The 57,671-nt window shown below is 60.7% G+C and carries 50 protein-coding genes (2 of these 50 running past the window's edge); 28 read left to right on the forward strand and 22 right to left on the reverse strand.

Features of this window, described 5'->3' with window-relative positions; translation table 11 throughout:
- Both purE and HU759_RS00520 read right to left on the reverse strand, forming a co-directional pair.
- On the reverse strand, positions 1-432 hold the 5' portion of the coding sequence (gene purE / locus HU759_RS00515; RefSeq protein ID WP_003195648.1) for a 5-(carboxyamino)imidazole ribonucleotide mutase. Its footprint begins 60 nt before the window's first position; 432 of the gene's 492 nt are visible here — the first part of the coding sequence; it begins with the start codon at positions 430-432; its stop codon lies beyond the left edge, outside the window.
- 350 nt (positions 433-782) lie between these two features.
- Positions 783-1,691: a LysR substrate-binding domain-containing protein gene (locus HU759_RS00520; RefSeq protein ID WP_043048142.1), complete on the reverse strand. Its 909-nt coding sequence runs from the start codon at positions 1,689-1,691 to the stop codon at positions 783-785.
- A 182-nt stretch (positions 1,692-1,873) separates the two neighbouring features.
- Here HU759_RS00520 and aspA point away from each other — a divergent pair, with 182 nt between their 5' ends.
- The 7 genes from aspA (at position 1,874) to HU759_RS00555 (ending at position 14,473) form a co-directional block, all read left to right on the forward strand.
- Positions 1,874-3,298, forward strand: a complete 1,425-nt coding sequence (gene aspA / locus HU759_RS00525; RefSeq protein ID WP_138450573.1) for an aspartate ammonia-lyase — start codon at positions 1,874-1,876, stop codon at positions 3,296-3,298.
- A 392-nt stretch (positions 3,299-3,690) separates the two neighbouring features.
- A complete protein-coding gene (locus HU759_RS00530) occupies positions 3,691-5,133 on the forward strand; it encodes an alanine/glycine:cation symporter family protein (RefSeq protein WP_138450575.1) in 1,443 nt (480 codons plus the stop codon).
- A gap of 76 nt (positions 5,134-5,209) precedes the next feature.
- Positions 5,210-6,187 carry an asparaginase gene (locus HU759_RS00535; RefSeq protein ID WP_138450576.1) on the forward strand — a complete coding sequence of 326 codons (978 nt, stop codon included), beginning with the start codon at positions 5,210-5,212 and terminating at the stop codon, positions 6,185-6,187.
- Between the two features lie 50 nt (positions 6,188-6,237).
- Positions 6,238-7,224 carry an AraC family transcriptional regulator gene (locus HU759_RS00540; RefSeq protein WP_138450578.1) on the forward strand — a complete coding sequence of 329 codons (987 nt, stop codon included), beginning with the start codon at positions 6,238-6,240 and terminating at the stop codon, positions 7,222-7,224.
- 132 nt (positions 7,225-7,356) lie between these two features.
- Positions 7,357-8,391: a histone deacetylase family protein gene (locus HU759_RS00545; RefSeq protein ID WP_017135788.1), complete on the forward strand. Its 1,035-nt coding sequence runs from the start codon at positions 7,357-7,359 to the stop codon at positions 8,389-8,391.
- Positions 8,388-9,479 (forward strand): polyamine ABC transporter substrate-binding protein, encoded by a 1,092-nt coding sequence (locus tag HU759_RS00550; RefSeq protein WP_099550236.1) that lies wholly within the window; start codon positions 8,388-8,390, stop codon positions 9,477-9,479. The genes HU759_RS00545 and HU759_RS00550 overlap by 4 nt, the downstream gene beginning before the upstream one ends.
- 371 nt (positions 9,480-9,850) lie before the next feature.
- The gene (locus HU759_RS00555) at positions 9,851-14,473 is read left to right on the forward strand and encodes a DUF6543 domain-containing protein (protein ID WP_186617246.1); all 4,623 of its coding nucleotides are present in this window, start codon (positions 9,851-9,853) and stop codon (positions 14,471-14,473) included.
- A 6-nt stretch (positions 14,474-14,479) separates the two neighbouring features.
- On the opposite strand, the gene HU759_RS00560 is transcribed toward HU759_RS00555, so the two are convergent.
- On the reverse strand, positions 14,480-16,018 hold the full coding sequence (locus HU759_RS00560) for a PLP-dependent aminotransferase family protein (protein WP_170036664.1): 1,539 nt from the start codon (positions 16,016-16,018) through the stop codon (positions 14,480-14,482).
- Between the two features lie 87 nt (positions 16,019-16,105).
- Here HU759_RS00560 and HU759_RS00565 point away from each other — a divergent pair, with 87 nt between their 5' ends.
- Genes HU759_RS00565 through HU759_RS00575 form a run of 3 tightly spaced genes read left to right on the forward strand, consistent with a single transcriptional unit; the run spans position 16,106 to position 17,878 of the window.
- A complete protein-coding gene (locus HU759_RS00565; RefSeq protein ID WP_099550233.1) occupies positions 16,106-16,744 on the forward strand; it encodes an FMN-binding negative transcriptional regulator in 639 nt (212 codons plus the stop codon).
- On the forward strand, positions 16,741-17,187 hold the full coding sequence (locus HU759_RS00570; protein ID WP_058421099.1) for a GNAT family N-acetyltransferase: 447 nt from the start codon (positions 16,741-16,743) through the stop codon (positions 17,185-17,187). Before HU759_RS00565 ends, HU759_RS00570 begins: the two co-directional genes overlap by 4 nt.
- Positions 17,188-17,197: 10 nt before the next feature.
- Complete coding sequence (locus HU759_RS00575; RefSeq protein WP_186617245.1) at positions 17,198-17,878, forward strand: GNAT family protein; 681 nt, start codon at positions 17,198-17,200, stop codon at positions 17,876-17,878.
- A gap of 3 nt (positions 17,879-17,881) precedes the next feature.
- Here HU759_RS00575 and HU759_RS00580 read toward each other — a convergent pair whose 3' ends face one another.
- On the reverse strand, positions 17,882-18,781 hold the full coding sequence (locus tag HU759_RS00580; RefSeq protein ID WP_170036658.1) for a homocysteine S-methyltransferase family protein: 900 nt from the start codon (positions 18,779-18,781) through the stop codon (positions 17,882-17,884).
- Positions 18,782-18,893: 112 nt separating this feature from the next.
- Here HU759_RS00580 and HU759_RS00585 point away from each other — a divergent pair, with 112 nt between their 5' ends.
- From HU759_RS00585 to HU759_RS00595, 3 genes are all read left to right on the forward strand, one after another.
- Complete coding sequence (locus tag HU759_RS00585; RefSeq protein ID WP_186617244.1) at positions 18,894-19,715, forward strand: ABC transporter substrate-binding protein; 822 nt, start codon at positions 18,894-18,896, stop codon at positions 19,713-19,715.
- Positions 19,712-20,542 carry an amino acid ABC transporter permease gene (locus HU759_RS00590; protein WP_170036656.1) on the forward strand — a complete coding sequence of 277 codons (831 nt, stop codon included), beginning with the start codon at positions 19,712-19,714 and terminating at the stop codon, positions 20,540-20,542. The genes HU759_RS00585 and HU759_RS00590 overlap by 4 nt, the downstream gene beginning before the upstream one ends.
- A 167-nt stretch (positions 20,543-20,709) precedes the next feature.
- Positions 20,710-21,981, forward strand: a complete 1,272-nt coding sequence (locus HU759_RS00595; protein ID WP_017135778.1) for an autotransporter outer membrane beta-barrel domain-containing protein — start codon at positions 20,710-20,712, stop codon at positions 21,979-21,981.
- An 82-nt stretch (positions 21,982-22,063) separates the two neighbouring features.
- On the opposite strand, the gene oadA is transcribed toward HU759_RS00595, so the two are convergent.
- Together oadA and HU759_RS00605 are read right to left on the reverse strand one after the other, a co-directional pair.
- Positions 22,064-23,872: a sodium-extruding oxaloacetate decarboxylase subunit alpha gene (gene oadA / locus HU759_RS00600; protein WP_017135777.1), complete on the reverse strand. Its 1,809-nt coding sequence runs from the start codon at positions 23,870-23,872 to the stop codon at positions 22,064-22,066.
- Positions 23,873-23,883: 11 nt separating this feature from the next.
- The gene (locus HU759_RS00605) at positions 23,884-25,299 is read right to left on the reverse strand and encodes an acetyl-CoA carboxylase biotin carboxylase subunit (protein ID WP_003213442.1); all 1,416 of its coding nucleotides are present in this window, start codon (positions 25,297-25,299) and stop codon (positions 23,884-23,886) included.
- Positions 25,300-25,495: 196 nt separating this feature from the next.
- Between HU759_RS00605 and HU759_RS00610 the strand changes: the two genes are divergently transcribed.
- Entirely contained in the window at positions 25,496-26,470 is a 975-nt protein-coding gene (locus HU759_RS00610; protein WP_017135776.1) for a LysR family transcriptional regulator, read from the forward strand.
- Here the strand turns inward: HU759_RS00610 and HU759_RS29765 are convergent.
- The 3 genes from HU759_RS29765 to HU759_RS00620 all read right to left on the reverse strand — a co-directional run bounded on the left by HU759_RS29765 (position 26,400) and on the right by HU759_RS00620 (position 30,720).
- A complete protein-coding gene (locus HU759_RS29765; protein ID WP_017135775.1) occupies positions 26,400-26,594 on the reverse strand; it encodes a hypothetical protein in 195 nt (64 codons plus the stop codon). The two genes, HU759_RS00610 and HU759_RS29765, sit on opposite strands and share 71 nt — an antisense overlap.
- Positions 26,595-26,817: 223 nt before the next feature.
- On the reverse strand, positions 26,818-27,684 hold the full coding sequence (gene hexR, locus HU759_RS00615) for a transcriptional regulator HexR (protein WP_003177007.1): 867 nt from the start codon (positions 27,682-27,684) through the stop codon (positions 26,818-26,820).
- Positions 27,685-27,846: 162 nt separating this feature from the next.
- Positions 27,847-30,720: a GGDEF domain-containing phosphodiesterase gene (locus HU759_RS00620; protein ID WP_186617243.1), complete on the reverse strand. Its 2,874-nt coding sequence runs from the start codon at positions 30,718-30,720 to the stop codon at positions 27,847-27,849.
- 279 nt (positions 30,721-30,999) lie between these two features.
- On the opposite strand from HU759_RS00620, the gene uvrD reads away from it, so the two are divergent.
- The 3 genes from uvrD (at position 31,000) to HU759_RS00635 (ending at position 34,940) form a co-directional block, all read left to right on the forward strand.
- Entirely contained in the window at positions 31,000-33,183 is a 2,184-nt protein-coding gene (gene uvrD / locus HU759_RS00625) for a DNA helicase II (protein ID WP_017135773.1), read from the forward strand.
- A gap of 341 nt (positions 33,184-33,524) precedes the next feature.
- Positions 33,525-34,397 carry a Tim44 domain-containing protein gene (locus tag HU759_RS00630; RefSeq protein WP_186617242.1) on the forward strand — a complete coding sequence of 291 codons (873 nt, stop codon included), beginning with the start codon at positions 33,525-33,527 and terminating at the stop codon, positions 34,395-34,397.
- Positions 34,398-34,532: 135 nt separating this feature from the next.
- Positions 34,533-34,940 (forward strand): SMI1/KNR4 family protein, encoded by a 408-nt coding sequence (locus HU759_RS00635; RefSeq protein WP_017135771.1) that lies wholly within the window; start codon positions 34,533-34,535, stop codon positions 34,938-34,940.
- 144 nt (positions 34,941-35,084) lie between these two features.
- Here HU759_RS00635 and HU759_RS00640 read toward each other — a convergent pair whose 3' ends face one another.
- Positions 35,085-36,848 carry a cation:proton antiporter gene (locus tag HU759_RS00640; RefSeq protein WP_186617240.1) on the reverse strand — a complete coding sequence of 588 codons (1,764 nt, stop codon included), beginning with the start codon at positions 36,846-36,848 and terminating at the stop codon, positions 35,085-35,087.
- Positions 36,849-37,140: 292 nt separating this feature from the next.
- Here HU759_RS00640 and HU759_RS00645 point away from each other — a divergent pair, with 292 nt between their 5' ends.
- Positions 37,141-37,626: an acyl-CoA thioesterase gene (locus tag HU759_RS00645; RefSeq protein WP_017135769.1), complete on the forward strand. Its 486-nt coding sequence runs from the start codon at positions 37,141-37,143 to the stop codon at positions 37,624-37,626.
- 263 nt (positions 37,627-37,889) lie between these two features.
- On the opposite strand, the gene pdxY is transcribed toward HU759_RS00645, so the two are convergent.
- A complete protein-coding gene (gene pdxY / locus HU759_RS00650) occupies positions 37,890-38,762 on the reverse strand; it encodes a pyridoxal kinase PdxY (RefSeq protein ID WP_058421087.1) in 873 nt (290 codons plus the stop codon).
- Positions 38,763-38,879: 117 nt separating this feature from the next.
- Here pdxY and HU759_RS00655 point away from each other — a divergent pair, with 117 nt between their 5' ends.
- Positions 38,880-39,275: a DUF3301 domain-containing protein gene (locus HU759_RS00655; RefSeq protein WP_017135767.1), complete on the forward strand. Its 396-nt coding sequence runs from the start codon at positions 38,880-38,882 to the stop codon at positions 39,273-39,275.
- On the opposite strand, the gene HU759_RS00660 is transcribed toward HU759_RS00655, so the two are convergent.
- The 4 genes from HU759_RS00660 to dksA are packed head-to-tail and all read right to left on the reverse strand — an operon-like array spanning position 39,269 to position 42,555.
- Positions 39,269-40,231, reverse strand: a complete 963-nt coding sequence (locus HU759_RS00660; protein WP_186617238.1) for a CobW family GTP-binding protein — start codon at positions 40,229-40,231, stop codon at positions 39,269-39,271. The two genes, HU759_RS00655 and HU759_RS00660, sit on opposite strands and share 7 nt — an antisense overlap.
- Positions 40,232-40,273: 42 nt before the next feature.
- A complete protein-coding gene (locus HU759_RS00665; RefSeq protein WP_186617236.1) occupies positions 40,274-40,918 on the reverse strand; it encodes a DUF1826 domain-containing protein in 645 nt (214 codons plus the stop codon).
- Positions 40,918-42,123 (reverse strand): zinc metallochaperone GTPase ZigA, encoded by a 1,206-nt coding sequence (zigA, locus tag HU759_RS00670; protein ID WP_186617234.1) that lies wholly within the window; start codon positions 42,121-42,123, stop codon positions 40,918-40,920. The genes HU759_RS00665 and zigA overlap by 1 nt, the downstream gene beginning before the upstream one ends.
- 27 nt (positions 42,124-42,150) lie before the next feature.
- Positions 42,151-42,555 carry an RNA polymerase-binding protein DksA gene (gene dksA, locus HU759_RS00675; protein WP_169987863.1) on the reverse strand — a complete coding sequence of 135 codons (405 nt, stop codon included), beginning with the start codon at positions 42,553-42,555 and terminating at the stop codon, positions 42,151-42,153.
- Between the two features lie 126 nt (positions 42,556-42,681).
- Here dksA and HU759_RS00680 point away from each other — a divergent pair, with 126 nt between their 5' ends.
- Positions 42,682-43,050 (forward strand): glutamine synthetase, encoded by a 369-nt coding sequence (locus HU759_RS00680; RefSeq protein WP_138450732.1) that lies wholly within the window; start codon positions 42,682-42,684, stop codon positions 43,048-43,050.
- On the opposite strand, the gene HU759_RS00685 is transcribed toward HU759_RS00680, so the two are convergent.
- Positions 43,047-44,258: an N-acetylmuramoyl-L-alanine amidase gene (locus HU759_RS00685; protein WP_099550222.1), complete on the reverse strand. Its 1,212-nt coding sequence runs from the start codon at positions 44,256-44,258 to the stop codon at positions 43,047-43,049. The genes HU759_RS00680 and HU759_RS00685 overlap by 4 nt on opposite strands.
- 128 nt (positions 44,259-44,386) lie before the next feature.
- Here HU759_RS00685 and folE2 point away from each other — a divergent pair, with 128 nt between their 5' ends.
- From folE2 to HU759_RS00720, 7 genes are read left to right on the forward strand one after another with little or no spacing between them, the layout of a single operon-like run.
- Positions 44,387-45,283 carry a GTP cyclohydrolase FolE2 gene (folE2, locus tag HU759_RS00690; protein WP_186617232.1) on the forward strand — a complete coding sequence of 299 codons (897 nt, stop codon included), beginning with the start codon at positions 44,387-44,389 and terminating at the stop codon, positions 45,281-45,283.
- On the forward strand, positions 45,280-45,948 hold the full coding sequence (locus tag HU759_RS00695) for an ATP-binding cassette domain-containing protein (RefSeq protein ID WP_186617230.1): 669 nt from the start codon (positions 45,280-45,282) through the stop codon (positions 45,946-45,948). Before folE2 ends, HU759_RS00695 begins: the two co-directional genes overlap by 4 nt.
- Complete coding sequence (locus tag HU759_RS00700) at positions 45,948-46,814, forward strand: metal ABC transporter permease (RefSeq protein ID WP_186617229.1); 867 nt, start codon at positions 45,948-45,950, stop codon at positions 46,812-46,814. The genes HU759_RS00695 and HU759_RS00700 overlap by 1 nt, the downstream gene beginning before the upstream one ends.
- A gap of 11 nt (positions 46,815-46,825) precedes the next feature.
- Positions 46,826-47,704, forward strand: coding sequence for a metal ABC transporter substrate-binding protein (locus HU759_RS00705; protein ID WP_017135758.1), 879 nt, complete (start codon positions 46,826-46,828; stop codon positions 47,702-47,704).
- The gene (gene hisI / locus HU759_RS00710; protein WP_186617227.1) at positions 47,701-48,114 is read left to right on the forward strand and encodes a phosphoribosyl-AMP cyclohydrolase; all 414 of its coding nucleotides are present in this window, start codon (positions 47,701-47,703) and stop codon (positions 48,112-48,114) included. The genes HU759_RS00705 and hisI overlap by 4 nt, the downstream gene beginning before the upstream one ends.
- Positions 48,111-48,671: a DapH/DapD/GlmU-related protein gene (locus HU759_RS00715; RefSeq protein ID WP_017135756.1), complete on the forward strand. Its 561-nt coding sequence runs from the start codon at positions 48,111-48,113 to the stop codon at positions 48,669-48,671. The genes hisI and HU759_RS00715 overlap by 4 nt, the downstream gene beginning before the upstream one ends.
- A gap of 3 nt (positions 48,672-48,674) precedes the next feature.
- A complete protein-coding gene (locus HU759_RS00720) occupies positions 48,675-50,012 on the forward strand; it encodes a dihydroorotase (RefSeq protein WP_186617224.1) in 1,338 nt (445 codons plus the stop codon).
- Positions 50,013-50,243: 231 nt separating this feature from the next.
- Here HU759_RS00720 and HU759_RS00725 read toward each other — a convergent pair whose 3' ends face one another.
- The gene (locus tag HU759_RS00725; RefSeq protein ID WP_017135754.1) at positions 50,244-50,765 is read right to left on the reverse strand and encodes a DUF3617 domain-containing protein; all 522 of its coding nucleotides are present in this window, start codon (positions 50,763-50,765) and stop codon (positions 50,244-50,246) included.
- Positions 50,766-50,895: 130 nt separating this feature from the next.
- Between HU759_RS00725 and cls the strand changes: the two genes are divergently transcribed.
- Complete coding sequence (cls, locus tag HU759_RS00730) at positions 50,896-52,335, forward strand: cardiolipin synthase (protein ID WP_186617222.1); 1,440 nt, start codon at positions 50,896-50,898, stop codon at positions 52,333-52,335.
- A gap of 131 nt (positions 52,336-52,466) precedes the next feature.
- Here the strand turns inward: cls and cfaB are convergent, their stop codons facing one another.
- From cfaB to HU759_RS00755, 5 genes are all read right to left on the reverse strand, one after another.
- Complete coding sequence (gene cfaB, locus HU759_RS00735; RefSeq protein ID WP_017135094.1) at positions 52,467-53,651, reverse strand: C17 cyclopropane fatty acid synthase CfaB; 1,185 nt, start codon at positions 53,649-53,651, stop codon at positions 52,467-52,469.
- A gap of 87 nt (positions 53,652-53,738) precedes the next feature.
- Complete coding sequence (locus tag HU759_RS00740; RefSeq protein ID WP_099550217.1) at positions 53,739-54,527, reverse strand: DNA-binding domain-containing protein; 789 nt, start codon at positions 54,525-54,527, stop codon at positions 53,739-53,741.
- Positions 54,518-55,363: a DUF692 domain-containing protein gene (locus HU759_RS00745; RefSeq protein ID WP_017135096.1), complete on the reverse strand. Its 846-nt coding sequence runs from the start codon at positions 55,361-55,363 to the stop codon at positions 54,518-54,520. Before HU759_RS00745 ends, HU759_RS00740 begins: the two co-directional genes overlap by 10 nt.
- 66 nt (positions 55,364-55,429) lie before the next feature.
- Positions 55,430-55,684, reverse strand: a complete 255-nt coding sequence (locus HU759_RS00750; RefSeq protein WP_017135097.1) for a membrane protein — start codon at positions 55,682-55,684, stop codon at positions 55,430-55,432.
- A 117-nt stretch (positions 55,685-55,801) separates the two neighbouring features.
- On the reverse strand, positions 55,802-57,671 hold the 3' portion of the coding sequence (locus HU759_RS00755) for a cation-translocating P-type ATPase (protein ID WP_058421072.1). The gene runs 17 nt beyond the window's last position; 1,870 of the gene's 1,887 nt are visible here — the last part of the coding sequence; the start codon falls outside the window, past its right edge; the stop codon is at positions 55,802-55,804.

Raw genomic sequence — 57,671 nt, forward strand, 5'->3', positions numbered from 1 at the left:
TTTCAGCACCGCATGGAACTGCGGGTGCTTGGCGCCCAGGATGCTGGCGGACAGCAACGCAGCGTTGATCGCGCCGGCCTTGCCGATTGCCAATGTAGCCACCGGAATACCGGCCGGCATCTGCACGATGGACAACAGCGAATCCACGCCCGAGAGCATCGACGACTGCACCGGCACACCGAGCACCGGCAGGTGGGTCTTGGCCGCACACATGCCTGGCAGGTGCGCCGCACCGCCGGCACCGGCGATGATCACCTCGATGCCACGGGATTCTGCTTCATCGGCATACTGGAACAGCAAATCCGGGGTGCGGTGGGCAGAGACCACTTTCACTTCATACGGAATGCCGAGTTTTTCCAGCATATCGGCGGTGTGGCTAAGGGTGGACCAATCGGACTTGGAGCCCATGATCACGCCAACCAATGCACTCATCGTCGTGCCTCTTCTCTCTGGGCGCCCGCAGGCGCGTCAAAAAACAACAAGCCACGCGGGAAATCCGGCGTGGCTTGGTGTACGAATTAAGGCCGGTTGGACCGGCCGAAGGCCGCGCAGTATACCGTAATAATCCAGATAAACAGCCCCTGGAATGACCATCTGTCTTACGGCGCAAAGCGGCGGTTTTATTGACTTCCGAGTCAGCGAAACCGGCGCAAATTTCCCCTGAGAAAAAGGGTCAATGTGGGAGCTGGCTTGCCTGCGATAGCATCACCTCACTTATGGCTGATGTACCGAGGCGCCTGCATCGCAGGCAAGCCAGCTCCCACAGTTGATCTGCATTGCGCTCAGGTGCTTTGTGCAGCCCCGCCTTCCAACTTGCGCCACAGCAGCCGCACGTTCGCCTTGCGCACCAACGCGCAGCGATACAGACGAATCTCCAGCGGCACATGCCATTGCGGGCCGCCGCACACCACCAGTTCGCCACGTGCCAGTTCGGCACGCACGCTCAACTGCGGCACCCAGGCGATACCCAAGCCTTCAAGGGCCATGCTCTTGAGACTGTCTGCCATGGCAGTTTCGTAAATGGTGGTGAAACGCAGGGCGCGCTGGCGCAGCAGCAAATTTACCGAGCGCCCGAGAAAGGCGCCGGCACTGTAGGCCAGCAACGGCACGCTGCCCTCACCCTCCAGGTCGAACAGCGGTTTGCCGTCGGCGTCGGCGGCGCACACCGGGAGCATCTCGGTGTTGCCCAGGTGCAGCGACGGGAAGATTTCCGCGTCCATCTGCATGGCCGCATCCGGGTCGTAGAACGCCAGCATCAAGTCGCAGCCGCCTTCGCGCAGGGCGTGCACTGCATCGCCAACGTTGGTGGCGACCAGTCGGGTCGCGATGTTAAGGCCCTCGTTACGCAGTTGCGCGATCCAGCGCGGGAAGAAGCCCAATGCCAGGGAGTGCGCGGCCGCCACTTGCATGACTTCGCCCTGCCCACCTTCCAGGTGATGCAAATGGCGCAGCACTTCACCGAGCTGTTCGACCACCGTGCGCGCGGTGACCAGGAACAGCTGCCCCGCCGCCGTCAGCTCGACGGGCGTGCGCGAACGGTTGACCAACGTCAGGCCCAACGCGGCTTCAAGGCTACGGATACGCCGGCTGAACGCTGGCTGGGTGACAAAGCGCCGCTCCGCTGCCTGGGAAAAGCTGCGGGTTGCCGCCAGGGCGCTGAAGTCTTCCAGCCATTTGCTCTCAAGGTTCATCGCTTCCTCCCACGGACACGCACCATTTTGGCACACACGCCCGCCATGATAACCGGGTCACATCAACATTATGCCGTTTGTGCATAGGCCAGTGCTGAACAGCATTGGCCCAAAAACTTCTACAAGCCTAGCATTCGCAGCGTTCCGGCCTGTTCCGGGTCCATATCGAGATGATTTCCGTCATGTCCTCCGCTGCATCATTCCGCACAGAAAAAGACCTGCTTGGCGTACTCGAAGTACCGGCTCAAGCGTATTACGGCATCCAGACCCTGCGAGCGGTGAACAACTTCCGCCTCTCGGGCGTTCCGATTTCGCATTACCCGAAATTGGTGGTCGGCCTGGCAATGGTCAAGCAAGCAGCCGCTGACGCCAACCGCGAGTTGGGCCAGCTCAGCGAAGCCAAGCACGCTGCCATCAGCGAAGCCTGTGCCCGTCTGATCCGCGGCGATTTCCACGAAGAGTTCGTGGTGGACATGATTCAAGGCGGCGCTGGCACTTCGACCAACATGAATGCCAACGAAGTCATCGCCAACATCGCGTTGGAGGCCATGGGCCACAACAAGGGCGAGTACCAGTACCTGCACCCCAACAACGACGTGAACATGGCGCAGTCGACCAACGACGCCTACCCAACCGCGATCCGCCTGGGTCTGCTGCTGGGCCATGACGCGCTGCTGGCCAGCCTCGACAGCCTGATCCAGGCGTTCGCCGCCAAAGGCATCGAGTTCGGCCACGTGCTGAAAATGGGCCGTACCCAATTGCAAGATGCCGTGCCGATGACCCTCGGCCAGGAATTCCGCGCCTTCGCCACCACCCTGGGTGAAGACCTGGCTCGCCTGAAAACACTGGCGCCAGAGCTACTGACCGAAGTGAACCTGGGCGGCACCGCCATCGGCACCGGCATCAACGCCGACCCGCGTTACCAGGCCCTGGCCGTACAACGCCTGGCGCTGATCAGCGGCCAGCCGCTGGTTCCGGCTGCCGACCTGATCGAAGCCACCTCCGACATGGGCGCTTTCGTGCTGTTCTCCGGCATGCTCAAGCGTACTGCGGTGAAGCTGTCGAAGATCTGCAATGACCTGCGTCTGCTGTCCAGCGGCCCACGCACCGGCATCAACGAGATCAACCTGCCGGCACGCCAGCCAGGCAGCTCGATCATGCCCGGCAAGGTTAACCCGGTGATCCCGGAAGCCGTGAACCAGGTTGCGTTCCAGGTTATCGGTAACGACCTGGCCCTGACCATGGCAGCCGAAGGCGGCCAACTGCAGTTGAACGTGATGGAGCCGCTGATCGCTTTCAAGATCTTCGACTCGATCCGCCTGCTGCAACGCGCCATGGACATGCTGCGCGAACACTGCATCGTCGGCATCACCGCCAACGAAGCCCGTTGCCGCGAACTGGTGGAACACTCCATCGGTCTGGTCACCGCGCTGAACCCGTACATCGGCTATGAAAACGCCACCCGCATTGCGCGTATCGCCCTCGAAAGCGGCCGCGGCGTGCTGGAACTGGTGCGCGAAGAAGGCTTGCTCGACGACGCCATGCTCGACGACATCCTGCGCCCCGAAAACATGATTGCTCCACGTTTGGTCCCGCTGAAGGCCTAAGCGTTTGATGCACCGCTCACCAGGTTGAGGGACTAGACACCTCTCACCTTTTGAGGGCCTGAAGGCTCGTTCTTCAGGCCCTTTTTTTTGCCCCAAGGTTGTGAAATGACGCCCATAAAAAATCCAATATCGCCCTGCAAACCCTCCTTGCCTGCAACCGCCTGGCTGAAACCTTTAATCGCCCCGTGCAGACGGATCACGCTCGCCTAGGTATAGTGCCGCCCCTCTTCGCGTCTGCGGCCGTCGGTAACGAGGCCCGCAGACATCGCGAAAGCGCATGAATAACAACACCCGCAAAAGGATTGGGGCGAAGCGTCGTGCACTGCCTGGTGCTGAGCGACGCGTCGGACCGTCCTGCGTTTGCCATTAGAAAAATCAGCGAGGAACACTCCATGCTCGAAGTCATCAACGACTTCCTCTCAGGGAAAGTACTGATCGTGCTCATTGTCGGGCTCGGCGGTTATTTCACGATCCGCTCGCGTTTCGTACAGTTGCGTCACTTTTTCCACATGTTCTCGGTGTTCAAAGACAGCCTGAAGAGCAGCGCCGGCCAGCTCAGTTCCTTCCAGGCGCTGATGCTCAGCCTGGCCGGCCGCGTGGGTGCCGGTAACATCGCCGGTGTCGGCATTGCCGTGACCCTGGGTGGCCCGGGTGCCGTGTTCTGGATGTGGGTCACCGCGCTGGTGGGCATGTCCTCGAGCTTTATCGAGTGCTCCCTCGGCCAGTTGTACAAGCGCACCGATGCCGAGGGCACCTACCGTGGCGGCCCGGCGTATTACATCCAGCACGGCTTGCAGAAGCGCTGGCTGGGTATGGTCATGGCGTTCCTGTTGCTGGTGACTTTCGGTTTCGCCTTCAACGGCCTGCAAGCCCACGCCGTGACTCACTCGCTGAACAACGCCTTTGGCCTGGACACCACCTACACCGGCCTGGCGCTGGCGGTATTGCTGGGCCTGGTGTTTATCGGCGGGATCAAGCGCATCGCTTCGATTGCCGACCTGCTGGTGCCGGTCAAGACCCTGGTCTACATCGCTGTGACCCTGTACGTGATCGTGCTGCAATTCGACCACGTGCCGGCCATGCTCGCGACCATCGTCAAAAGCGCTTTCGGCCTCGACCAAGCCTTCGGTGGCCTGGTGGGCAGCGCGATCATCATGGGTGTGAAGCGCGGCGTGTTCGCCAACGAAGCCGGTCTGGGCAGTGCGCCTAACGTGGCGGCAGTGGCCTCGGTAGAACACCCGATCGCCCAAGGCGTGGTGCAGGCGTTCAGCGTGTTCCTCGACACCTTCGTGATCTGTACCTGCACCGCGTTGCTGATCCTGCTCTCCGGTTTCTACACCCCAGGTTTTGAAGGCGACGGCATTGCCCTGACCCAGAACTCCCTGGCGGCGGTGGTCGGTGACTGGGGCCGGATGTTCATCTCGGTGGCCCTGGCGTTGTTCGTGTTCACCTCGATCATGTACAACTACTACCTCGGCGAGAGCAACCTGCGCTTCCTGGTGGGTAACAACCGCAAGGTGCTGATGGGCTACCGTGCGCTGGTGCTGGTGCTGATTTTCTGGGGTTCGATCGAGAACCTGAGCACCGTGTTCGCCTTCGCCGACATCACCATGACCCTGCTGGCGTTCGTCAACCTGTTCGCCCTGGCGTTCCTGTTCAAGATTGCCATGCGCATCCTCAATGACTACGACAACCAGCGTGCCGCAGGCATCAAGACGCCGGTGTTCGACTCCAGCCAGTTCCCTGACCTGGACCTGGACCGCAAGGCCTGGCCGGCCAACCCGGCAAAGGCAGAAGTCACCTCGGCTGAACTGAGCGCTCAAGCGCAACGTTAATCACCGCTAGATGACACGCCGCCCGGCCTTGGGCATGCTCTGGGCCCGGCGGCGTTTTTCGTTCAGGAGATTTTTCATGCAACCAGCTAACAACGTGATGGTGCTCTACACCGGCGGCACCATTGGCATGCAGGCCAGCGCCAACGGCCTGGCGCCTGCGTCGGGTTTTGAGGCGCGCATGCGCGAACAGCTCACCGATGCAGCAGTGCCCATCTGGCGCTTTCAAGAGATGTCGCCGCTGATCGACAGCGCCAACATGACGCCCACTTACTGGCAGCATCTGCGCAGCGCCGTGGTCGAGGCCGTGGACGCAGGCTGCGATGCGGTGCTGATCCTGCACGGCACCGACACCCTGGCCTACAGCGCGGCAGCCATGAGTTTTCAACTGCTGGGCCTGCCGGCGCCGGTAGTCTTCACCGGCTCCATGCTGCCGGCCGGCGTGCCCGACAGCGATGCCTGGGAAAACGTGAGCGGCGCCTTGACAGCCTTGGGCGAAGGCCTGGCGCCGGGCGTGCAGCTGTACTTCCACGGCGCGCTGATGGCACCGACCCGTTGCGCGAAAATCCGCAGCTTCGGTCGCCACCCGTTTGCGGCCCTGCAGCGCAATGGCGGCGTCGCCCAGGCCGACATGATCCCGGCCGCCCTGCATTACCGCCAGCCCAAAGCCTTGGCCAATGTCGGCGTGTTGCCGCTGGTGCCGGGCATCGCTGCCGCGCAACTGAACGCGTTGATCGACAGCGGCATCCAGGCGCTGGTGCTGGAATGCTTCGGCAGCGGCACCGGGCCGAGCGATAACCCTGATTTTCTCGCCAGCCTCAAGCGTGCGCAGGAACTGGGTGTAACCGTCGTGGCAATCACTCAATGCCATGAAGGCGGCGTGGAACTGGACGTGTACGAAGCCGGCAGCCGCCTGCGCGGCGTGGGCGTGCTGTCCGGTGGCGGCATGACCCGTGAAGCGGCGTTCGGCAAGCTCAATGCCCTGCTCGGCGCCGGGCTTGAGGCCAGTGAAGTGCGCCGCCTGGTGGAACTGGACCTGTGCGGCGAACTGAGCTGACCGGCATGTAACTTGCTCCACTTCCAGCCATCCCCTGGCTGGAAGTTTCCATGCTGCATTCCCACCTCACCACCCTCAATGCTGTTTCGCTGGTGCTTAACACCTTCAAAGGCTTGCCGCACGAGGCGCTGCTGGCCGGCAGCGGCATCTGTGCGGCGGACTTGAGCCGGGCCGACACGCGCATCACCACCAATCAGGAAATGCGCGTGTGCGCCAATGCCGTGGCCCTGCGCCGCGATGTCGGCCTGGAGCTGGGCGCACAAATGCATGTGTCGGCCTACGGCATGCTCGGTTACGCCCTGCTCACCAGTGCCACCTTTGGTGACGCATTACGCTTGGCCCTGCGGTATCCGGCGCTGCTGGGAACACTGTTCGAGTTGAGCCTTGAAGAGGACGGTGAGCGAATCTGGTTCACCGCCGGCGACTATCGGGAAAACCCCAGCCTGGAAATGTTCAACGTCGAGCTGTGCCTGGCGTCATTGAAAGTGATCTGCGACGACCTGCTCGGCCAGCCTCTGCCCTTACTGGCTGCGCGCTTTGAACATGATGCCCCCGACTATCGCATGCGCTACGCCGAGCGCTTCCCCTGCACGCTGCAATTTCAGGCCACCGCCAATGCCTTTGCCTTCGACAAACACTGGCTGGACCAGCCGCTGCCCCTGGCCGACGCCATTACTCACCAGGCGATGGCCGAGCGTTGCCGCAAACAAAACCTGGAGTTCACCGGGCGCCAGGCCTGGCTCGGCAGAATTCGCCAGCTGCTCGCCGCACAGCTCAACGCCGCGCCGGGCCTGGAGGGCTTGGCCGAGCAGATGAACTGTTCGGCACGCACCCTGCGCCGGCATCTGCATGACCTGGGCTGCAGCTACCAGGAGCTGCTGGACGAGCTGCGTTTCGAGCGCGCCAAGCAACTGCTGGCTGAGGACCACTGGCCGATTTACCGGATTGCCGAGGCACTGGGCTTCAGCGAAACGGCAAGTTTCAGGCATGCCTTTGTGCGTTGGAGTGGCGTGGCGCCGAGCCAATTTCGCGCATGATGCTTCATTGAGGGGCGAATTCAGGACAGATAATTTGGCCATAATTATCCCCTTTTGGCCGCTCCTGCCGTTCTCTTAAAGCACGCCCGCCGCAAGACTGGCTCCACCGATACAGCCTGCGGAGAACAACAAATGCTGACGATCTACTCGGACGATCACCACCTGCACCATGGCCGCTGTGAATTGATGGACGGGCAACTGATGCCCTGCTTTGAAATGCCCTCGCGCGCCGACCACGTGTTGCAACGGGTCAAAGACCGCGAACTGGGCCCGGTACACGCGCCGCAGGATTTCGGCCTGGCACCGCTGCAGCGTATCCACAGCCACGACTACCTCGACTTCTTCCAAGGCGCCTGGCAGCGCTGGACCGAGTACGGCCAGGAGGGCGACTTGCTGCCCTACACCTGGCCCGCGCGCACGCTGCGCCGGGTGATCCCCACAAGCCTGCATGGCCAGTTGGGCTATTACAGTTTCGACGGCGGCGCGCCGATTACCGCCGGCACCTGGCAAGCGGCCTACAGCGCGGCGCAAGTGGCCCTCACGGCGCAACGAGCAATCCAGAGCGGCGCCCACAGTGCCTTCGCCCTGTGCCGCCCACCTGGGCATCATGCTGCGGGCGACTTGATGGGCGGTTATTGCTACCTCAACAACGCCGCCATTGCCGCCCAGGCCTTCCTCGACCAAGGCCACAAACGCGTCGCGATCCTGGATGTGGATTACCACCACGGCAACGGCACCCAGTCGATTTTTTACGCACGCAGCGACGTGTTGTTCACCTCGATTCATGGCCATCCGGAAGCAGAGTTTCCGTTCTTCCTGGGCTATGCCGACGAGCTGGGCGAAGGTGAAGGCGAAGGCTTCAACTTCAACTATCCACTGCCGGCCGGTTCCGGTTGGGCAGCCTGGAGTGCCGCACTGGAAGAAGCCTGCGCCCAGATCGAGCGCTACGGCGCCGACATCATCGTCGTGTCCCTGGGCGTGGACACGTTCAAGGACGACCCTATCTCGCAGTTCAAGCTCGACAGCCCGGACTACCTGGCCATGGGCGCGCGCATCGCCCGGCTGGGCAAGCCCACGCTGTTTGTGATGGAAGGCGGCTACGCAGTGGAAGAAATCGGCATCAACGCCGTCAACGTCCTCGAAGGTTTTGAAGGAGCAGCCCAATGAACAGGCTCAAGTCACTCGTCCTCTGCGCCGCCGTCATCGGTGGCGCGGCCCACGCCGAAGAGAAAACCCTCAAGGTCTACAACTGGTTCGACTACATCACGCCCAAAGCCCTGGAAGACTTCAAGGCGCAGAACCCCAAGATCAAATTGGTCTACGACATCTTCGACACCAACGAAGCGCTGGAAGCCAAATTGCTCACCGGCAATTCCGGCTATGACGTGGTGGTACCGTCCAACGTGTTCCTGGCCAAGCAGATCGAAGCCGGCGTGTTCCAGCCGCTGGACCGCAGCAAGCTACCAAACTGGAACCACCTCGACCCCAAGCTGATGAAGCTGATCGAAGCCAACGACCCCGGCAATAAATTCGCCGTGCCTTACATGTACGGCACCATCCTCATTGGCTTCAACCCGGCCAAGGTCAAGGCCGCCCTGGGCGACAATGCGCCGGTAGACAGTTGGGATCTGATCTTCAAGGAAGAGAACATCAGCAAGCTCAAGCAATGTGGTGTGGCGCTGTTGGACTCGCCCTCCGAGATCCTGCCACTGGCCTTGCAGCACCTGGGCCTGGACCCCAACAGCAGCAATCCCAAGGACTACGACAAGGCCGAAGCGCTGCTGATGAAGATCCGCCCCTACATCACCTACTTTCACTCCTCCAAGTACATGGCCGATATCGCCAACGGTGATATTTGTGTGGCGGTGGGTTATTCAGGCAGTTTCTCCCAGGCCGCCAACCGTGCCAAAGAAGCCAAAAATGGCGTGACCGTGGACATGCGTCTACCCAAGGAGGGCGCGCCGATCTGGTTCGACATGCTCGCCATCCCCAAAGGCGCTAAAAATCCGGACGACGCCTACACCTTCATCAACTACCTGCTGCAACCCACAGTGATCGCGCCCATCAGTGACTTTGTCGGCTATCCCAATCCGAACAAGGACGCTACCGAGAGCGTCGACCCTGCCATTCGCCACAATCCCAACTTGTATCCGACCGACACCGCCATGGCCACGCTCTACACCCTTAAACCTCTGGACAGCAAAGCCGAACGCGCCAGAACAAGGGCCTGGACCAAAATCAAATCCGGCACCTGAAGCACCTTGGTTTGACGGGCGCCTTCAAATGCGCTCGTGAAGGTGGGCCTATCTAAGCACCGCCTCTCTGTGTGGCCGCGCCCTGGCATGGAACGCCTGGCCTTTACCTCAGGCTAGTTCCACCAAACGGCCAGACAGGGAAGCCTCATCATGAACGCCTCCGCTTCAAGCACCACGCCCACCAACACACCGCGTCCGGATGCACGGATAGCGCTGCTCACCCAGCTCTCTACCGGCCCTTCACGGGCGAACGCGTCTGATCTGATTTAGCGGCGCCACCGCTATTTATCTACCGTCCTCCCGGCAACGGCCATCGCTACCTTGCACATCCTCAACGCCCGTCCAGGCTAGCGATTGCAGCGGAGCAACACATGCCCAACGATCTACTTAACAACAATCATCGCCCACCCAGCACCTATGAACTGCTCACCCAGTTAACCACCGGGCCCACCACCCACGAGGTCGCCGCCACCACGTTGCGCGCGGCACTCAAAGAACTCTACCCCACCCTCAATATCGACCCCGACCTGGCCATGGTGATCAGCCCTCGCTGGAATGTCGTGGGCAGCACTGTCGAGCCGGCGCCAGCCGTTCTCCAATCCCTGACCTCAGTGCTGGCTCATCAAGCGCTGTCCCGCGAGCGGGTAACTTACATCGATGGCGAGCACTTCCTCACTTTGCAGCCGTACGCGGCGGCGCCTGTGCACCTTGAGGTGAAGATCGATGCCATCGCGCGCTTGATCAATGAGTTATCCGACTTTCTGTTCATCGCGTTTCAGGAACAGCAACTTAACTTCTGGAACGCCTCCAACGGTAGCAGCGGACCACGCTGGCAGACGTTTTCCAACTCGCTGAGGAAAGTGTGGAACGTCACCGAAGAGCAAGGCTTGGATGAGCACCAAGCGGCCATGGCCCGTGGAGTGTTCCAGAAACCCGACCGGGACAGACGCTCGTTGAATGATCGCTACAAGAGTCACGCCTACCTGGTTGATGTCGATCTACTCCGGGACGGCGAGTCCACCCACGTCAGTTTCATGGACATCGCCGTGTTGGTTGGCGAGCATGACAAACGCCCATTGATCCTGACGCACTCGCTGGTAAGCGGTTACGAAACCTTTGAGTCACTTGAAACATTCGGCGCCTCGCTGCCCGCCCGGTTGAGTGCGCCAAAGCGCGATACCACGTTGCAATGGCGCTTGTATGAACCCGATGGCAACTTTTTCGACACACTGGCCTGTACTCTGATCGAACTACAAATCCGCGCCATCGGCAGTTACGGCCAGGCCTTTGTCGAGGAGCCGGCAGAGGAGCAGGCAAGCCCGGCCACCGTCGCCCGCATTGTGCCCAGCATCGAAGAGATGAGCGATCACCAACTCTCGAGTATCCGAGACGTTCATCATCAACTGCCCGACTGGCTCGCTTCGGCATCGGACTCGGACACCGCCGCCTATAGCCGCTACATGATCGACCTGGCCCAACTGCATACCCATTATCACGGCGAAACATTCCGGGACGGCATTGCCCCCATTCGCGACTATGCCCGCACACAACTGCAAAGCCGCATCCACTCGCATAAAGACGGTGCGAGCCTGAACCTGGACAAAATCGAGGTGGTGATCGAAAGCCCGGTGGTGTGGGGCACGCTCGTCGTGCCGGGCAGCGTGGACATCACCCGTCGCAGCCTGATCGATCTGGCGTTGGACAACCTCACCGGCCTGCCCACCGGCAACACCACGGTGCACTACAACGGCAATGACGATGGCGTCCCCAGTTGGCTGTCCTTCAGCTATTTGAAAGACCTGATCGAAGACGTTGATATCGGCAAGCACTATCCCGTGCTGATCAAACAGAAACTGCTCGATGACCCGGCGCAATCCAGTCACCGCCAGCAGCTCTACATCAACCACCTGCGCCTGCAACTGCCGCTGTTGGCCCTGCAAATGAAAATCCGCCAACAGGGCGCAATTGATGAACTCGGCTACCGCTACGTTGCCGCCGTGATGCACGCCGATGAATACGACCGGCATGTAGACGGGCAGCCCATTGTTATCCGCGCCCTGGCCTTCGTGCCCACCCTGCGCCCCGGCCATGAGCGCGACGTGGTCGCCAATATGTTCGTGATCGGTCCAAGGAACGCCAGCGCCGGTCCGTGCCTGCTTTATCGCCCGTTGCTGGAACCGATGCTGATGCAATTCCCGTCACGGCAAAACCTGCTGTACGCCATCAAACATGACCGCCCCTTGCGCGAATCGGTGCTGGCCTGGCTGCCGCAAGCGCAAAGCTTCAACTACGCCCAATATGTGTTCCCGGACACCTTGCCCTCGCCCTGGACGGTGGTGCGAGCCCTGGTCGAACCCCTTACCGTGCTGTACATGAGCGGCCCCGTGACCCTGACCGATGAAGAAGTGGGCAATGACGCCCTGGCAATGCTGTTCAAGGCCAACGCCACCGCCATGGTCGAATTGGCGGACCGCCAGTCGGTGTCCAATGTGCAGAAACGCTGGGCGACGTTTCGACACACTGGCTGGCAAATCTTCAACGCTGCCCTGCCGTTCATGGGCCGTACCGTCGGAATTGCCGCCTGGGTCTGGCAAATCATGGACGACCTGCAAGCCACCGAGGAGGCTGTGAACAAGGGGGATCAACAAGCTTCGTGGACAGCGTTAGTCGATGTATTCCTCAACCTGGGCATGGCTCTGACCCTGCACATCGCCCTGCGCCATCCGCGCCCGCTGGAACAGTTCGAGGCGCCGAAGATCGAAACTGAATCCGAGTCAACACCGATCGAAACTGCCGATAAACCACCCGTCACCGAGAAAAAATATACTGCTGTGCAACAAGCAAATATTCCCGACAGCCAACTGCCCGCCAAGCATCAAGACGCCGTACACATCCTGGGGGCCCTGAGCCATAGCCGCTTGGGCCTGGCCAAGACACTTGACGGCTTCAACGTCGCCAAACCCGATAACCTTGGCGAACAAAACAAAACGCCCGGGCGCCACTTGAACCTGTATCCACTTGCAGACAAGTGGTATGCACCGGTTGGTGAGCGTTGGTTCGAGGTAAGGGTGGATGACAACGACAGTGTCATCATCATTGACCCGAAGGCACCGTTGCGTACGGGCCCGCCGTTGATCGGCAACCTGGCGGGCCAGTGGTTTGTTGATGTCCGTTTGCGACTGCGCGGTGGAGGTCTTCGACACCGTCGGCGAGCGGTCAAGGTCGATCAGCCTGAGCGCGTGGCAACACTCATGACCCAGCTCAACGCCTTCGACGCGGTCGCCACCAGCAAACAATTGGACGTGCTTAAGGCAAAGCCTGCACTGGACGCCGCCCCCGGCCCTTCCACGGACCTGCTGCGTACAGCGTTCATAGGCAACGTCGACAACCGGCTGGCGGCTTACGATGAAGCGATCAGTCAGTTGAAGTCCTTGAGCATCATCGAGGCCGTGCCCACCTATCAGAGCAACATGAGTGAATACCTGAAACAGCAAATACAACTGACTCAGGTAGTCGTGGAACAACAATTGGTGGGCTATAAAGAGGCCTTGAAGGCTTCGTCCCTGATCCTCGACCCCGAAGTAGACATTGACTATAAAAACCAGGCGCGAAGCGCACAAACCCTGTCCACCTTGAACCTGGCAATCATCAAGCGCCTGGAGTTCATCAACAACCGTTTCAGCGATCTCAAAGTGCTGGGAGATGACGGCGCAACGGTCATTCAAAAAACCCTGAGCGAGTTGCCACTGCTCACCCTCGCTGAGCTCAAATCTCTGGAAATCAGCTTGGGTCGCTACTTGTGTATCGATGAAGAGCAAAGCCAGATCCCTGCCACGCTGCGAGAGCAGGTGGACCAGAGCGTCGATACAGCCGAACTGAACGTCGAGAGTTTCAATGAAATCATGAAACGGGACAGCGGCACGCTGGATGAACGCATTGATGTGCTCAACAGCCTGGTTGAGCAATTTTCCAGCGCAGACCAACGCCTGCTGGACATGCATGCCGAGCACCCGCAGTTTCTGCTGAAACCCCGCCTGGAAAGCTTTCGACAGCAGATTGGCGAATTCAGCCAGCGGGCTATTCACGACCTGGCGCAACTGCTGCGCGAGAAAAAAGCCCTGGAGCCCAAGCCCGGCAGCTCAAAAGCCCCGCCCGCGCCACGGCGCAAAGTCATCAAGACACGCTACGACGGCACTTTAATAGCCCAGCCCCAAGAGGCCGACAGCACGCTGGTCGATGTCAGGGCGTCCGTGACGGGCAAGGTACTCGCTACGTTTCATGAAAAAACCCCAGGCGTCTGGGTCAAGCAGCAAAAGGTCAGCCCGCCACCGCCAGCGCCTGCCACTGTAGACCTGGATACCAGCATCAACACCGGGCAATCGCTATTGGACAGCGAGCGAGCTGAAACCCACAAGTACCGGGATTTTTCGCGTAAACCCTGGCATTCGCCCCAGGACATCCAAGATATGTTCGACGCCTACGGCAAACAACTGGAGGACGCGTCAAACGATATCGAGCAAGCGCTGACTCGGCGCAATCTCACCGAAAGCGGTCATACTTCCGCCGCTTCGACCAAGCGCAACCTCAACGAGGCAGCACAGCGGCTTTATCGCCTGGGTAGAAAAACCTACATAGACATGCTCAAACAGCAACCGCCAACTGCGGCGCGGGTGGAGTGGCTGCATAGCCAAGGGCTGATAAAGATCGGCAAAACCTTCAGCCGCCGCGCCGTCAAAGGGCCGCCTAAGGGCTATCTGGACGAGTACGAAGTACGCGATAAAGAGACCAACACTGTGCTGTGGTACGCGCACTTTCACTATGCAACGAAAGGCGCCGCCCTTGAGAAATTCGAGAAGGGCCACCTGAAAACCCGTGAACAACAGCGCCTTGGTGGCTCTCGCCAACGCACCGGCCCCAGTGACTGGGAAATGATAGAAATCCACCGCAGCAGCATCGGTGATCAATTGGCCAAGTCGCTGTTCTTCAACAGCTGATGGTCTTTATGCCTGCCACGCCTGGCGCAAACGTGCCAGCGCCTGCGCGATGGCCGCCTCGGGCACAGCGGCGAACCCCATCACCAGGCCTGCGCGCTGGTCCGGTGGTGGGCTTGTGCACGCCAGCCAATAGCTACTCAAACCATTGATCTCAACATTGGCCGCATGGGCCTGAGCGAGCAACGTCTGCTCGCGGGCAAGGCTGTCCACTCGCACTGTCAGATGCAGCCCGGCCGCAACGCTGGGCAAGGCCCCGACGCCAGGCAACCCGTCCGGCCAACCGGCCAACAAAGCATTGCGCCGGCTCAGCGCAGCGCGGCGCATCCGGCGAATGTGGCGCTGGAAATGCCCTGCCGCCATAAACTCAGCCATCACCGCCTGAGTACTGACTTCGGAGTGGCGCATGTCCACAGCGCGGCGCCGGGTAAACGCTTGCACAAGGGCCGGTGGTAAAACCAGGTAGCCCAGGCGCAATGCCGGGAACGCCACCTTGCCGAAGGTGCCGACGTATAACACGCGGCCACTGCGATCCAGCGCCGCCAAGGGCGACAGCGGCGCACCGCTGTAGCGGTACTCTCCGTCATAATCATCCTCGACGATCCAGCCGCCCGTACGCTCGGCCCAGGCCAGCAACTCCAGACGCCGGGCCAGGCTCATCACCACGCCCAACGGATACTGATGGGAAGGTGTGACATAGGCCACACGGCAATCATGCAGAGCGTTGAGCACCTGGCAATCCAGGCCCTCGCTGTCTACTGGTACGCCATGCAATCGAGCGCCCGCCAAGGCGAACGCATGGCCGGCGGCGCGATAACCGGGGTTTTCCACTGCCACGCCGTCCCCAGGCTCCACCAGCAACTGTGCACAAAGGCTAATCGCTTGCTGTGCGCCACTGGTGATCACAATTTGCTCAGCCGTGCATTGCATGCCACGTGAACTGCGCAAATAGGCAGCGATCAGACCGCGCAAACGATCGTCACCGGCCGGGTCGCCATAGCACAGCAGTTCCAGGTTCGGCTTGCGCCAGAACGCCCCATTCAGCTTGGCCCATATATCAAACGGGAACAGGTCGAAGGCCGGCACACCCACTCGAAATGCCCGAGGCGGTCCAGCCGGAGGGTGAGCCAGGTGGTTGTTTTTTACCCGTGCCAGGCCCGCCCTGTGGATAACTTCATTGTCCAGATCTTCCGGAAAATCCGCCCATTTTGTGGATAAGGCTGGGGATAACCCTGTTGAAAACCCTGTGGATACTTTTGTGGATAGTTTTTTTGCCGTGGGCAGTTGGGCCACATAGGTGCCGTCACCCACCCGGCTTTCGATAAACCCTTCTGCGTACAGCTGATCGTAGGCACGCACCACGCTGTTGCGCGAGATCGACAGCGCCGCCGCCAGATCACGCGTGGCGGGTAATCGCGTGCCGCTGACCAGTCGCCCGTCCAGCACGCGCTGGCGCAGGGCCTCATAGAGTTGGCGCGTCAGCCCCTGACGGCGATCCAACTCGATACCTGCGGGGTTGAACGACAGCGGCGGCGCGATGGGCGACATATTGGACCTATGAAATTGGTGCCAGATGGCTCTTACAACGAACCATTAGCCTGCCTAGGATGCAGGCATTCGCCAAGGAAAATTTCCATGTACACACCGCGCGCCTTTGCCCTCAATGATTTGCCCGAACTGCAGCAACTGATCCAGCACACCCGCCTGGCGCAGTTGGTGACCTTTGGTGAGCAAGGCCTGCAGGCCAGCCATTTGCCGCTGCTGCTCAACCCCGATGAAGGCCCGAATGGCACGCTCTACGGGCACTTGGCCAAGGCCAACCCGCAATGGCGTGACCTGCAAAATGGCAGCGAAGCCTTGGTGATTTTTGCCGGTGCCGACGCTTATGTCAGCCCGGCGTTTTACCCGGCCAAGGCCGAGCACGGCAAAGTGGTGCCCACCTGGAATTACATCGCCGTGCATGCCTACGGCAAGGCTGAGGTATTTGCCGACGCCGAGCGTCTGCTCGCGGTGGTCACCGCCCTCACCGATCGCCACGAAGGCAGCCGCGCCCAGCCATGGAAAGTCAGCGACGCCCCGGCCGACTACATTGACGGCATGCTCAAGGCCATCGTCGGCTTCGCCCTGCCCGTCGAGCGCCTGCTCGGCAAGCGCAAACTCAGCCAGAACCGCAGCACAGCCGATATTGCCGGCGTGCGCGAAGGCCTGGCTGCCAGCCTTGATGTGCGCGACCAGACCCTCGCGCGCTTTATTCCCCAAGGAGTTTCAGAATGAGTCAGATCGACATCCGCCAAGTGACTGCCGCCGATCACGCCGCGTGGCTGCCGCTGTGGCAGGCGTACTTGAAGTTCTACGAAACCGAACTGCCGGACGCCGTCAGCCAAAGCACCTGGCAACGCCTGATCGATGCCAACGAGCCGACCCATTCGGCGCTCGCCTGGCAGGACGGCAAGGCGGTGGGCATGGTCAACTTTATCTACCATCGCTCCAACTGGAGCATCGAGAATTCCTGCTACCTGCAGGATCTGCTGGTGGACCCAGCCCAGCGCGGCACTGGCGTGGGCCGTAAGTTGATCGAGTTTGTCTACGCCACCGCCAAGGCCGATAACTGTGCCAAGGTGCACTGGTTGACCCACGAGACCAACGCCACCGCGATTGCGCTGTACGAACGCATCGCCGAACGCCCGGGTTTCATTCAATTTCGCAAAGGTCTTTAAGGAGCGCAGCATGCCTATCTCACCCGCCGACTGGAAAGGCGTCCCGGCGCCCACGGTTCAACTGCTTGAAGGGCGTTTTATCCGTCTGGAAAAACTCGACCCGGCGCGGCATGCCGACGGCCTGTTCCGCGCCCTTGAAGGCCCCGGTGCCGACCCGAAACTCTGGGACTATTTGCCTTACGGCCCCTTCCCGGAGCGCGCCGCGTTCGATGCCTGGCTCAACAACCATGCAACCAACAGCGACCCATACTTTTTCAGCGTGATCGACCGCGTCAGCGGCGATGTGCAAGGCATCCTCAGCCTGATGTCCATCGTCCCGGCCCACGGCCGTATCGAAATCGGCCACGTCACCTTCGGCGCGCCGATGCAACGCTCGCCCAAAAGCACCGAGGCGGTGTACTTGTTGGCCAAATACGCGTTCGAGCAGGGCTACCGTCGACTGGAGTGGAAGTGCAACAACGGCAACGCCCGTTCAAAATACGCGGCCGAACGACTGGGCTTCAGCTTTGAAGGGGTGTTCCGCCAGCATATGGTGGTGAAGGGGCAGAATCGCGATACCGCGTGGTATTCGATTCTGGATTCGGAATGGCCCACCGTGGGCGCAGGCTTTGAAGAGTGGTTGTCCGAAGCGAACCAGGCCGGTTCTGGTCAGCTGAAAGGCCTGGCGGAGTGTCGCCGCCAGGCGATTTAAGCCTCAGGCCAGCTTCTGGGCGAGCACCGCAATGTGCTCCGGCCCAATCCCGCAGCAACCGCCTAAATGGCTGGCACCGCGTGCCTGCCAATCGGCGGCCCAGTGCAAGTAGCCGGGTGGGTCGAGATCGTCACGCAGGGGGTCGAGGCCATCGTTCGCGGTGGCCTCCTTGGGCTGCGGCGGGAAGGCGTTAGCGTAGGCGCCGATCTGAATGCTCACCCCCAGGCGCTCAAACGTTTGGCGCGCGGTATCAATGGCTGCGCCAATCACCTCCGGCTGGCTGCAATTGAACAGCAGCACCGCCACACCAAGTTGCGCAGCCGCTTCAGCCGCGTCTGCCACCGGTTCGCCAGAACGCAGGCGTGGCACCTCATCGGTGTCTTCATCCTTCAAGGTAAACGACAGCCAGAACGGTTTTCCGTCCTGCGGCAGGCCGGCGTGGATTGCCCGTGCCTCAACGATTGAACTCTGGGTTTCCGCCAACCATAGGTCGACATGGGGCGCCAGGCCATTCACCAGTGGCGTCAGCAGTTCGCTGACTCGGCCGCCCTCGAACAAGTCGGGCCGGTAGGAGCCGAACAGCGGCGGCAATGAGCCTGCCACACGCACCGTCTGGCTTGAAGCCTGTACCGCACGTCGCGCCAATTCACCGGCCAACGCCGCAAGCGCCTGGCCTTCGGCAGCAAACCGCGCTTCGCCAATATGAAACGGCACAACCGCGTAGCTGTTGGTGGTGATGACGTTGGCACCGCTCTGGATATAAGCCGTGTGCACCGCCTCTACCGCCTGCGGCGCTTCGCTCAACGCCAATGCCGACCACTCCGGCTGCCGAAACGGCGCGCCCCGGCGTTGCAGTTCACGGCCCATGCCACCATCGAGAATTACTGCGCTTACTGTGCCCATATGCTTTTTACTCATAAGCTTATGAAAATAACTCACTATGAGAGTCGTTCTTATAACTATTTAATGCGTACCGTCTGGTTAATAACAACCCTTTTTTATTCAGGTGTCGATTGTGAAACTTAAACCGCTGCTGGCCCTGGGCCTGACGATGCTGGCTGCCTCTAACCAAGCCTTTGGCGGTGCAACCCTGGACCGGGTTGAGCAAAAGAAAGAACTGGTGGGCGTGCTGATGGAAAGCTACCCGCCATTCTCGTTTCTCAACGAGCAGAACCAACTCGATGGGTTTGACGTCGACGTGGCCAAGGCAGTCGCGCAGAAGTTAGGCGTGAAGCTGCGTCTGGAAACGCCGTCCTGGGATGTGATTGCCGCAGGTCGCTGGAGCGGCCGCTACGATATTTGCATCTGCTCCATGACCCCGAGCAAAGCCCGCGCCGAGGTGTTTGATTTCCCGGTGGAGTACTACGCCTCGCCTGCGGTGATCGTTGTGAATGCCAAGGATGAGCGCATCCATGGCGCCAAAGACCTCAGCGGCAAGAAAGTCGGCCTCACCAGCGCGTCCAGCTATGAAAGCTACCTGAACAAGAACCTGGTGATCGAAGGCGCCGAAGATACGCAACTTCAGTACCCGTTCGAGGATGTGCAGATCGCCCCGTACGACACCGATAACGTCGCCTTCCAGGACCTGGGCCTGGGCGCCGGTGTCCGCCTGGATGCGATCCTCACCAACCTGGTCACTGCCCAACCGCGCCTGAACCAGGACAAGCGCTTCAAGCTCGCCGGTGAATCGCTGTATGCCGAGCCTAATTCGGTGGCCATCGAGAAAGGTGACCCGCAGTGGGATGCCAAGGTGCGTGAAGTGTTCGCGCAGTTGAAACAGGACGGCACCTTGAGCAAGCTGTCGCAAAAATGGATCGGCGCCGATATCAGCAAATGACCGCCTTCCCGACACCTCCCCAGCCGCCGGTGAACGCATCGCGGCTACAGCGACTCTTTGGCTTTCGTACGCGGTTGTACCTGACGTGGGCGGCGCTGTTTTGCCTGTTCGCCAGCTTCTTCCTGAGCTTTGACCTGAAGTTCTCGATCATCCTCGACAAACTGCCCAACCTGGTCGGCGTGCACCTGGCGCCGAACGGGTTTTTGCAAGGCGCAGCGCTGACGCTGTTTCTGTGCCTTTGCTCGATAGTCGCGTCGTCGGTGCTGGGTTTTATCACCGCGCTGGGGCGCCTGTCGAAAAGCGCCGTGGCCTTTGGCATTGCGAGTTTTTACGCCTCGTTCTTTCGCGGCACGCCGTTGTTGATCCAGATCCTGCTGATTTATCTGGGCCTGCCCCAACTGGGCCTGGTACCAGGCGCCATCGTCGCCGGGATCATCGCGCTCTCACTGAATTACGGCGCCTACCTGAGCGAAATCTTCCGCGCCGGCATCCTCGGTGTTCCCCACGGCCAACGAGAAGCCGCCCTGGCCCTGGGCATGCGTGACAGCGCGATCTTCTGGCACGTCACCCTGCCCCAGGCCATGCGCACCATCGTGCCGCCCGCCACCAACCAGTTCATCTCCATGCTCAAAGACTCGTCCCTGATCTCGGTAATGGGCGTGTGGGAAGTGATGTTCCTGGCGCAGTCGTACGGGCGATCAAGTTATCGATACATCGAAATGCTCACGACCGCCGCGATCATTTACTGGGTGATGTCCCTCGGGCTGGAACTGATCCAGGCGCGCCTGGAGCGTCACTACGGCAAAGGCTATGTGCAGCGGGGGTGATGCCTAGGGCAACAGCCTCAACCACGCGCTGACGAGCCTAAGGCAAATGCGGCTTTAATCGCACCGCAGTAGAGACAACTCCCGCAAATCAGGGGTCGATAGCCTGACAGTTATCGCCCCGCCATCTCGCTAAATTCCCGGCCTCATTCACCAGAGGCTATGACTTCATGCCCTTCTCCGTCCTAAACCTTGCACGCGCTATCAGCCTGGCTGTTGGCGTAGCCAGTACTCCGTTTGCCTTCGCAGCTGCACCTTTTCAATTCGAGCTGGATCTTTCCAATGACCGTTGGCAATACCAGCCACCGGCTCCAATCGTGCCCATCGACAGCTACTTCGACCAGGCGACGACTCACAACGGCCAGCAACTGGCTGCAGTGCTTAAACCGGCTTTGCAACGTGCACTGCAAGCCGGCGACCTGACCTCGGAAGAAATCAAAGGCCTGCAAAAAGCCGCTGACGCACTGTCCCAACAACCAGGCGGCCTGGGTGCCGCATTCGAGCAACTGGCAGGCAGCCAAAATGCCAACTTGGCTGGCGCGACCCAAAACGCCACCGCGCACATCAGCGACTCATTGCTCGCAACCCTGCGCACGCTGCCCAGTCATGGCGATGGCCATTTGTGGGTGCAAGGCCTGGGCAACGGCGGCAAGCTCGACAAACAAGGCGGCAGCGACGGGCTCAAACAGGGCACCAAAGGCCTGATGCTGGGCGCCGACTGGGCCGTGGGTGACGCGTGGCGAGTCGGTGTTATGGGCGCCAAGTCCACCAGCGAGCTTCAAGCTCAACGTTTCAAAGGCGAACTCGACAGCTTGCACCTTGGCGGTTATGCCGTGCGCCAGGACGGCCCATTGGCCCTGCGCATGGGGGCGTTCTACAGTGATCACGCGGGCAAGAACAAACGTGACGTCAACTTGCTCGGTTTCAAGGAGCAACTCCAGGGCAACTACAACGCTCAAAGCCAAACAGTGTTTTCCGAGCTGGGCTACCAATTGGGCAGTGCCGACGTACAGGTAGAGCCCTTCGCAGGCCTGGGCTATCAGCGCTACCACCGTGACAGCTTTAAAGAAAAGGGCGGCGTGACCGCGCTGAACGTCGGCTCACAAACCCAGCAAAACCTGAACAGCACCTTTGGCCTGCGGCTGGCCACGGTGTACCGGTTCGACAATCGGATGAGCCTCACACCCCACGTGAGTACCAGTTGGAAGCATCTTTACGGCGAAGTCGACAGCCAAGTGCGCCAATCCACTCGCGCCGCACCGGGAATCATCGACAGTTTCACCATCACCGGTACCTCGTTGGACCGCAATAGCCTCGATATGCAAGCAGGCCTGGACCTCGCCTTATCCACCGAACACAGCGTGGGCCTGACCTACAGTGCCCATGCCGGTACCCACAGCCGCAGCCAGGGCCTGACGGGGGAGTGGAAGATGAGTTTTTAAGCGCGCCGATCGGTAAATTTCAGGCAAAAAAAAGGGGAGCACCTGCCCCCCCGAGGATTAAGCGGTAGTGTCGAAGGCTGGGTCAGCCTTCGATTTCAATCAGGATTTCGCCAGGGTTGACCCGGTCGCCCTTGGCCACGTGAACGGCAGTTACCTTGCCGGCAATCGCTGCCTGCACTTCGGTTTCCATCTTCATGGCTTCGGTAATCAGCACGGCCTGGCCCGCTTTGACCACGTCGCCTTCCTTGACCAATACGTCGACGATGTTGCCCGGCATCGCCGTGCTGACATGGCCCGGCTCGGTCGCGTGCTTGCGCTTGCTGCCGCCACTGCTGACAAACTCATTGAGCGGTTCGAACACCACTTCTTCGGGCATGCCGTCGATGGACAGGTAGAAGTGCCGTTTGCCCTCGGCTTTCACGCCAACACCGGTGATATCCACGCGGTAGCTTTCGCCGTGCACGTCGATGACGAACTCGGTCGGCACGCCTTCACCACCGGCACGCGCCACGCCGCCGGCTTCAGGGATCGGCAACAGCACTTCAGGCGCCAGGGTGCCGGCGTCGCGCTCTTCGAGGAACTTGCGCCCGATATCCGGGAACATGGCGTAGGTCAGCACGTCTTCTTCGGACTTGGCCAATGCGCCGATTTCGCCGCGCAACTTGGTCATCTCCGGCTTGAGCAGGTCGGCTGGGCGATGATCGATCACCTCTTCGCTGCCAATGGCCTGGCGACGCAGCTTCTCGTTCACGGTGCCCGGCGCCTTGCCGTAGCCGCCTTGCAGGTAGAGCTTCACTTCGTTGGTGATGGTTTTGTAGCGCTCGCCGGCCAGCACGTTGAAGAACGCCTGGGTGCCGACGATCTGCGAGGTCGGCGTGACCAGCGGCGGGAAGCCTAGGTCTTCACGCACACGCGGGATTTCGGCCAGCACTTCGCTCATGCGGTTGAGTGCGCCCTGCTCTTTCAACTGGTTGGCCAGGTTGGAAATCATCCCGCCCGGCACCTGGTTGACTTGCACGCGGGTGTCGACGGCAGTGAATTCGCTTTCGAACTGGTGGTACTTCTTACGCACGGCGTAGAAGTACAGGCCAATTTCCTGCAGCAGTTCCAGGCTCAGGCCAGTGTCGAATTCGCTGCCTTTAAGGGCGGCGACCATCGACTCGGTGCCCGGGTGGCTGGTGCCCCAAGCGAAGCTGGAAATGGCGGTGTCGATATGGTCGGCACCGTTTTCGATCGCCTTGAGTTGGCACATCGCAGCCAGGCCGGCGGTGTCATGCGAGTGGATAAAGATCGGCAGGCTTTGCTCGGCTTTCAATGCCTTGACCAGCTCGCCGGTGGCGTACGGAGTCAGCAGCCCGGCCATGTCCTTGATCGCTACCGAGTCACAACCCATGGCTTCCATTTGCTTGGCTTGGGCCACAAAAGCGTCAATGGTGTGCACCGGGCTGGTGGTGTAGGCGATGGTGCCCTGGGCATGTTTGCCGGCAGCTTTGACCGCTTCGATAGCCACGCGCAGGTTACGCACGTCGTTCATGGCGTCGAAAATGCGGAACACGTCGATGCCATTCACAGCAGCCTTGGCGACGAAGGCTTTGACCACGTCGTCGCTGTAGTGGCGGTAGCCCAGCAGGTTCTGGCCACGCAGCAGCATTTGCAGGCGTGTGTTAGGCAACGCGGCGCGCAGTTTGCGCAGGCGCTCCCACGGGTCTTCTTTCAAAAAGCGCACGCAAGCGTCGAAGGTCGCGCCACCCCAGACTTCCAGGGACCAGTAGCCGACTTTATCGAGCTTGTCGCAGATCGGCAGCATATCGTCGGTGCGCATGCGGGTAGCCAGCAACGATTGGTGTGCGTCGCGCAGGATGGTGTCGGTTACGAATATTTTCTTGGACATTGTTGTATTCCTCACAGGCCTGCGTGGGCGGCGATGGCGGCGGCGATGGCCAGGGCCAGCTCTTCGGGTTTGCGCTTGATCGAGTAGTTGGTCAGCTCAGGGTGGCTTTCCACGAAACTGGTGTTGAACTGGCCGCTGCGGAATTCCGGGTTGCGCAGGATTTCCTGGTAGTAGGCGGCGGTGGTCTTCACGCCTTGCAGGCGCATGTCGTCCAGGGCACGCAGGCCGCGGTCCATGGCTTCTTCCCAAGTCAACGCCCACACCACCAGTTTCAGGCACATGGAGTCGTAGAACGGCGGGATGGTGTAGCCGGTGTAGATCGCCGTGTCGGTGCGCACGCCGGGACCGCCGGGCGCGTAGTAACGGGTGATCTTGCCGAAACTTGGCAGGAAGTTGTTCTTGGGGTCTTCGGCGTTGATGCGGAACTGCAACGCGAAACCACGGTGCTGAATGTCTTCCTGTTTCACCGACAGCGGCAGGCCCGAGGCGATGCGGATCTGTTCACGCACAATATCGATGCCGGTGATTTCTTCGGTGATGGTGTGTTCCACCTGCACGCGGGTGTTCATTTCCATGAAGTACACCTCGCCCTCGGCGAGCAGGAACTCCACGGTGCCAGCGTTCTCGTAACCCACGGCCTTGGCCGCGCGCACCGACAGGTCACCGATGTAGGCGCGCTGTTCAGGCGTCAACTGCGGGCTTGGGGCGATTTCAATGAGCTTCTGGTTGCGACGCTGGATCGAGCAATCGCGCTCGAACAGATGCACCACGTTGCCAAAGCTGTCACCGAGAATCTGCGCCTCGATATGCTTGGGATTGACGATGCATTTTTCCAGGAACACTTCCGCCGAACCGAAGGCCTTGGTGGCTTCGGAGATCACGCGTGGGAAGGCTTGTTCCAGTTCTTCACGACTGTTGCAGCGACGGATGCCGCGACCGCCACCACCGGAGGTGGCCTTGAGCATCACCGGGTAACCAATGCGGTCGCCTTCGGTGAGGGCTTCGGCGATATCAGCCACGTTGCCTTCGGTGCCCGGCGTGACCGGCACACCGGCCTTGATCATGCTGCGGCGCGCTTCGGTCTTGTCGCCCATGCGGCGGATCACTTCGGCCGACGGGCCGATGAACTTGATCCCGCGTTCGGCGCAAATGTCTGCCAGCTCGGCGTTTTCCGACAGGAACCCGTAGCCTGGGTGCAAGGCGTCACAACCGGTTTCCACGGCCAGGTTCACCAGCTTACGCGGGTTCAGGTAACCGGCCAGCGGCTCGGCACCAATGCTGTGGGCTTCGTCGGCACGTTTAACGTGCAACGCGTGGCGGTCGGCGTCCGAGTAAACCGCGACCGAGCGAATGCCCATCTCGGCGCAGGCACGCACGATTCGTACGGCAATTTCACCACGGTTGGCGATCAGGATCTTTTTTATCACTTGGAAATTCCCTTGAGCCGATTGCTGCGTTCTACGACCCGTTGGATCCGGGTCGGCGCGTGACCAAATGTTTCATGACAGTCGCGAGACACACACTAGGCGCAACGGAGGATTAACAAAAATCAATAATTATTGGGTTGTGTATAAGTAAAGACTTATAGTTGGCCGGACGGCCTTGGGCGAGAGGATTTAAATAATGCGTAAGTCATTGATGCGTATGACATTGCGTCAATTACAGATCTTCAATGAAGTGTGTGATTTGCGCTCCTACAGCCGCGCGGCCGAGGAAATGTCTCTCACGCAACCCGCCGTCAGCCTGCAAATTCGCCAGCTTGAAGAGCTGATCGGCCAGCCGCTGTTCGATTACGTCGGCAAAAAGCTCTACATGACTGAAGCCGCCGAAGCCTTGCAGCGCGCCAGCCGGGATATTTTCGGGCGCCTGGAAAACCTCGATATGCAGCTGTCGGACATGCAGGGCTCGCTGCAAGGCCAACTGAAACTGGCGGTGGAATCCAGCGCCAAGTACTTCGTGCCGCACCTGTTCGCGGCCTTTAAACGCCAGCACCCGGAGGTGCAGTTGCACCTCACGGTGGTCAACCGCGCCCAGGTGATTCGCAGGCTGTCGGACAACCGCGACGACCTGGTGATCATGTCCATGGTGCCCCAGGACATGGGCCTGGAATTCCTGCCGTTCCTGAACAACCCGATTGTTGCCGTGGCGCCGCTCGATCACCCGTTAAGCCTGCAAGGGCCGCTGCGCCTTCAAGACCTGGAACCCTACACGCTGCTCATCCGCGAACCAGGTTCCGGCACGCGACTGGCCTGCGAGGAGTACTTCAAGGAAAAACGCGTGCACTTCACCCAAACAGTGGAAGTAGCCTCGGCCGAGGCGCAGCGCGAGTGCGTGAATGCAGGGTTGGGCGTGGCGTTGCTGACGCGCCACGCAGTCAACCTGGAGCTGGCCACCGGCGGGCTCAAGGAGCTGCCGGTAGAAGAACTGCCGCTGTACCGCAGTTGGTGCCTGGTGCAAGCCAAGGCCAAGCGCCTGTCACCGGTGGCCCATGCGTTCCTGGGCTTTATCCGCAGCGAACGCGTACAGATCAGCGCGCTGGCTGAGCGTTTCGCTGGGCAGCCGCGGGTGCCTGCCAGTGGAGTTCCGGGTAGTCACTGATGCTCTGGAGCAACTGGCGCTCCTCGCAGCGGTCTTCGATTGCGCGACGGAACGCCATGCGGCGCTGGTCTTCTTGCTGACGACGGGTTTTGACGGTGCTGCTGTCTTCGTAGTGCCGGGCCATTTCGAGTCTCCCAATGCGAGTACGGGGAGTACAGGATGGCCTTGGGCGATGACGGTTTGGCGGCGCGAGGGTTACAGGACGATGAATCTTCTGAAATAAACGCAAAACCAAGGTGGGAGCTGGCTTGCCTGCGATAGCGGTGGGTCAGCCGACATATCCGGCGACTGATACCCAGCCATCGCAGGCAAGCCAGCTCCCACATTTGACCGAGGGCGACCTCGAATCAGTCGTCGAGGGCTTTGACGGACTTGGGTGACAACCGCAGGCTGCGCAAGCTGCGCTTCACGCTCTTGAGGTGGTTGACCAGGCTCGGCCCGCGCGCCATGGCCACGCCCATCGCCAACACGTCGATCACCACCAGATGCGCAATACGCGAGGTCAGCGGCGTGTAGATCTCAGTGTCTTCGTGCACGTCGATCGCCAGGTTGACCGTGGACAGCTCTGCCAACGGCGTCTGGCTCGGGCACAGGGTGATCAACGAAGCGCCGCTTTCACGCACCAGGTTGGCGGTGATCAGCAGGTCTTTGGAGCGTCCGGACTGGGAAATGCAGATGGCCACGTCGGTCGGCTTCAAGGTCACCGCCGACATTGCCTGCATGTGCGGGTCGCTGTAGGCCGCGGCAGTGAGCAGCAGGCGGAAGAATTTGTGCTGGGCATCAGCGGCGACGGCTCCCGAAGCACCAAACCCATAAAACTCCACGCGCTGGGCTTGGGACATGGCGGTCACGGCCTTTTGCAGCTCAACCGGATCGAGCTTCTCACGCACTTCCATCAGCGTGTGCAAGGTGGTGTCGAAGATTTTCAGGCTGTAGTCGGCGACGGAGTCGTCTTCATGAATCGCAAACTGCCCGAAGCTCGCACCGGCCGCCAGGCTTTGCGCCAGCTTGAGTTTCAAATCCTGGAACCCGGAACAACCGATGGCACGGCAAAAGCGCACGATGGTCGGCTCACTGATGCCCACGCTGTGGGCCAGGTCGGCCATGGAACTGTGCATCACGGCCGCAGGATCAAGCAGCACGTGATCGGCAACCTTGAGTTCCGATTTGCGTAACAGGTGGCGCGACTGGGCGATATGTTGCAACAGGTTCAAAGGGCAGGACTCTTGTTATTGGCAGACGCCAGGGATGTAGCAAGCTTGTAGTTATACTACAAGAATTACCGTTTTGCCCGCCCGATGCATCACTAAATCGCCCTGATGCCCTTTGAATCAGCGGGCAGCCGCCTTGTAGCCACAGGGGCGGCGTGGCGGTCTTTAAGGAAAGTCTGCATTTTTTCGTAATAAATCTGCCAACCCTTCAGCAGCCATCGGCCGACTGATCAAGTAACCCTGCACTTCATCGCAGCGTTCGCCGCGCAGGAAATCCAGCTGCTGCTGGCCTTCCACACCTTCGGCCACCACCTTGAGCGCCAGCCCGTGGGCCATGGCGATGATTGCGCGAGTGATGGCCGCATCTTCCCGGCCCTGACCAAGCCCCCGGATAAAAGTCTGGTCGATCTTCACGTAATCCACGGGGATGCGCTTGAGGTAGCTGAGGGACGAATACCCGGTGCCGAAGTCATCGATGGCCAACTTCACGCCCAAATCGCGCAATTGCTGGAAGGTCGCAATGATGTGCTCAACGCTGTCGAGCAGTTGGCTTTCGGTCAGCTCCAGCTCCAGGTATTGCGGGTCCAGGCCGGTTTCTTCCAACACCTGGCGCACCAGGCTGACCAACTTGCCCTGGCGCAACTGATGCACGGAAAGGTTCACCGACACGCGGATCGGCGCCAGCCCTTGGCGCTGCCATTCGCACGCCTGCCAGCACGCCTGACGCAGCACGAATTCGCCCAGCGGCACGATCAGACCGGTTTCTTCGGCCAAGCCGATAAAGTCCCCCGGCGGCACCATGCCCCACTGCGGGTGCTCCCAGCGCACCAGCGCCTCGGCGGCGTTCAGCTTGCCCGTGGCCAGGCACAGTTTCGGTTGGTAGAACACCGTGAGCTGGCGCTCGTCGATGGCCTTGCGCAGGTGGTTTTCCAGCTGCAAACGCTCCAGCGTGCTGGCTTGCAGGCTGTCGGTGTAGAACTGGAAATTATTGCCGCCCAAATGCTTGGCGTGCTGCATGGCCATGTTGGATTGGCTGACCAGCGCAGAAATTTCCCGCGCATTATCCGGCAGCAAGCTGACGCCCATGGAGGCACTGACCACCAGCTCATGCCCCTCCACCGTCACCGGCACCCGCAATTTGGCGAGCAGCCGCGTGGCCACCCGTGCCAGGCTCGACAGGCTGCCGTAGGCATCGAACAGCACGGCAAACTCATCACCGGACAGGCGTGCGATGGTGTCAGCTTCAGGCAAGGCATTGATCAGACGGCGGGCCATTTTCTGCAACAATTGGTCGGCGACTTCATGGCCGAGGCTGTCGTTGAGCAGCTTGAAGCGGTCCAGGTTGATATGCAGCAGCGCCAGGCTGCGCCCGCCTTGCCGCACCCGCGCATGGGCCTCACGCAGGCGTTCGCGAAACAGCGAACGGTTGGCCAGGCCCGTCAGCTCGTCATAGTGAGTGAGGTAGCGCATGCGCTCCTCGGATTCACGCCGCGCGGACAAATCGGCGAAGAAGCCCACAATATGGCTGACTTTTCCCCGAGCATCGCGCACCACATTCAATTGCAGCCACTGCGGGTACAGCTCGCCGTTCTTGCGCGTTTCCACCAACTCGCCCTGCCAGGTGCCATGGCTGAGCAGTGCCTGGCGGATCACCGGGAAGTGACGGCGGGCGTCACGGCTGCTGGGCAGTTCGACGACATTGCGGCCGATCATGTCGTCGATTTCAAATCCGGTGACGCGACTGAAGGCCTGGTTGACGGCGATCAGCACGTACTCAGGGTCAAGAATCACGATGCCTTCGCTGGCCGCTTCGAACACCGTCGAGGCCAGGCGTTGCTGTTCCTCCAGTGCCTTGTCGGCGCTGATGTCGCGGCGCGTGCCGAGCATGCGCGTGACGCGGCCGCCGGGCGTGCGCTCCACGGCGCGGCCACGGTCTTCGATCCACACCCAATGGCCGTCGCCATGGCGCACGCGGTATTCCACCTGGTAATCCTCGCTGCGCCCTTTGAGGTGCTCCACCAACGCACGCTTGAGCAGCGGCAGGTCTTCGGGGTGCAGGCGCGGCTTGAGGTGGCTGAGCATCGCCGTGACGTACTCCGGCTCCAGGCCAAACAACTCTTTGAGCTGGGTGTGATGCACCTCGTCGGTTTGCAGGTTCCAGTCCCACAGGCCCAACTCACTGGCTTGCAGGGCCATGGCCAGGCGCGCTTCACTTTTATTCAGGGCCAGGCTGGCGGCGTCCAGCTCCTGGCTGCGTTGCGTCACGCGGTCTTGCAGGCCGATCTGCGCGTCGCGTAATTCCTGTTCGGCCTGGCGACGTTGGCCGACTTCGCGCACCAGTTCCTGATTCAACTGCTCGCTGCGTTGCTGCGCTTGCTGAAGATGCTCGATCAGCGCCTGGTTCTGGAAGCGCCGCAACAAACCGCGCTGGATCAGGCGGTTGACCTGCCACGCCACCAGGCTCAGGGACGCCAGCAAGATCAGGCCGAGCACGCCCCAGCCTTGCTGCTGCGAGGCGCCGTTCCAAAACAGATAGACGATGGGCGGCACCAGGCACGGCACCGCAAAGGACAGGAACGCCGGCAAGCTCACGGCATAGGCCACGCTGGCTGACAACGTCGCGGCGCCAATCAGGCCGAATACCCAGGCCTGCTGCATAAAGCTATTGGCCGGCACCAGGGCAATGGCGGCGGTGGCCAGGGTCAGCCCGCTGACCGCCGAGCCGAGCATGAACATGCGCCGCCAGATCGGCTGGGCCTGGCGACTGGGCATCGCCGAATCAAAGGCCGCCACCTGGATGACGCGCAGGGCCACCAGGGCGAGCAGCCAGACCAGCCAGATACTGTCCAACAGATATTGCTTGGGGTTCCACAGCAACCAGGCGCAGACAAGGCCGTTGACCAGCATCAGTAACGTCGGCAGCAAGGAGCCTTGATACAACAGGCGAGTGCGTTCGACCGCCATCTCGGTTGCGTAATGTTTACGGATGACCTGCGCAGGCGCCACCGAGGGGCCAAACAGGTCGGGACTGAGGGTCATAGGCAGTGTTCTTATAATGGTGAGCCCGAAACGTGGACGGAGCATACACAAGCAAGCGCTTGGGCCAAACTGCTCCAAGTCATAAAAACCACACGGTTTTTACACACAACCTTCGTGGCCAAAGCGCTTGAGCTAGACCCTGCGCGGGCTGTGGGCCATGACTTACCGGTCATCACCGTCAGCAGAATGTTTGCGCGGCCAGGATCGCCCGGAAAGTTTTGCATCGACCACCCGGCATTGGGATTTGCCCGACTCCCCGCAGCACCCTAGAATGCGCCGATGCGCGATGATCTCTCCCTTTTGCTGAACTCCCTCAACGATGCCCAACGCCAGGCTGTTGCAGCCCCCGTTGGCCGTCAGTTGGTCCTGGCCGGTGCTGGCTCCGGTAAAACCCGAGTGCTGGTGCACCGTATCGCCTGGTTGATCCAGGTCGAAAACGCGTCCCCGCATTCCATCCTGTCGGTGACCTTCACCAACAAGGCCGCTGCCGAGATGCGCCACCGCATCGAGCAGTTGATGGGCATCAGCCCGGCCGGCATGTGGGTGGGCACGTTCCACGGCTTGGCGCACCGCCTGTTGCGGGCGCACTGGCAGGAAGCCGGGTTGAGCCAGACCTTCCAGATTCTCGACAGCGACGACCAGCAACGCCTGGTCAAGCGGGTGATCCGCGAGCTGGGCCTGGACGAGCAACGCTGGCCGGCGCGCCAGGCGCAATGGTTTATCAACGGTCAGAAAGACGAAGGCCTGCGCCCGCAACATATCCAGGCCAGCGGCGATTTGTTCCTGGCCACCATGCGCAGCATTTATGAAGCCTACGAGGCCGCCTGCGTGCGCGCCGGTGTGATCGACTTCTCCGAGCTGCTGCTGCGCGCCCTCGACCTGTGGCGCGACAATCCAGGCTTGCTGGCCCATTACCAGAAACGCTTCCGACACATTCTGGTGGACGAGTTCCAGGACACCAACGCCGTGCAGTACGCCTGGTTGCGCCTGCTGGCCAAGGGCGGCGACAGCCTGATGGTGGTGGGCGACGACGACCAGTCGATCTACGGCTGGCGCGGCGCAAAAATCGAGAACATCTACCAGTATTCCGACGACTTCCCGGACGCGATCACCATCCGCCTGGAACAGAATTACCGCTCCACCGCCGGCATCCTTAAGGCCGCCAACGCCTTGATCGCCAACAACACCGGGCGCATGGGCAAAGAGTTGTGGACCGACGGCGGCGAAGGCGAAGCGATCAACCTGTACGCCGCGTTCAATGAACACGACGAAGCGCGCTACGTGGTGGAAACCATCGAAAGCGCGCTGAAAACCGGCCTGGCGCGCAGCGATATCGCGATTTTGTACCGTTCCAACGCCCAATCGCGGGTGCTGGAAGAAGCCTTGCTGCGCGAGCGCATTCCGTACCGCATCTATGGTGGCCAGCGTTTCTTTGAACGGGCCGAAATCAAAAACGCCATGGCCTACCTGCGCTTGCTGGAAGGCCGTGGCAACGATGCGGCGCTGGAGCGGGTGATCAACATCCCGGCGCGTGGCATCGGTGAGAAAACCGTTGAAGCGATTCGCGACCACGCCCGCCACGCCGATGTGTCGATGTGGGAATCCATGCGCTTGCTGATCGCCAACAAGGGCCTGACCGGCCGCGCCGCCGGGGCATTGGGCGTGTTTGTCGAGCTGATCGAGAACCTGGCGGCCAAATGCGCGGAAATGCCGTTGCACTTGATGACCCAGACCGTGATCGAGCAGTCCGGGTTGATCGCCTATCACGAAGCGGAAAAAGGCGAAAAAGGCCAGGCCCGGGTAGAAAACCTTGAGGAGCTGGTCAGCGCGGCCCGCGCATTCGAAAACACCGAGGAAGACGAAGAGCTGACGCCGCTCGCCGCCTTCCTCGGCCATGCGTCGCTGGAAGCCGGTGATACCCAGGCCGATGAGCATGAAGACAGCATCCAGCTGATGACCTTGCACAGCGCCAAGGGCCTGGAATTTCCGTATGTGTTCCTGGTAGGCATGGAAGAAGGCCTGTTCCCACACAAGATGAGCCTGGAAGAGCCCGGCCGTCTTGAGGAAGAACGCCGCCTGGCCTACGTGGGCATCACCCGCGCCATGCAGAACCTGGTGATGACCTACGCCGAGACCCGACGCCTGTACGGCAGCGAGACCTACAACAAGGTGTCGCGCTTCGTACGTGAAGTGCCGAAAGGCCTGATCCAGGAAGTGCGCTTGTCCAACAGCGTCAGCCGACCGTTCGGCGGCGGCCAGCAGCAGAACTCCAGCAGCATGTTCGCCGGTTCCGAGATTCCGGAAACACCCTTCAGCCTTGGCCAGCAGGTCAAGCATGCGATCTTCGGTGAGGGTGTGATCCTTAACTTCGAAGGTGCCGGCGCCCAGGCGCGGGTACAGGTGAACTTCGCCGAAGGCAGCAAGTGGCTGATGATGGGCTATGCAAAGCTCGAAGCCGTCTGACAATCGCTTGTGGCGAGGGAGCTTGCTCCCGCTGGAGCGCGAAGCGCTCCCATTTTGCGCCGTGCCAATCTATCAGGCTGCGTTTGCCAGTCAGGGGCTGCTTCGCAGCCCAGCGGGAGCAAGCTCCCTCGCCACATAAGCCAATATGATGAAACTTCGCGTTACATGAAGGTTGATGGCCCGCCCTTGTTTTTACCAAGCGCGGGCCAATATCTGAGATAAGTCCTACGGGCCATTCTGAATCGGTCTTACGCAAAAGCCCGAAACATTATGTCGCTAGCCACTGTCACGACACCTGTGCAACATGGCGCGCGTGCAATCCACAAATGGGAATTCCCTTTATGAAACGTTTTCTTAGCATCGCCATGGCGTTGTGCATCGGCCTGACGATGAGCCTCGACGCCAACGCCAAGCGCTTCGGTGGCGGCAAAAGCATGGGCTCGGCTCCGACTCACCAGACCAGCCAAATGGCTCCTTCCGCCGGTGGCATGGGCGGCGCAGCTGCGACCGCTGGTGCAGCCGGTGCCGCTGGCGCTGCTGCCAAGGCCGGCGGTGCTTCGCGCTGGTTAGGCCCTCTGGCCGGTATCGCCGCCGGTGGCCTGCTCGCTTCCATGTTCATGGACGGCGGCTTCCAGGGCATGCAGATCTTCGACATCCTGATCCTGGCGGTCATCGCGTTTGTGATCTTCCGCTTTATCGCCGCCCGTCGACGCAAGCAGCAGGAGCACCTGGCGCCAGCCGGCGCGCCGATGCAGCGTGAAGTGTTCGAGCAAAAACCAGCCATGGGTTCGATCTTCGGTGGTTCGGCTGCGCCTGCCGCCGCCCGCCCGGTGATCAATGCACCGGCCTGGTTCAACGAAGAACGTTTCGTCGAAGCGGCCCGCAGCCACTTCCAGTCCCTGCAGCAGCACTGGGACGCCAACGAAATGGACAAGATCGCCGAGTTCGTGACCCCGCAACTGCTGGAGTTCCTCAAGCGCGAACGCGCCGAAATCGGTGATGCGTTCCAGTCGACTTACATCGACGACCTGCGCGTGCAGCTGGACGGTGTGGATGATCGCGCCGACAAGACCATCGCCACCCTGACCTTCAGCGGTGTGTCGAAGACCTCGCGTTTCGACCAGGGTGAAGTGTTCAGCGAAAGCTGGAACATGGAACGCCCGCAAGGCGAGAACCAGCCTTGGCTGGTCGCAGGTATCCGCCAGAACGGCTGATAACCCTACGCTTGAGCACTTGGTAATAAAAACCCCGGACATGTTCCGGGGTTTTCTATTTCGCGGTTGCACTTATAGCGAGCTACTGTATAAAACGCCCTATTAACCGCGCCAACTAGCAAGAGGATCCCGGCCGTGGAAGAAATCATCGAACAATTGCGTGAAGCCAACGAACCGGTCCCGGTTCCTCTGGAGCTGCCTGACGAAGACCAGATTGTGGAAATCGAAGAACAACTGTTCATCGACATCCCGTTTGTATTCCGTGAATTCCTGCTGACCGTCAGCGACGTGGTGTACGGCAGCCTGGAACCGGTGACCGTCACCGACCCGCAGTCCCACACCTACCTGCCGGACGTTGCCGCCAACGCCTGGGACGCCGGTGTTGACCGCAGCATGATCCCGATCTGCCAGGACGGCGATGACTACTACTGCGTCGAAGAGGACGGCACCGTGGTGCTGTGGTCCGGCGAAGAAGAACTGGTCACCGAAGAAACCTGGGAATCGGTGTGGCACTGGGCGCGGGACGTCTGGCTGGAAAGCTGACGCTTTTTGTGGCGAGGGAGCTTGCTCCCGCTGGGCTGCGAAGCAGCCCCAACCAGGGCAACGCGTTTTTCCAGGTGTGGCGAGGTGACTGTTTTAGGGCTGCTGCGCACCCCAGCGGGAGCAAGCTCCCTCGCCACAATGACATCAGTGCTCTGGCGTATCTTTGTGGTTATCCAGCGTCTCCAGCAAGGCGACCTGCATCCGCGTATGCACGCGGATGAACCACCGCCAGAGCACCGCCGCCACCGCCGCCGTGACCACGGCAATCAGCACCAGCAACTTGTTGGTCGGCAAAATACTCGCCGACAAGGCTGCCAATAGCAGGAAGATCACCAACAGCGACAGGATCGGGATCACCTCCGCGATCACCCGTCGCACACGCTGGGTATGCCGCCCGGCCATCTCCGGTTTCACACTCATCTCCGCCAGCAACATCGACAGCGCCTTGAGCTTGCGGTACGCCGCAATCAGAAACGGCAGCGACAGCAGCAACGCCCCACCCCAGATCAATGCCTTCTGCCAGCTCGGATCACTGATCCAGCCTTCCAGGTACCCGCCAATGCTCGCCGCGAAGAAGCTGCCGGCAAAGAAGATCGCGATCACCAGTGCCAGGTTCACGCCCACTTGCAGGATGATCTTGCGAATCATCGACGCCAGCATCGCGCCCTCACCTTGAGGCTGAATACTGCGCAACCATTCGCCATACAGGCCGAACACCCGGCTCATGCGCTTGGGCAATACCGCGGCAATCTTTAACGACAATGGGTCAGCGCCGCGAATCAGGTACGGCGTGAGCAGCGTGGTGATCGCCGAAACCGCCACCGCCACTGGATAGAGGAAGTCACTGGTCACCTGCAAGGTCATCCCCAGCGCGGCGATGATGAAGGAAAACTCGCCAATCTGTGACAGCCCCATACCTACACGCAGTGAGGTACGGCCATCATTGCCGGCAATAAACGCCCCCAGGCCGCAGGACAGCATCTTGCCCATCACTACTGCCACGGTAATCACCGCGATGGGCCAGGCGTACTGCAGCAGGATCTGCGGGTCGATCATCAAGCCGATGGCGACAAAGAAGATCGCGCTGAACATGTCGCGAACCGGTTCGATCAGGCGTTCAATTTTAATCAACTGGCGAGATTCGGCCATGATCGCGCCGATCAGGAACGCGCCCAGCACCATGCTGTATTCGAGTTTGACCACCAGCAGGCAAAAGCCGAAACACAGGCCCAACACGGTGATCAGCAGCATCTCGTTACTTTCAAACTTGGCCACATAGGCCAACAGGCGCGGCACCAGCAAAATGCCGATGACCAACGCCACGATCATGAACAGCGACAGCTTGCCAACCGTCGAGAACACCTCACCGGAACTCACCGTGCCGCTGACGGCGATGCTCGACAGCAAGGCGATGATGCCGATGCCCAGGATGTCCTCGACGATCAGCACGCCAAAAATCAGTTGGGCAAAACGCTGGTTCTTCATCTTCAGGTCATTGAGCGCCTTGACGATGATGGTGGTCGAGGAAATCGCCAGGATCGCGCCGAGGAACAGCGAGTCCATGGTGTTCCAGTCGAACCAGCGGCCGATCTCGTAGCCGATCCAGATCATCAGGATGATTTCCAGGAAGGCCGCGATAAACGCCGTGGCGCCGACCTTGAACAACTTGCGCAGGCTGAACTCCAGGCCCAGGCAGAACATCAGGAAGATCACCCCCAGCTCAGCCAGGGTCTTGATGGTGTCTTCGTCGTGGATCAGGCCGAACGGCGGCGTGTGAGGGCCAATGATGAACCCCGCGACGATATACCCCAACACCACCGGCTGCTTGAGGCGGTGGAACAGGATGGTGACAACCCCTGCCACCAGCATGATCACGGCCAAGTCCTGGATAAAGCTGATGGCGTGCATGGCGAGGGGCTCCTTGAGGGGTACTGGCGCTTTTCCCACTTCCACACGCGCCCTTGAACAATCGCTAAGCGCGGAAGGAAAAGTCTGCCTTGATCGTAAGAAATGCCCTGGGATGGGCTTTTGAAGGTTAACACCACGACTTCCGGCAGAAAGCCGGTGCAATATATGGAAACAGATCGGCGTTCGCGTGACGGCAAGCCGCCCACTGGCGTCCCGTTAGGGAGAGCGCTGTAAAGATTCCAGCACCCGTAGAGGTGTCCCCCAACCAATGCCTACAACCCGTGAGTGTGCTATGGAACCCGGAAACGCCCAGCTGTCGATGACGGTATTGATGACCCCTGACATGGCCAACTTCTCAGGCAATGTGCACGGCGGCACCCTGCTCAAATACCTCGACGAAGTGGCCTACGCCTGCGCGAGCCGTTACGCGGGCCGTTATGTGGTCACGCTGTCGGTCGACCAGGTGATTTTTCGCGAGCCGATCCATGTCGGCGAGCTGGTGACCTTCCTGGCCTCGGTCAACTACACCGGCAACACATCGATGGAAGTGGGCATCAAGGTGGTGACCGAAAACATCCGCGAGCGCTCGGTGCGCCATACCAACAGCTGCTTCTTCACCATGGTGGCCGTGGACGACCAGCGCAAACCCGCCGCCGTACCGCCGCTGCAGCCACAGAACAGCGAAGACAAGCGCCGCTTTGTGCAGGCGCAGCAGCGTCGGCAGATTCGTCAGGAGCTGGAGAAGCGTTATCGGGAAATCAAGGCAGACGGGCCGTAAATTTCGAGCTGTAAACCCAATCGAATGTGGGAGCTGGCTTGCCTGCGATGAGCATAGGTATCTACACAACTTTTAAAAGCAGCCTATTTCTCCTGTGGCGAGCAGGCTTGTCCTGCTCGCCACAACAGCCCACCTGCCACAGACTTCGTGTTAACCGGTTGTGTAGATACCTATGCTGCGATGAGGGCCTGACAGTCGACATCTTTGTCGCCTGACACACCGCTATCGCAGGCAAGCCAGCTCCCACATTGGGTTTTGTGTGCTTACAGGCCGATGGGTGTTGCTTCGAAGCGTACGCGAGGATGCGCGATACGATCCTGAGCCCGTACCAGCTCCAGCTCGTAACTGGCGCAGGCCTGGGTTTCCAGCAGCACTTCATGCACCGCTGCGGCGGTGAATTCGAAGGCCGCCAACAGGCTGTCACCCAACAGCACCCGCGCCAGGAACAACCCCGACGTCAGGTCGCCTACCCCCACCGGCTGACGCGGGAACGCCAGCAACGGCCGGCGCAAGTGCCAGCTGCCTTCAGCGGTAACCAGCAGCATCTCGAAACCCTCCGGTAGCTTGCCCGGGTAATCCAGGTGCTTGACCAACACCGCCTTCGGCCCACGGGCCAGCAGCGCCTTGGCCATCGCCAGGCAATCGAACAGCGATTGCGGCTTGCGCCCGGCGAAGCTGTCCAGCTCCAGTTGGTTGGGGCACAGGAAATCCGCCATGGCCGCCGCCTCGTCCAGCAGGAAATCGCTGACTTCCTGGGGCACGATGCAGCCTTTTTCCGGATGGCCCATGACTGGGTCGCACAGGTACAGGGCCTTGGGGTTGATGGCCTTGATACGGGCCACGCCGGTAAGAATCGCTCGGCCCTGGTCGGCACTGCCCAAGTAGCCGGACAGTACCGCATCGCAGTTGCCCAACTCGCCAATCGCGGCAATGCCTTCTACCAACGCCGGAATTTGCTGCGGCGCCAGCACTTCGCCCGCCCACTGGCCATACTGAGTGTGATTGGAGAACTGCACCGTGTTCAGCGGCCAGACGTTCACCCCGACCCGCTGCATGGGGAACACGGCGGCGCTGTTTCCGGCGTGGCCAAAGACCACATGAGACTGGATCGCAAGCAGATGAGGTGTGCGTTTCATGCGGGAGATTTCCGTAAAGCCGTTTGAATTCTGGCCGCGCAGTATGCGACTAAACCCAGCCTGTACGACAGACCAGAGACACAGTTAAGCTGCTCTCACTTTGTTGGAGTTCATCGCATGCTGACCCTGGGAAATATCTTCGTGTTGATGCTGTTGGCGACCGGTGCCGCCTGGGTGTGGCACAACCACGGCCTGCGTGAACGGGCGCTGGAGCGGGTCAAGCAGCATTGCGCCAAACTGGATATCGAACTGCTCGACGGCGCAGTGGCGTTAAAACGCATCGGTTTTGTGAAAGATGCCAATGGTCGACGGCGTCTGGCACGCATTTACAACTTTGAGTTCACCGTGACCGGCGAAGCCCGTCACCCCGGGACTATCACTCAGTTTGGCGCACACAGCGCGCAGATCGAATTGGCGCCCTACCCGTTCGAGATCAAGACACCGCAGCCCAGCGCCGAAGTCATCGAGCTGAGCCAATGGCGCCAGGACCACGCCAGCAAGACCCGTCACTGACGGCACGCGGCCAGCGTGCTCTGTAGCCCAGCCACGTCCTGTGGCTGGCTGAAGATCAATTCAATACGTGAATCGCGGCGCCACTCGCTGGGTTGCCAGGCGAGTGGACCATTATCCACAGCGTTAGCCGACACCCAGATAGCGCCGCTGTGGATAACCAGCTTGGCGCGGCGCCATTCAAGGCCAGAAAGCCAGCTGTGCAGGCGCGCAATGTCGAACGACTGGCTCGGATGCCAGCGCCAACCGATACTCCAGCCACCTTCCTGGGCCTGACTCAGGCAAATGGGCAACGCAGGATCAACCCAGACGGCCGGCATCTGTACCACACCTTTGGGCACCTCGAAGTTATCCACAGCTGCGCCAGCCTGTGCATCCAGGCCGGGCAATTGCTTGAGCGGCAACTGCGCCTGGCGTGTCCAGTAAATCGGGCAAGCAGGCAGTTGCTGTTCTATGGCCTGGCGCTGTGCGGCATCCAACGATTCATCTTTGTTCAACACCAACAAACCGGCGCTGGCCAGCGCTTCCTGCTGCGCTTGCGGCAATGCTTTGCCCGCTGCCAGTGCCTGGGCATCCAATACCAACACACACGGCTGAACTGCGAGCACGCCCTGCCATGGCGCCTCGCGCAACTGCTTGAGCAACTGCGCCGGATGCCCCAGGCCCGAGGGCTCGATAAACAGCCGATCCGGCTTGGCCTTACGCAACAGGCGGCCAAGCCCTACCTGGAACGGTGCACCATTCACACAGCACAAACAGCCACCAGCGACTTCGCCCAGCGCAATGCCGTCGTCGTCCTGTGTAAGCAAGGCAGCGTCCAGGCCGATTTGCCCGAACTCATTGATCAACACGGCCCAGCGCTCGTTGGCCGGGCGTTGGGCCAACAGGTGTTTGATCAGGCTGGTCTTGCCGGCGCCCAAAGGCCCGGCAATCACGTGGGTAGGAATGTTCTGCAGCATGGGGCTTCATTCAGGCCGGGTAGAGCGCTTGATCCTACGCGGTTATGCGAGCCAATCCAGCGTCAGGATCAACCGGCGCTCGTCGGCCTTGAGCGCGGGTGAGCGATGGATCAAGCCATGGTTCTCGTTGCCGTGCCATTTTGTGCCCTTGAGCAAAGCCACTTCGCCGCAGTGGACCTGCTCGATACGCTCGGTAGGTTCCGCGTCGGGCTGGCTGAGTTTACGTCGGTCCATCACGCCTTCGCGCAGCCACTGGCTGCCGATGCCGGCGTAGGTGGTGATCAGTCGAACCGGCACATGGTCGACGTGAAAACGCGGGCACATGGCCTTGTCCAACAGCCGCAAACGCACGCCAATCCTCTTGGCACCGAGCAGGCAAGCAAACGCGCTGACCAGCCAGGACACATCGGCGATAAAGCCTTCGTAACCTTCAAGATCACGGCAACTGGAGGCTAAACCCTGCAAATTGGGCACAGCCTCGTCATTGTCGAGATCAATCACCAAGGAGTCCGCCAACGGCTCATTGAGCGCCACCAGCAAGGCACCAAATTCGGCGATATGCAGGGGCAACTGGCGCTGCCACAGCGCCAGGTTGACGTCATTTTCGAGGATGTCCGACAGCGCCAGCGGCGTTTCACCCCGGGTCTGCCGGATCACCGGGCGTAAGGGAATTACCGGGGCCAGCATCAGGCTACCTGCTCATACCAAGGGCCAAAGGGGTCGGCCAACTGGCGCCAGCCTTCGACGCCCTGGGCCATTTCTTCATCGTTAAGCAAGCACGCGTCCAGCTCGGCGCGCATCTGCGCGAAGTCGATGTTTTGCCCGATAAACACCAGTTCCTGGCGGCAGTCGCCGGTACTCAATTGCCAGTTGCCCATGATCGCCGCTACGCTTTCTTCGTCTTGCGGCCACTGGCTTTTCGGCACAAAACGCCACCAGCGCCCGGCAAAACCATGGCGCATCAAGCCACCGGCCTGGGACCAACTGCCGGCATCCTGATGCTTGCTCGCCAGCCAGAAAAAGCCCTTGGAGCGCAGCAGTTTGCCGTTCACCCACGGGCGATCGATAAAGTCGAAGAAACGCTGCGGATGAAACGGGCGACGCGCGCGGTAAGCGGTGGAGGCGATGCCATATTCTTCGGTTTCCGGCACGTGCTCACCGCGCAACTCCTGCAACCAGCCCGGCGCTTGCGCTGCGCGTTCGAAGTCGAACCGGCCGGTGTTGAGGATCTTGTTCAGCGGCACTTCGCCCATCACCATCGGGATGATTTCCGCCTGGGCATTGAGGCGCCCAAGGATGGCCATCAACTCCTCGCGTTCGCGGCTACTGATCAGGTCGATCTTGCTGATCAGGATCACGTCGGCGAATTCGATCTGCTCGATGAGCAAATCGGTGATGGAGCGCTCGTCGTCTTCGCCCAGGGTTTCACCCCGGGAAGCGAGGCTTTCGGCAGCTTGGTAATCGAGCAGGAAATTCATGCCGTCGACCACGGTGACCATGGTGTCCAGGCGTGCGATATCGGCCAGGCTTTGCTCGTTTTCATCACGGAACGTGAAGGTTTCGGCCACGGGCAGCGGCTCGGAAATGCCGGTGGACTCGATCAACAGGTAATCGAAGCGCCCTTCCTTGGCGAGCTTTGTGACTTCTTCCAGCAAGTCTTCACGCAAGGTGCAGCAGATGCAGCCGTTGCTCATCTCCACCAGTTTTTCTTCGGAGCGATTCAGGGTGACGTCGCGCTGAACCTCACTGCCGTCGATATTGATTTCACTCATGTCGTTGACGATCACCGCCACCCGCAGGTTTTCGCGGTTGCGCAGAACGTAGTTGAGCAGCGTGCTTTTACCAGCGCCGAGAAAGCCGGACAGCACGGTAACGGGAAGGCGATTAGTCATCAGGTAATCCTCATCAGGGTTGGCCGGTCAAATCGCCCGTTTATGGCGTTCGCGCAGCTCTTCACGTTCTTTGGCTTCGATAGACAGGGTGGCAGTGGGGCGCAGCAGCAGGCGTTGCAGGCCGATGGGCTCGCCGGTTTCGCGACACCAGCCGTATTCGCCGCGGGCCAGCAGTTCGAGGGCATCGTCGATCTTGTCCAAGAGCTTTTTTTCACGCTCCAGCAGGCGCAGCTGCCACTGGCGCTGCTCTTCGGCGCTGCCGATATCGGCCAGGTCGCTGTTGGTTTCCTGCTCGCGCAGCACCAGGAATTCAGCCTCGATACGCGCCTGCAGTTCGTAGCGCTGCGTCAGCAGCAGCGCTCGGAAGAAGCCTTGCTGAGCGTCATTCATGTAATCGGCGGGCAGTTGGGCCAGGAGCTCTTGTTCAGTCATGGGAAGCGGTTCACGGGTCAGGCTGTTTTTTAATGTTATAGTATAACAACACAAATAAGCCAATCCCGGCTTGCTCGCCACGACGAAGGGCGCAATGCTGGAACACTTTCTTGCCCGAGAGGCACTATGAAATATCTGGTGTATGCCCTGTTATTGGGCGTGGCAGGATCTGCCTGCGCGCAAACGCCGAGCCCGTTGGCGAGCTGCACGCGCAGCGCTAATTTGCTGGCCTGCGTAGACCCGCTGGGCAATGCCTACAGCGTGGCGACGGTTGGCAGCACTACGTATTTGCGCGGTTTTGAGGTGATCGGCAAACGCTATTGGGCACAAACCAGTAGCCGCTATGGGCAGCTGACGTTCTTTACCGGGTTGGCGTCCGATGGTGAGGCGTGGGTCGGCTACACGCGCCGCGTGGGCTGGACCACCATCAACCGGTTTTCCAGTTCGGGTGGCGCCAGCGCCAAGTTCACGTGCAGCCGTATAGCCGGCTGTTAGACCTGGCCGCTCTTCTGTTCCTGAACCCAAGCCATGTAGCTGTTCATCGGCGGGTTCTTCTCGAAGTATTTTTTCAGGCCGTCGAACAGGCCATCCGCCACGGCTTGTTGATGACGCGCCGTCACCAGCCGCTGGGCGTCCCGAGTGTTGGAGATAAACCCGGTTTCCACCAGGATCGACGGCACGTCAGGTGATTTGAGCACCGCAAACCCGGCTTGCTCCACGCGCTTCTGGTGCAACGTGGTGATGCTTTGCAGGCTGCCCAACACCGAGCTGCCCAGTTGCAGGCTGGAGGCGATGGTGGCGTTCATCGACATATCGAGAATTACCCCGGCGAGCATCGGATCCTTGTCCTTGAGGTTGAGCAATGTCGTGGCGCCCAACAGGTCGGCGCCGTTTTCGCGCTGCGCCATGAAGCGCGCGGTGGCGGAGGTGGCACCGCCTTCCGACAACGCATACACCGAAGCCCCGGAGGCGGTGAGGCGCGGCGCGGCGTCGGCATGCACCGAGATAAACATATCGGCCTTGTGCTGACGGGCGATGTCCACGCGCTTGCGCAGCGGCACGAAGAAGTCGTCGTTGCGCACCAGCTTCACGTCAAAGCCCTTCTCGCGCTTCAAGCGTTTGGCCAGCAGTTGGGCGATGGACAGCACCACATCCTTTTCGCGCTGGCCCTTGGAGCCGATGGCGCCAGGGTCTTTGCCGCCGTGGCCAGGGTCGACCACCACGATGATGTCGCGCTTGGGGTGCGCTTTATCTACTGGAGCCACCAGCGGCGCCGGCTGCGCAGCAATCTGGCGCGGCGCGTGGGTGGCGTTGGTCAGGTCGAGTACCAGGCGATGGCCTTGACCATCCTGTGGCGGCAATAAAAAGCTGTTGAGCTGCATCGGCGAGGCCAGGTCCAGCACGATGCGCGTATCGCTCTTGCCGAAATGCCCCGAACGAATCGAAGTAATCCCACTGTCCTTCAGCGCCAACTGCGAAAAATCACCACTGAGCCCGGCGCCGCTCAGGTCGATGATCACGCGCTCCGGCGACGTCAGTGAGAAGGTCTTGTATTGCACCGGGCCGCTGAGGTCGAACACCAGCCGCAGTTTGTCGTCGGAGCGCCACAAGCGCGCATTACGAATCTGTGTGGCGAACGCCCCCAATGGAAAGGTGAACAGAGGGCTGACCAGCAGCAGATTGAGAAGCTGACGTCTGTGCATGAAAAACACCGCAAATAAAGGAGCGTCCCTGCTCGACATGACTGAAGAAAGACTGGAGCAGAAAAATCATCGTCGACTTAATCGTTATAATATAACATGTCTTTTTATTGCCAACGATGGACCTGCTCATGAATGCGCTGACTCTGCCGGATATCGCCGCGCAGGCTTCACGGCAAGCCTTGCCACTCGACTGGGTGGGCATGTGCGGCATCGCCCTGCCAATCCTCATCGACGGCCAACGCCTGACTGCCACCGCCGATGCGGGCGTAAGCCTGGACGATGGCGAGGCCCGTGGCATTCATATGTCGCGCCTGTACCTGGCCTTGGAAATGCTCGACCAGCAGCTTCTTACACCTGCACTTCTGCGTAATGTACTGCAGCGCTTTCTCGAGAGTCATGAAGGATTATCTAAGAACGCCTACTTGCGCATTCACACGGATTTGTTACTCAAACGCCCGGCGCTGGTCAGCCCGCTGGCCGGTTGGAAAGGCTACCCGGTGTGCATCGAAGCGCGTCTGGAAAACCAGATGTTCCACGTGGAACTAAAAATTGACGTTACTTATTCCTCAACCTGCCCTTGCTCAGCTGCGCTCGCCAGGCAGTTGATTCAGCAGCAATTTCTTCAGGACTTCGCCAACAAACCGGTGCAGCACGAAGACGTATTGACCTGGCTCGGCAGCGCCAACGGCATCGTGGCCACGCCTCACAGCCAGCGCAGCAGCGCCCAACTGTCGATCCAACTGGACGCCAGCCAGAACACGCTGCCGCTCACAGACCTGATCGACACCGTCGAAGCCGCCCTCGGCACCGCCGTGCAAACCGCTGTAAAACGGGCGGACGAACAAGCCTTCGCCTTGGCCAATGGGCAGAACCTGATGTTCTGCGAAGACGCCGCCCGCCGCCTGAACCTCGCCTTGAAACGCTCGGATGCTGTCAAATCCTTCCACCTGAAAGTGATCCACGCCGAAAGCCTGCACGCGCACGATGCCGTGGCTGAAAGCCGCTGGACGAGAGACTCTGCATGATCACCTGCAACGCTTTGCGCTGGGGCGCCCCCGGGCAACCACTCACCCCTGCGCTGGATCTGCGCCTGGAAAAAGGCAGCCTCACCGGCATCATTGGCGCCAACGGCACGGGCAAGAGCAGCCTGCTCAAAGTCATCGCTGGGCTGCAAAAGCCGTTGGCGGGCAACGTCAGCGTGGATGTTCCACGTCGTGGCGGCTTGTCGTTCCTGCCACAGCAACAACACCTGGACCGGCAGTTTCCGATCAGCCTGCAAGAGTTGGTCGCCGCCGGATTCTGGGGCACCAAACTCCCCCCGGAACAACGCAGCCAGCGTCTGCACGCAGTGCTGGAAGACTGGTGCCTCACCGGCCTGGAACATCGACCGTTGATGGCGTTGTCTGGCGGCGAACTGCAACGTGCACTGCTGGCGCGCATGAGCCTGGCTGAAGCGCCAGTATTGCTGCTCGACGAGCCCCACGCCGCCCTCGACGAAGAAGGCCAGGCGCTGTGCTGGAACCATGTGCACGCCTGGCACGATGAAGGCCGCACGGTGGTGATCGTTTGTCATGACCTTGCCTCCGTGCGCCACCACACTCAGCAAGTAGTGCAAATCAAAAGCTCTGGCTGCGTATTTGGCCCCAGTAAAGAACTGATCCGCCCGCAACCTCACATGCAGGTGGCCTGATGCACTTCGCCGCCCACCTGTGGATGCCCTTTCAAGATTTCGTTTTCATGCGCCGTGCCCTGATTGGAGGGCTGGTGCTTGCCTGCAGCACCGCGCCGCTGGGTGTGTTTTTGATTCTGCGGCGCATGAGCCTGATCGGTGACGCCGTCGCCCACGGCATCCTGCCCGGTGCCGCACTGGGCTTCTGGTTCGCCGGCATCAGCCTGCCGGCGCTGACCATCGGTGGCCTCGGCGCTGGGCTGAGCATGGCCGGATTGTCGGCGTGGATCACCCGCCGCACCGGCCTGCGTGAAGATGCCAGCCTCGCCGCCATCTACCCCATCTCGCTCGCCGCCGGCGTGCTGATCCTGGGCATCGCCGGCAAGCGCCTGGACCTCTTGCACCTGCTGTTCGGCTCCGCCCTGGCGGTGGATGAAACCACCCTCACCGGCATGCTCTGGGTCTCGGGTTTCAGCCTGATCGCCATGGGGCTGATCTACAAACCGCTGCTGCTGGACACCCTTGACCCGCTGTTCCTGCAAACCGTCAGCCGCCTCGGCCCACTCGCCCACGGGTTATTCCTGACCCTGGTGGTGCTGAACCTGGTGATCGGCTTCCAGGCCATCGGCGCATTGATGGTGGTGGGTTTGATGATGTTGCCGGCGATTGCTTCACGCTTCTGGAGCCGGCGCCTGCCGGTGTTGATTGCGGTATCGGCGGTGCTGGGATGCCTGTCGGTGTGGTTTGGTTTGCTGCTGTCGTTCTACTACTCACTGCCCAGCGGCCCGGCCATCGTGCTGGTGGCTGGCGGCGGGTATCTGCTGTCCGTGGTTTTCGGCCCGGTGCACGGCTTGCTGCGCCGCCCGCCCTCTCTTACATCCCAATGAGGTGTTTCCCGATGCGCGCTTTACTCGTGCTGTTCAGTCTTCTGCTGCCCTTGTCGATGGCCCAGGCCGCCGACAAACTCCAAGTAGTCACCAGCTTCAGCATTCTCGATGACATCACTCACCAGATCGGTGGCGATCACATCCAGATCAGCAACATGGTCGGCCCCGACTCCGACGCCCACACCTATGAGCCGACGCCGGACGATGCCAAAGCCTTGCTCAAGGCCAAGGTCATCATCAAGAACGGCCTGGGCTTCGAACCCTGGCTGGACCGCCTGGTCACCAGCACCGAAACCAAAGCTACTGTGGTCACCGCCAGCAAAGGCGTGATTTCCCACACCATGGAAGAAGACGGCGAAACCATTCCGGACCCGCACGCCTGGCACAACCTGGCCAACGCCGAAATCTATGTGAACAACATCACCAAGGCACTGGTGGCAGCCGACCCGGCCAACAAGGCTGACTACCTGAGCAACAGCCAGGCCTACCTGAAACAGATCTACCGCTTGCTGGCCGAAGCCAAGACCAAGTTCGGCGCGCTGCCCGCCGGCAACCGTCGCATCGTCACCTCCCATGACGCCTTCGGTTACCTTGGCCAGGCTTATGGCATTCAGTTCCTGGCACCACAAGGCTTGTCGACTGAGCGTGAGCCGTCGGCTGCCGAAGTCGCTGCGCTGATCACCCAGATCCGCAAGGACAAGGTCAAAGCCGTATTCATGGAAAACATCAAGGACTCGCGCCTGCTCAAGCAGATCGCTGACGAAAGCGGCGCGCAAATCGGCGGCACGCTGTACTCCGACGCCCTCGCCGCCGAAGGCCCGGCCAGCACGTTCACCGGGCTGTTCGAGTACAACCTCAACACCTTGTGCGCCGCCCTGAGCAAGCCATGACCCTGAGCATGCTCGACCTGGAAGAGGCTGCCTTGGGCAGCCGCTTTCCACTCGAACCGGTGCTCGACGCCCTGCCGTGGAACAGCGATGGCCTGATTGCCGCCATCGCCCAGCAAGACGGCAGCGGCGATGTGCTGATGCTGGCCTGGATGAATCGCCAGGCGCTCACCGAAACCCTGGCCAGCGGGCACGTCTGCTACTGGTCGCGCTCGCGCCAGCAACTGTGGCGCAAAGGCGAAAGCTCCGGCCACTGGCAACAGTTGATTGAGGCGCGCCTGGATTGTGATGGCGACGCCGTGCTGCTGATCGTCGACCAGCAAGGCCCGGCCTGCCACACCGGGCGGCCGACCTGTTTCTACAACGCCATTGTGGGCGACCACGTTCACATTATTACGGAGCCTGTTGCATGATCCGCAAAAACCCCTCCGGCGACCTGCCGGTGATTGCCGAGTCGGCCTACGTCGACAAGACCGCGATCATCTGCGGCAAGGTCATCATCGGCGAGAACGTGTTCGTCGGCCCCTACGCCGTGATCCGCGCCGACGAAGTCGACGCCACCGGCGACATGGACCCGATCACCATCGGCGCCAATTCCAATATCCAGGACGGCGTGGTGATCCACTCCAAGTCCGGCGCGGCGGTGACGATTGGCGAGTTTACGTCTATCGCGCATCGCTCCATCGTCCACGGCCCGTGCACCGTGGGCGACCGCGTTTTCATCGGCTTCAACAGCGTGCTGTTCAACTGCGCCGTCGGCGATGGCTGTGTGGTGCGCCACAACTCGGTGGTCGATGGGCGCGACTTGCCCGCCGCCTTCTACGTGCCCTCCACCACCCGCATCGGCCCCAATACCGACTTGTCGCAATTCCCGCCGGTGAGCGTCAGCGCCTCGGAGTTTTCCGAAGACGTCGCGCGTACCAACGTCGACCTGGTACGTGGTTACAAAGCCCTGCAAAACGAGTTCTGAACCATGAGCCGCCTGCTGATCCGCAATGCCCGCCTGGTCAATGAAGGCCAGGAATTCGACGCCGATGTGCTGGTCGCCAATGGCCGCATCGAGAAGATTGCCGGCAGCCTTGAAGGCTACAACGAGCCAGTGGAAATCGACGCCCAAGGCCAATGGCTGCTGCCGGGCATGATCGACGACCAGGTACACTTTCGCGAACCTGGCGCGCCGGACAAAGGCAGTTTCTACAGCGAATCCCGCGCGGCAGTGGCCGGTGGCATCACCAGCTTCATGGATATGCCCAACACCAACCCGGCCACGCTGAATCTGGAAGCACTGGCCGATAAAAAGCGTCGCGCTGCGCTGCATTCGGTCGCCAACTACGGCTTTCACTTTGGCGTGAGCAACGACAACCTCGACGTCGTCGCCGCCCTCGACCCGCGTGCAGTGGCCGGGGTCAAAGTGTTCATGGGCGCCTCCACCGGCAATATGCTGGTGGACGACCCACGGATTCTGGAGCGGCTGTTTGCGCAAGTGCCGACCATCCTGCTCGCCCACTGCGAACACACACCGAGCATCCTGGCCCATGAGCAACGCCTGCGCGAGCGTTTCGGCGAGCACATCCCTGCGGTCGCCCACCCGCTGATCCGCGATGCCGAAGCCTGTTATCGCTCGTCGTCCCTTGCCGTGGAATTGGCCAAGCGCCATGGCACGCGCCTGCATGTGCTGCACCTGACCAGTGCCCGCGAACTGGCATTGTTCGAAGACAAACCCTTGGCCGAAAAGCGCATCACTGCCGAAGTCTGCCTGCACCACCTGCTGTTCGATGACCGCGACTACCATCGCCTCGGCCACCAAATTAAATGCAACCCGGCGATCAAGACCCGCGCCGACCGCGACGCGTTGCGCCTGGCCTTGTTGAGTGATCGTCTGGATGTGATTGGCACTGACCATGCGCCGCATACCTGGGCGCAAAAACAGTTGGGCTATCGTGAAGCGCCGTCCGGGTTGCCGCTGGTGCAGCACGCGTTGCCGGCGTTATTGGAATTGGTCATCGACGGGCATTTGCCTCTGGCCACGCTGGTGGCAAAAACCAGTCACCGGGTGGCCGATTTATTCGCCATCCCGGACCGTGGTTACTTGCGTGAAGGCTATTGGGCCGACCTGGTGCTGATCAAACCCGAGCCCGAAGGCAAACCGGTGAGCAGCCAGCCGATCCTCGCCCGCTGTGGCTGGACACCCTTCGCCGAACGCAGCTTTCGCCACAGCGTGAGCACCACGCTGGTGTCCGGCCACCTGGCGTGGCACAACGGCCAGGTGGTCGACAGCTGCCAGGGATTGCCCCTGCATTTTCTGCGCTAACCGACGCCAGCGGGCTTGCCTTAATGCCATTCAGTCAAGAAGGCTGAAGGGTAAAAAGTAACCTGTGGCGAGGGAGCTTGCTCCCGTTGGACTGCGCAGCAGTCCCATGCTTTTAAAGCAAAGAGCAGGGGCCTCTTCGCGGCCCAGCGGGAGCAAGCTCCCTCGCCACAGAGAAGGTGGCAACCTTCAATAGTTGTGCACCTGTGCTGCGATCAAGCCAACTCCCACAGCTTAAGCGCGGGGTTTTACCGTACCGCAATCGTTGCCCAGCCACTGGGCGTGGGTGTCCAGACTGCCCTTCTGCTGGACGCCGGTGGCATTGAAAGTACCGTTTACCTTGGTAGTGAATTCCTGCTGGCTCTGGAAGGTTGCAACGCCAGTGCCCTGGGCTTTCGGGCAACTGAAACGGAATTTCCATTGGTTGCCGGTCTTGTCGGTCACTTCCTGTTTGCAGCCCGATTGCGGGTCGGTCAGCGGGATCGAATCCGAGGCGACCTGGGCAGGCGTCAGGCATACCTGCACGCCTTTACCGGCCATGGTGATGCCCTGTTTTTCCAGCATCGCACGCTGCTCAGGGGTCATCTGTTGCTTGAGCTGACCAAGAATCAGCGACAGGTCCGGCAAGTCCTGGTTATCGACTTTCATATTGCTGGTGGTCAATTCCCACAAACCCGGCGCCAGCATCTGCGCCTGAGCCGCCACGGGCAGCGTCAATCCAACAACCATGGCCAAACCAAGCAGACGAGCATTCATCGGGTAACTCCTGGGTAATTGTGGGCGTTAGACGCCGCAAAGCCGCCAGTGTTGCACGGCAAATAAAATAGCGACATTCGCCGTGGAACATGGTCTGTTAGGCACTCGATTGCCTGGAGTGATGTCGTTCATGGATTTTTTTGGCCCGCACCTGCTCGCCTACTTCATTGCCACGCTGCACTTTCTCGGGACGCTGGCCGCGATCCACGCGGTACTGACGGTCAGGACCGCCCAAGGCTCGATCGCCTGGGCCTTGTCGCTGATGTTCATGCCTTACCTGACGCTGATCCCATACCTGATCTTCGGCCGCAGCACCTTCGACGCGTACATCCAGGCACGTCGGCAGGCCAACCAGGAAATGCACACCGCCATCACCGAGCTGAACTGGCGCCCCTGGGTCGATGAAGCCCTGGCCGCGCGCAACTCCAGCGCCTACGGTTCCTTGCGCGCCATGCCCAAACTGGGACGCATGCCGTGCCTGGCCAATAATGAAGTGCGTTTGCTGATCAATGGTGAGGCCACTTTCAGCGCGATTTTCGACGCCATTCGCAATGCCAAAACTGCGGTGCTGTTCCAGTTTTTCATCATTCATGACGACGAGCTTGGCAGACAGCTGCATGCACTGCTGAAGGAAAAAGCTGCCGAAGGTGTAGACATTCACGTGCTCTACGACCGCATCGGCAGCCACGCCCTGCCCCACCGTTATGTGCAATCGCTGCGCGACGCCGGGGTAAAGGTCAAGGCGTTCGCCACCCGCAGCGGCTGGCTCAACCGTTTCCAGGTCAACTTTCGCAACCATCGCAAAATCGTGGTGGTGGACGGCATTACCGGCTTTGTCGGCGGGCACAACGTCGGCGATGAATACCTGGGCAAAAAGCCGCCGCTGGCACCGTGGCGCGACACCCATGTGCAGGTCACCGGCCCAGTGGTGGCGTGCCTGCAGGAGTCGTTTGCCGAAGACTGGTTCTGGGCGGCGCGCGAATTGCCACCGCTGATTTTGCCGGACACTTACCCCGAAGACGGCGTGCTCTGCCAATTACTCGCCAGCGGCCCGGCTGATCCGTATGAAACGTGTTCGCTGTTTTTTGTCGAAGCCATTCATGCGGCCACCGAGCGCGTGTGGATCACCAGCCCGTATTTCATCCCCGATGAAGCCGTGTTCTCGGCCTTGCGCCTGGCCGTGCTGCGCGGAGTCGACGTGCGCCTGTTACTGCCGTCGCGCCCCGACCATCGCATCGTCTACGCCGCGTCCAGCCTTTATGCGATCGAAGCGGTACGCGCTGGCGTGCGGGTGTTCCGCTACAAGCCAGGCTTTCTGCATCAAAAAGTCGTGTTGGTGGACCGCGAAATCAGCGCCATCGGCAGTGCGAACATGGACAACCGTTCGTTCCGGCTGAATTTTGAAGTGATGTTGCTGACGGTGGACGAGGCGTTTGCCAGCGAAGTGGAGCAGATGCTGCTGGACGACTTCGCCCTTGCCCATGAAGTCAGCCAGGAAGAAAGCCGCGAGACTCGGCGCCTGCAACAGCTGGGCATGCGCGTGGCGCGGCTTATTTCACCCATCCTCTAAGCAACAACACCATACAACTGTGGGAGCTGGCTTGCCTGCGATGGCGGTGTGTCAGGCAACTAACCAGTCCTGATACACCGCCATCGCAGGCAAGCCAGCTCCCACAGTTTTAGATCTTCAGTGCGTCTGAATCAGCGGTAAATATCTTCCCGCGTCCACGGCAGTTCATGGCTGCCATCGGCGTGAGGCTTCACCGCCAATATCTGATGCAAATTGATCCAGCCCCGCGCAAACGCATACGCGCAACCGGCCAGGTACAGCCGCCAGATCCGCAATGCCTGCTCCGGCACCATCTTCGCCGCCGCTTCGAGGTTGTCTTCCAGGCGCTCGCTCCAGTGGTCCAGGGTGCGCGCGTAGTGCAGGCGCAGGCTTTCGACGTCGACCACCTCCAGCCCGACTTCGCTGATTTCGGCAGTCATCATCGCCAGGTGCGGCAGCTCGCCGTTGGGGAATACGTAACGCTCGATAAACTCCCCGGCGCCACGCCCCACAGGTCGACCGTCGGTGTGCTTGGCGGTGATGCCGTGGTTCATCACCAGGCCGCCTTCGCGTACCGCGCCAAACAGCGTCTTGCAATACTCCGCCAGGTTGGCGTGGCCGACGTGCTCGAACATGCCCACGCTCACTACTTTGTCGAAGCGGCCGTCTTGCGGCAGGTCGCGATAGTCGAGCAGTTGCAGGTCCACCTGATCTTCCAGCCCTTCAGCCTTAACCCGTTCCCGAGCCAGCGCCAGTTGCTCCTTGCTCAAGGTAATGCCAAACACTTTTACTCCGAACTCGCGCGCCGCAAACCGCGCCAGGCCGCCCCAGCCACAGCCTACATCGAGCAAATACTCACCCGGCTGCAGCCGCAACTTGCGGCACAGATGGCGAAATTTATCTTGTTGGGCCTGGTCGATGGATTCGCTGCCGGTTTCGAAATACCCGCAGGAATACGCCATGTCCTGGTCCAGCCATAGCTGGTAGAACTCGTTGGACAGGTCGTAATGGTAGGAAATAGCCGCTGCGTCTGTAGCCTTGTCGTGGATCGAGCGCACCGGATGACTCCCCTCGTCGTCGTCGATCAGGGCGTGACTCAACTCGTCACATACCCGGATAACCTCGGAGATGGAGCCTTCCAGTTCCAACTTGCCCTCGACGAAGGCTTCGCCCAAAGCATCGAGCGTTGGATGAGTCAGCTTGGACACGACCGTGGGGTCCTTCACCACGATGGTCACACTGGGCTCGGGGCCCAAGTTGAATTCATGGCCGTCCCAGAGTCGAAGACGCAGCGGTAGCTGAAGATTCTGTAAGGCCGGTGGAAGTTGCGCGAGCATGAGTAGTCCCCCCTTGTTTCAGACGTCTGGAATGAGGGTAGACCATCAGAAGACAAAGTAGGAGGCTATCGATTTAATAGCCTTCTTCTATGGGGCTCGGCGCTCGAGCAAACCGTCCTGAATCCACTGTTTCAGCCATGTCACCGCCTGCAGTGGCGCACCCTCTGCATAAGTGACTACCAGCGCTTCGCACAGTTCTGAAAAATTCCAGCCGGTGGTCACCATTCCCGCCAAGGCACTGGCTTCCGCTGGCTCCAGGCTGCGGTAATGGCATACGTTCTGGTGGCGCCATACCAGGCAAATCTGCGCCAGCTCCAACGCGTGGCTGTCGGGAAAGTCCGACTCATCCTTGCTCGCCCGCCAGATTGCCACGGTATTGAAGTGACACAGCATCTGCTGCACCGAAGGTGCCAGGTTCACCTGCAACCCAGGCCAGTCTTCAGGCGCCAATTGCGCCATATCAGCAAGGGCCAGCGGCTCACCCTGCGGGGCATCAAACGCCAGGGTAAACGCCCATTCCAACCGCGCCAGCTCAGCCAGCGGCGCGCTCTGCTCAGCCACCAGGTGCTCAACGATAAACGCCGGGAACCGCTCCCCCAGCCAACGCAGGCTGTAATGGGCGGAGGGATATCGGCGCAAATAGGCTTCTGTCAGTAATGCGAACTCATCATCGCCGAGCCAATACCAAATGGCACCGAAGTCATGGCGCAGTACTTCCTGCAAGCGCGACAGGTAGGCGTTGTGATAAATCGCCAGGCCCGTGTCCACATCCAGGGTCGGCCCACCCAGCAAGGTCGCGGCGAAGCCACTGTTGGCGGCTGAGTCTTCAGATAACAAGTGCTGCTCAAAAGCCAACTGCCAATCGGTCAAGCGCATAACGACCTCCGGGCCAAGGCGGTCGCGCCCAGTTCACGGGCCTTGCTCAACTCGGTGAGCAGTTCTTCGAACGGTGGGAAATGGTCATCGCGTTCCAGCAAGGTCGACACCGGCCCCAGATGCTCAAGCGTCTGCTGATAAAGCGCCCAAACCGGGTCGCACACTGGATGGTCATGGGTATCGACCACATAGTCGCCGTAGTCCATATGCCCGGCCAAATGCAGCTGGCGGATACTCTCGGGCGGCAAACTACGGATAAAGGTCCAGGCATCAAACCCGTGGTTGCGCGAGCTGACATACACGTTGTTCACGTCCAGCAGCAGCTGGCACCCGGTCAGATGGGCCAGGGCATTGAGGAATTCCCACTCGGTAAATTCATCGGCCTTGGAGCGCACATAGCTGGAGACGTTTTCCAGTACCAATGGGCGCTGCAACACATCCTGCACTTGGCGCACGCGGGCAGCCACGTGGTAAAGGCTTTCTTCGGTGTAAGGCAGCGGCAGCAAATCGTGCAACTGATGGGCACTGCCGCGGCTCCAGCACAGGTGATCGGAGATCCACGCGGGCTGAATGCGCTCGGCAAGTTGTTTGATTTGTTTCAGGTAATCGCTATCGAGGGCATGCGGCCCACCGATGGACAGGGACACACCGTGCATCACCAGGGGATAACGCTCGGCTATCGCGTCCAGGTAGTACAAGGCTTTACCACCCTGGACCAGATAATTCTCGGAGATCACTTCGAACCAATCCACGGCCGGCGACTGTTCAAGGATCTGCTGGTAGTACTCACTGCGTAAACCCAGGCCGTAACCCAGACTTGTAAGGGAAGCGGACATCACACACTCCTGGGCAAAGTGCCCGCAGCGGCGGGGGGCGTCCGCTGCGGTTGCACCCGTTGCCGGTTATTCGCCGACTTTGCCACCAGCCTTGGTGCAAGCGTCTGCACTGGCCATAGCCTTGAAGCCCTGACCTTTGCACGAACCTTGACCTTTGCAAGCGTGGTCCTTGGTTTTGCAATCGTTCTGGCCTTTGCAAGCGTTGATGCCGTAGCAGTGCACAGCGGTGTCAGCGGCTTGAGCCTGAGTGACAACACCAGCAAACATGGTAGCGGCGGCCATTGCGAGGGCGGCACCAGCAGCAGCGGATTTAAAGTTCATTTTTGTATTCCTCATGATCGGTAGTGGAATCGGTCTGAACGGATTGTTCAGTCTCGACATACCACTAGAGTGAGGTCCATCACTGGCGTTACAGCTGTGTGCAAATATTTCTGAAAATTATTCATCCAGCTTCAAAAGCGGCTCCTGGAAGCGTAGCAAACGCCCGGCATTACCCAATACCAGCAGGGTGCTGAGGTTATGCAACACCGCCGCGATCATTGCGCCTGCTGCGCCCAGCCAGCCAAAAGCAGCAAACACCACGATGGCCAGCGTCCAGCCCAGGCCGATGATCACGTTGACCTGCAACGTATGTCGGCACTGGCGGCTCAAGCGCACACAGGTGCCAAGGCGACGCAGATCGCTGCCGATCAACACCACGTCCGCCGATGCCAGGGCGATGTCCGCCCCGCCGGCGCCCATGGCGACACCGACCACACCCGCCTTGAGCGCCAGGGAATCGTTAATGCCATCACCGACGACCATCGGCCGGAAACCGCTGCCAATTTCCCCCAGCACGCGGTTGAGCTTATCTTCCGGCAAGGCCTGCGCTTCGACGTCGCTGATGCCTACGTCGAGCGCCAGGCTGTCGGCGACACTTTGACGGTCGCCGGTCAGCAATAGTTGACGGCCCAAACCGAGGTCGCGCAGCTCTTGCAGCGCTTGGCGTGCTTCCGGCTTGACGCTGTCAGCCAGCAACAGCCAGGCCAGGAACTGCCCGTTCAAGGCCAGCCCGGCAATCGGGCCGTCATGGTTCGGGACTGTCGTCGTGACAATACCCAACTGCTCGAACAACTCCGGTCGCCCCAGCGCCGCCTCGCCCTGCCCGGTTTGCGCCACGACGCCAAGCCCCTGGCGTTCGTGAATATCCGTCAGCACCAGCATTTGCTCTTGCGTGGCCAAACCGGCTAGCGCACGGCTGACCGGGTGACTGCTGGCCGAACCCAGGCTGGCGGCGAGATTCAACAACACCTGCCGATCCGGCGCTGTGGTTTCAATGGACTGCAAACGCAGCGTGCCGAAGGTGAGCGTGCCGGTCTTGTCGACCACCAACGAGGTCAGGTCCGCCAACTCCTCCAGAAACGCCGAGCTGCGAATCAAAATCCCATGGCGCGCCGCCACCGCAATCCCGGCAATCGCTGTGGCCGGCGCCGACAACACCAGGGCACACGGGCACGCCGCCACCAACACCGCCAACATTGCCTGAGCGTCATTGGTGACAAACCAGGTCACCGCCGCCAGCAGCAATACCAGCACCATATAGCTGCCGGCGTAACGCTCCAGCAGCCGCGTGATCGGTGGCTTGGAGCGTTCAGCGTTTTGCATCAGGGCGATGACCTTGCCCAAGGTCGATTCATCGCCGGTGCGGGTCACCTGCAAGCGCAGCAACCCATCCAGGTTGATCGCACCGCCAAACACCTGCACACCGACGCTCGCTTCCAGCGGCACCGACTCACCGGTGATAGGCGCCGTGTCCAGGCTCGCCTGGCCCGACAGCACCACGCCGTCGGCGGGCACGCGATCACCGGCGCGCACTTCGACAATGTCGCCGGTGTTCAGCGTGCCGTTATCCACTTCAATAATGCTGCCATCGGCCTGCACCAACCGCGCATGGCTGCGGGTCAGTTTGCCCAGGGCGTGAATCGCTTCCTGAGAGCCGATCACGCTGCGCTCTTCCAGCACATGGCCGAAGATCATGATGATCGGCAACAACGCGGCGGTCAGCAGATCACCGGTGGCCCAGGCACCGAGCATCGCCAGGGCGATCAATTGGTCGGTGATGCCATGCAGGCTGGGGTAACGCAGGCTGTACCAGGCCGAGCGCATCACCGGCACGGCCACCAGCAAGGACGCCACGCCGAGGAGTAATTGGCTGACACCGGTCTGGTCCGGCGCGAGCCAGCGCCAGACCAGGCCGAGCACAAGTAAACCCAGAGCCAGCATGGCCAGGGTCAATTGCCGGGCAGCGCTGCGCTGCTCGGCGGAGGTC

This window comes from Pseudomonas sp. OE 28.3 (assembly GCF_014268205.2).
In the GTDB taxonomy this organism is placed as follows: domain Bacteria; phylum Pseudomonadota; class Gammaproteobacteria; order Pseudomonadales; family Pseudomonadaceae; genus Aquipseudomonas; species Aquipseudomonas edaphica.

Bases quoted from the DNA above. Each gene is read 5' to 3' on its own strand.
- HU759_RS00520 (WP_043048142.1), bottom strand. From the start codon at position 1,691: ATGAACCTTGAGAGCAAATGGCTGGAAGACTTCAGCGCCCTGGCGGCA.
- aspA (WP_138450573.1), top strand. From the start codon at position 1,874: ATGTCCTCCGCTGCATCATTCCGCACAGAAAAAGACCTGCTTGGCGTA.
- HU759_RS00530 (WP_138450575.1), top strand. From the start codon at position 3,691: ATGCTCGAAGTCATCAACGACTTCCTCTCAGGGAAAGTACTGATCGTG.
- HU759_RS00535 (WP_138450576.1), top strand. From the start codon at position 5,210: ATGCAACCAGCTAACAACGTGATGGTGCTCTACACCGGCGGCACCATT.
- HU759_RS00540 (WP_138450578.1), top strand. From the start codon at position 6,238: ATGCTGCATTCCCACCTCACCACCCTCAATGCTGTTTCGCTGGTGCTT.
- HU759_RS00545 (WP_017135788.1), top strand. From the start codon at position 7,357: ATGCTGACGATCTACTCGGACGATCACCACCTGCACCATGGCCGCTGT.
- HU759_RS00550 (WP_099550236.1), top strand. From the start codon at position 8,388: ATGAACAGGCTCAAGTCACTCGTCCTCTGCGCCGCCGTCATCGGTGGC.
- HU759_RS00555 (WP_186617246.1), top strand. From the start codon at position 9,851: ATGCCCAACGATCTACTTAACAACAATCATCGCCCACCCAGCACCTAT.
- HU759_RS00560 (WP_170036664.1), bottom strand. From the start codon at position 16,018: ATGTCGCCCATCGCGCCGCCGCTGTCGTTCAACCCCGCAGGTATCGAG.
- HU759_RS00565 (WP_099550233.1), top strand. From the start codon at position 16,106: ATGTACACACCGCGCGCCTTTGCCCTCAATGATTTGCCCGAACTGCAG.
- HU759_RS00570 (WP_058421099.1), top strand. From the start codon at position 16,741: ATGAGTCAGATCGACATCCGCCAAGTGACTGCCGCCGATCACGCCGCG.
- HU759_RS00575 (WP_186617245.1), top strand. From the start codon at position 17,198: ATGCCTATCTCACCCGCCGACTGGAAAGGCGTCCCGGCGCCCACGGTT.
- HU759_RS00580 (WP_170036658.1), bottom strand. From the start codon at position 18,781: ATGGGCACAGTAAGCGCAGTAATTCTCGATGGTGGCATGGGCCGTGAA.
- HU759_RS00590 (WP_170036656.1), top strand. From the start codon at position 19,712: ATGACCGCCTTCCCGACACCTCCCCAGCCGCCGGTGAACGCATCGCGG.
- HU759_RS00595 (WP_017135778.1), top strand. From the start codon at position 20,710: ATGCCCTTCTCCGTCCTAAACCTTGCACGCGCTATCAGCCTGGCTGTT.
- oadA (WP_017135777.1), bottom strand. From the start codon at position 23,872: ATGTCCAAGAAAATATTCGTAACCGACACCATCCTGCGCGACGCACAC.
- HU759_RS00610 (WP_017135776.1), top strand. From the start codon at position 25,496: ATGCGTAAGTCATTGATGCGTATGACATTGCGTCAATTACAGATCTTC.
- HU759_RS29765 (WP_017135775.1), bottom strand. From the start codon at position 26,594: ATGGCCCGGCACTACGAAGACAGCAGCACCGTCAAAACCCGTCGTCAG.
- HU759_RS00620 (WP_186617243.1), bottom strand. From the start codon at position 30,720: ATGACCCTCAGTCCCGACCTGTTTGGCCCCTCGGTGGCGCCTGCGCAG.
- uvrD (WP_017135773.1), top strand. From the start codon at position 31,000: ATGCGCGATGATCTCTCCCTTTTGCTGAACTCCCTCAACGATGCCCAA.
- HU759_RS00630 (WP_186617242.1), top strand. From the start codon at position 33,525: ATGAAACGTTTTCTTAGCATCGCCATGGCGTTGTGCATCGGCCTGACG.
- HU759_RS00640 (WP_186617240.1), bottom strand. From the start codon at position 36,848: ATGCACGCCATCAGCTTTATCCAGGACTTGGCCGTGATCATGCTGGTG.
- HU759_RS00645 (WP_017135769.1), top strand. From the start codon at position 37,141: ATGGAACCCGGAAACGCCCAGCTGTCGATGACGGTATTGATGACCCCT.
- pdxY (WP_058421087.1), bottom strand. From the start codon at position 38,762: ATGAAACGCACACCTCATCTGCTTGCGATCCAGTCTCATGTGGTCTTT.
- HU759_RS00655 (WP_017135767.1), top strand. From the start codon at position 38,880: ATGCTGACCCTGGGAAATATCTTCGTGTTGATGCTGTTGGCGACCGGT.
- HU759_RS00660 (WP_186617238.1), bottom strand. From the start codon at position 40,231: ATGCTGCAGAACATTCCTACCCACGTGATTGCCGGGCCTTTGGGCGCC.
- HU759_RS00665 (WP_186617236.1), bottom strand. From the start codon at position 40,918: ATGCTGGCCCCGGTAATTCCCTTACGCCCGGTGATCCGGCAGACCCGG.
- zigA (WP_186617234.1), bottom strand. From the start codon at position 42,123: ATGACTAATCGCCTTCCCGTTACCGTGCTGTCCGGCTTTCTCGGCGCT.
- dksA (WP_169987863.1), bottom strand. From the start codon at position 42,555: ATGACTGAACAAGAGCTCCTGGCCCAACTGCCCGCCGATTACATGAAT.
- HU759_RS00680 (WP_138450732.1), top strand. From the start codon at position 42,682: ATGAAATATCTGGTGTATGCCCTGTTATTGGGCGTGGCAGGATCTGCC.
- HU759_RS00685 (WP_099550222.1), bottom strand. From the start codon at position 44,258: ATGCACAGACGTCAGCTTCTCAATCTGCTGCTGGTCAGCCCTCTGTTC.
- folE2 (WP_186617232.1), top strand. From the start codon at position 44,387: ATGAATGCGCTGACTCTGCCGGATATCGCCGCGCAGGCTTCACGGCAA.
- HU759_RS00695 (WP_186617230.1), top strand. From the start codon at position 45,280: ATGATCACCTGCAACGCTTTGCGCTGGGGCGCCCCCGGGCAACCACTC.
- HU759_RS00700 (WP_186617229.1), top strand. From the start codon at position 45,948: ATGCACTTCGCCGCCCACCTGTGGATGCCCTTTCAAGATTTCGTTTTC.
- HU759_RS00705 (WP_017135758.1), top strand. From the start codon at position 46,826: ATGCGCGCTTTACTCGTGCTGTTCAGTCTTCTGCTGCCCTTGTCGATG.
- hisI (WP_186617227.1), top strand. From the start codon at position 47,701: ATGACCCTGAGCATGCTCGACCTGGAAGAGGCTGCCTTGGGCAGCCGC.
- HU759_RS00715 (WP_017135756.1), top strand. From the start codon at position 48,111: ATGATCCGCAAAAACCCCTCCGGCGACCTGCCGGTGATTGCCGAGTCG.
- HU759_RS00720 (WP_186617224.1), top strand. From the start codon at position 48,675: ATGAGCCGCCTGCTGATCCGCAATGCCCGCCTGGTCAATGAAGGCCAG.
- HU759_RS00725 (WP_017135754.1), bottom strand. From the start codon at position 50,765: ATGAATGCTCGTCTGCTTGGTTTGGCCATGGTTGTTGGATTGACGCTG.
- cls (WP_186617222.1), top strand. From the start codon at position 50,896: ATGGATTTTTTTGGCCCGCACCTGCTCGCCTACTTCATTGCCACGCTG.
- cfaB (WP_017135094.1), bottom strand. From the start codon at position 53,651: ATGCTCGCGCAACTTCCACCGGCCTTACAGAATCTTCAGCTACCGCTG.
- HU759_RS00740 (WP_099550217.1), bottom strand. From the start codon at position 54,527: ATGCGCTTGACCGATTGGCAGTTGGCTTTTGAGCAGCACTTGTTATCT.
- HU759_RS00745 (WP_017135096.1), bottom strand. From the start codon at position 55,363: ATGTCCGCTTCCCTTACAAGTCTGGGTTACGGCCTGGGTTTACGCAGT.
- HU759_RS00750 (WP_017135097.1), bottom strand. From the start codon at position 55,684: ATGAACTTTAAATCCGCTGCTGCTGGTGCCGCCCTCGCAATGGCCGCC.